The following is a 57,671-nucleotide window of genomic DNA, read 5'->3' on the forward strand; positions in this document are numbered from 1 at the left end:
GCTCGACCGTCGACGTATCGCATTCGTGAAGGACCGCACGCAGGCCGCATCCGGCTGTCGACTATGTCACCGCCCGCGTCCGGCAGGCCAGTTGGCAGAGATCCTCAGGAACGCTTCCGTGATCCGGCGCGTCCCCCAGCGACGGCAGCCCGGCCTCCGGGACGTCGGCAACCGGGTGCCGGGCCGGCGGCGTCATCGGGCGGCGCCGGGGGTTCACGACCGGCCTCCGGTCGTCACGCTCGCCTCGCCGACGTCACTCGCTCTGGCGGGGAGCGGACCGCACCTCGCGGCGAGGCGGACCGTGCGGGCGGACGGCGCACCGGGCGGCGCCAGGTAGGCGCCCGGGCGGACGGCGCCGTCAGTCCATGCCGGTACCGGGGTCGAAGTCGTCGGGGTAGGAGTCCTCCCCGTACCCGTCACGGGTGTACTCGTCCCCGCCCCCTCCGTACCGCCCGTACTCCCGGCAGGACGAACCGCCCGCCGATGCCGGCCGCTTCTCCAGGATCTCCCTCGCCCGGGCCTGCCCCCAGCTCGTGTCGTACCAGGACTGCTCCGTCTCCCACAGGACGCGTTCGATGTCCTTCAGCGCGCAGGAGCGCACCGGCTCGGGAAGGGCGTCGAGAGCGGGGACGGCGTCCGCCGAAAGATCGCGCAGATACCGGACGTCGATCTTCCCTGTGCTCTCGAAGCGCTGGACGTTGCGCTCGGCGACCAGCGCGTCGGGCGAGCCGAGGCCGAAGGCCAGGACCGCGGCGGCGGCACTGCCCGCGACGGCGCGCGGCAGCCAGCGGCTCCCGAGGATCCCCGCGGCGATGATCAGCACCAGCACGAGTCCCAGCCACAGCTCCATCGCGGCGACCGAGATCCGCAGCCGCGTCAGCCCGTACGCGTCGACGTAGAGGTCCATCCTGCGCAGCGCGGAGGCCACCACCACCAGGGTGAGTACGCACAGCGTGCCGAGCACCGCGCGGACGAGGGCGCTGTCGCGGGCCCCTCCGCACGGCGCCCAGCGCAGCGCCAGCCCGATGACGACGAGGGTGAGCAGAGTGGCCCACAGCAGCTGCCAGAAACCCTGCCGCGCGTACTCGGCGTAGGTGAGTCCCGTCTCGCGGAGCACCCTGTCGTACCCGCCGAAGAGGACGGCCAGCTGGACGGCGATGAAGGCCGCGAAGAGCAGGTCCAGGACGATCAGGGGAAGGGCCCACTCGACCCTGCCCCTCGCTCTGCCCTGTCGCAGGGTGAAGCGGTCCCAGCGCAACGGCGCCGCCGCGGTGTGCGCCGCCGCGAGTGCCCCGGCCAGCCCGACGAGGAACAGCAGGAAGCGCCAGGGGGCGTCGACACCCGAGACGTCCGGTGTCAGCTGGCCGAGCAGATCGGCGAACGCCGCGTCGGCGCCCGCGAACAGCGCGCCGAACACGAGGAGCAGGAAGACGGCCACCGCGCTCGCGCGCAGCACGGGGCCCCAGCGGCCCCTCGAACCGTCCGCACGTTCGCGGAGTCCGCGCCACCCCCACACCGGACCGGTCACCAGCGAGTCCAGCACGCCGACCGGACCGAGGACGACGCCCGGCCAGGTGCGGCCCCCGTGAAGAGCGAGCGAGCCGACGGCCAGCGCCGAGACCACGGCCAGGAACGTCGGCCAGCCCGCGTCGCGCAGGGCCGGGACGAGCAGCAGCGCGAGGCCGCCGACCGCCCAGACGGCCGTCCAGGGGCGCAGCCGTCGGCCCGCGGCTCTGGCGGCGAAGTACGCGGCGAGCGTGGCCGGCGCCGCGACGATCAGCAGGTTCACCCCGAGCCCGTCACCGAGCAGCAATGCGCTGAGCAGTGCGGTGGCGAGGGCACACCAGAGCGTCGCCGCACGAGCGGGCTCGCGCCGGGCGGGGCGGATGGAGGCGAGCCGGGCCTCGGGCCGTTCGACCGGTGGACGCCAGGGCTGTCCGTGCTGCGTGCGCGCCTGGGCGCCGCCGGGGCCGGCCAACGAACCGTGGCTCTGTGCGGCCCCGGGCATGCCCGGTGGCCCAGGGGACCCGGCGTCCGGAGCACCGCCGACGGCATCGCGCGGCGCGGTACCGAGCGGGTCCCCCTCCGCCGACGCACCGACGGCCGCGGACCCGGCTGTCGCCGCGTGCCCGCCCGATTCCGGCGACGCCCCCGACTCCGGTGACCGTCCCGACTCGGGTGGCCTTCCCCCGTCTCCACGAGGCCGGGCGTCACCGGCCTCGTGCGTGGTCCGCTCGCGGCCGCCGTCCGAATGCCGCTCCCGCGTCCCTGCCGGCGGCAGGGCCGGGACCGGACCCGCAGGATCCGCAGGCGGCCCGGAGCCGTCGCCGGAATCGTCGTCCCGCTCCGGGACCCGGTCCTGGACGAACGATTCTTCCCCGGATCCGGCTCGCTCCTCCGGCCCGGGCCCGGTGTCCGGGGCTTGCGGTGTGGACGGTACGTCTGGCACGGGACCCCCTCCCGACCGGGCACCGCGGGTGGGGCAGACAGGGCCGTCCCGCCGTCCCGGCGTCTCATCGGCGCACGCCCGTCGTGATCAACGCTGCGGCGTGGCCGACAGGCTAGCCCCGGACCCCGCGGAACGCCCCGTCGCGACCGGGTTGTGGCAGGACCGTGACAGAGCGTCGGGACGGCCGGGAGCAAGGCCCCGCCCGGGCAGCCTCCGCCGGTCAGGCAACCTGGGCGGGCAGCCAGTCGGGCAGGTCCTCGGTCTGCGCCAGCCAGGCCGCGGGCGGAGCCCCGGCCCCCGCCGCCGCGACCACTCCCCCCGCGATGGCGCAGGTCGTGTCGACGTCCCCGCCGACCTGAGCGGTGGTCCAGAAGGTCTTCTCGAAGTCCCCGAGCGCCCGTGCCGCGGACCAGAGCGCGAACGGAACGGTGTCGTGCGCGCTGGTGCGCCGTCCCCGGCCGAGCACCGCCGCGACCGTGCCGGCATCGCCGTAGTCGAGCATGTCGCGCGCCCGGCGGAGCCCCTGCCCCACCGCGCTGCGCGGCACGAGTGCGATCACGCCGTCGAGCAGGTCGGCGGGCGGCGGAGGCCCGCCCGGGGCGGCCGCGAGCGCCGCCGCCGCCGCGACCGCCATGCTGCCGACGACGGCCTCGCGGTGCTGGTGCGTCGTGTACGCGGAGATCTCCGCCTGATGGGTGGCCTGCTCGGGGTCGTCGGCGTACCAGGCGCCGAGCGGGGCGATACGCATCGCCGCGCCGTTGCCCCACGAGCCCTGGCCGTTGAAGAGCTGCGAGGCCAGCTCACGCCAGTCGCCGCCCTCGCGGATCAGCCGCAGCATCCGGTTGACGGCGGGCCCGTAGCCCCGGTCGAAGTCGTGGTGGTCGGCGAAGGACCGCGCGAGGGCGTCCTGGTCGATCCGGCTGTGGGCGGCCAGGACGGCCACCACCGAGCAGGCCATCTCGGTGTCGTCGGTCCACTGCCAGGGCCCCGACGGCAGCGCGCGCCGTTTCAGCAGCGGATAGTTGGAGGGTACGAAGAACTGGGAGCCCAGGGCGTCTCCCACGGACAGCCCGCGCAGGCTGGCCAGGGCGCGGTCGAGGCGCCGGTCGAGAGAGGAGTCAGCGGTCATCGCACCGCCACTCTAACCGGTGATCCCGTACCACTCGGGGGTGCACCAGCGCTCGAAAGGCCTGTCCAGCGTGTACCGGCCGTCCTCGCCGAGCAGCAGCACCCGCGTCTCGCCGTTGTCGGGATTCGACAGCGACTCGAACTCGGGCACCGTCCAGTGGAACCAGCGCATGCAGAAGAGGCGCATGGTCAGTCCGTGGGTGACGAGCAGGACGTTGGGCGGGTGCTCGGGCGATTCGAAGCTCCGGTAGAGGCTCTCCAGGAACGCCCCCACCCTGTCGTACACATCGGCTCCCGACTCACCCTGCGGAAAGCGGTAGAAGAAGTGGCCGTAGGCATCGCGGTAGGCCTTCTGCAACCGCACGGCGTCCCTCTCCTGCCAGTTCCCCCAGTCCTGCTCGCGCAGCCGCGGCTCCTCCCTGACCCGGACGAGCCGAGGGTCGAGCCGGAACGCGTGAAGGGTCTGGTGGGTACGTCGATAAGGCGACACATAGACACTGACGCGCTCGTGGCCGAACAGCCCGCGCAGCCGGTTGCCGGTCTCCTCGGCCTGGTGCCACCCACGGTCGGTGAGGCTCAGCGCATGATCGGGCTTGCGCTCGTAGACCGAGTCGTCGGCGTTGCCCTCCGACTCGCCGTGCCGGACGAGGACGATGCGCCGTGGTCGTGCCATAGGACAAACCCTAGATCGGAGCGGCCTCGCACGCGGAGCCCGGTGGCACGGCTGCGGCGTGTCCTCACATGACGCGCACACATCCGTGGGCCGGGCCGAAGTGGGCAACGGTCCTCCGCTCCGTCCGCGGTGGCGGCGTCCGCCGGCGGTTCGTCCGCCCCCGCCCGTCCAGGCGGTCACACGGTCCAGGACGGCTGAAGCTCCACGACGTCGCCGGCCAGCGCCGCGATGTCCGCCTCCGTCTGTGCTCTCAGGGAGAGCCGCTCCACCCGTTCCACCCGGTACTTGCCGTGCTCGGCGACCGACTGCCACATGGACAGCACCAGGAACTCGTTCCCCGGAGCCTCGCCGAAGAGCCCCCGCACCATTCCCGGAGACCCCGCCATCGCCGGGTTCCACACCTTCTCCTGCATCAGGGAGAAGTGCTCGACCCGGTGCTCGTGCACCTTGCAGTGCGCCACGCGCACCACGTCGGCGTCCGTGAAGCGCGGCTCGAATCCGGTCTTCACGTCGAAGCGGTGGTCGAAGAGCTTTGCCTGGAGGTTCCTGTACGTGCCCGACTGGGCGGACGCGAGTCGGTCGTGCGACCGCGCCATGAATGAGTCGTAGAACGCGCGGGACTCCCAGAACGCGAACACGTGCGCGACATCCGGCCGCCCCCTGCTCCAGCCGCCACCCTGCCCCCGGAAGCCCGGCTCCCCCAGCAGCCCCGCCCATTTCCGCTGCCCGCGTTCGAACCCCCGACGGTCCACGACGGTGCAGCGAATCCACTTGACCAGCACCGCGCCATCGTACGGCCAGGGGACGTGGCCTTGGTCACTCTACCGGGTGAAGGTACGCCTCCGGTCAACGGCCCGACCGGTTCGAGCCGCCCCCTCCCGTCCGACCCCGGACGTCGTCGATCACATGACACGATGACAACTCGCACGTGACGCGCGGAGTTGACGGCCGGACCACCGTCCTGGCGGGCCTACGCCGTCCGAGAGGAAGGGAATTCGGGTGAGCAGTCTCAGCAAAGGGCTCCGGAAGGTCCAGGTGACGCTCAAGTGGGACCCCAGCCCCATCGGAGCGGCCGCCCACGACCTCGACATCGTCGCCGCCACCTACAGGGCGGACGCCCCGCACGGCGCGCCCGCCTATCTCGTGCACTTCGACAGCCGGTCGCCCGACGGCACCATCACCCTGGACCGGGACAGCCGTACCGGGCAGGGCTTCGGCGCGGACGAGGTGATGACCCTCGAACTCGAACGGCTGGCGGCTGCCTACGCGAGGGTCGTCGTCGGCGTCGTCATCCAGCAGCGGAACGCGGAGAAGTCCTTCGCCGACGTCCCCAACACCGGAGTCCGGATACTCGACGGTCCGGTGGAGCTGGCGAGCCACGACCTTTCGGGCGTCCCGGACGCCTCGGCCGCCACGATCGCGGAGTTCACCCGGGACGACGCGGGAGCGTGGCAGCTGCGTCCGGTCCTGCGCGGTTTCAGCGCCGACCCGGCCGAGTTCGCCGAGCTGATGGGCACGCCCGCCTGAGGGGAGCCTTCGCGGCGGGCCCGGCCGAGACCGCGGCACCCGCCCCGGGGCGACCGGTGTGCCCCGTCCCTCGTCGCCCACGCCGCCGGCCGGAGGGGGCGTGGGCCGGCCCGGTCCTACCGTGCCGCGGCGAGGGGCGAGAACCGGGGGAGGGACGCCGGCTCGTCGCCGGTGTCCCTCCCCCGGATCCCACGCCCCGGGTTCGGCCGGCGCCGGGCGTCACACCCGGCGCGGGCCGCCCGGTGTCAGCTGCAGCCGCTCGTCGAGCCGCAGCCCTCGCAGATGTAGCAGGAACCCGCACGCTGCATCTTCGTGCCGCAGGAGAAGCACAGCGGCGCGTCGGCGCTGATGCCGAGCTGCATCTCGACCAGTTCCGCGGAGGTGTGGGCCTGCTGCGGGGCCGGAGTCCCGGCCTTCGGGGCGGAGACCGGCTTCAGGCTCTCCTGCTGGCGCGGGGCGGACTGGGCCAGGCCCTCGACGTCCACCTCGTCCTCGGCGGGCTCGTACGAACCCGTCTCCAGATGCCGCTGACGCTCCTCGGCCGAGTGGATGCCGAGCGCCGAGCGGGTCTCGAAGGGCAGGAAGTCGAGCGCCAGGCGGCGGAAGATGTAGTCGACGATCGACTGCGCCATCCGCACGTCCGGGTCGTCCGTCATGCCGGCCGGCTCGAAGCGCATGTTCGTGAACTTGGAGACGTAGGTCTCCAGCGGCACGCCGTACTGCAGGCCGACCGAGACGGCGATGGAGAAGGCGTCCATCATGCCCGCGAGCGTGGAGCCCTGCTTCGACATCTTCAGGAAGACCTCGCCGAGACCGTCGTCCGGGTAGGAGTTGGCGGTCATGTAGCCCTCGGCGCCGCCGACCGTGAAGGAGGTCGTGATGCCGGGACGGCCCTTGGGCAGGCGCTTGCGCACCGGGCGGTACTCGACGACCTTCTCGACCGCGGTACGGATGGCCTCCTCGGCCTTCTCGGCGATCTCCTGCTTCTCCTCCTCCTTCTTCTTGGCGGAGAGCGGCTGGCCGACCTTGCAGTTGTCCCGGTAGATCGCGAGGGCCTTGACGCCCATCTTCCAGGCCTCGAAGTAGATCTCCTCGACCTCCTCGACGGTCGCCGTCTCCGGCATGTTGACCGTCTTGGACAGGGCGCCGGAGATCCACGGCTGGATCGCGGCCATCATCCGGACGTGGCCCATCGGGGAGATGGCGCGCTCGCCCATAGCGCAGTCGAAGACCTCGTAGTGCCCGGGCTTCAGGCCCGGAGCGTCGATCACGTTGCCGTGCTCGGAGATGTGGGCGACGATCGCCTCGATCTGCTCTTCCTGGTAGCCGAGACGGCGCAGCGCCTGCGGCACGGTGCCGTTGACGATCTGCATCGAGCCGCCGCCGACGAGCTTCTTGAACTTGACCAGTGCGAGGTCCGGCTCCAGACCGGTGGTGTCGCAGGACATCGCGAGACCGATCGTGCCGGTCGGGGCGATGACGGACGCCTGCGCGTTGCGGAAACCGTTCTTCGCGCCGAGGCGGACCACGTCCTGCCAGGCCTCGGTGGCCGCGGCCCAGATCGGGGTGTCCAGGTCGTCCATGCGGACGGCCGTGCCGTTGGCGTCGGCGTGCTGCTTCATCACCCGCTGGTGCGGTTCGGCATTTCGGGCGTAGCCGTCGTACGGGCCGACGACCGCGGCGAGCTCGGCGGAGCGCCGGTAGGAGGTGCCCGTCATCAGCGAGGTGACGGCACCGGCCAGGGCGCGGCCGCCGTCGGAGTCGTACGCGTGGCCGGTCGCCATCAGCAGGGCGCCCAGGTTGGCGTAGCCGATGCCGAGCTGACGGAAGGCGCGGGTGTTCTCGCCGATCTTCCGAGTCGGGAAGTCCGCGAAGCAGATGGAGATGTCCATCGCCGTGATGACGAGTTCGACGACCTTCTGGAAGCGCTCGACGTCGAAGGACTGGTTGCCCCTGCCGTCGTCCTTCAGGAACTTCATCAGGTTCAGCGAGGCCAGGTTGCAGGACGTGTTGTCCAGGTGCATGTACTCGCTGCACGGGTTCGAGCCGTTGATCCGGCCCGACTCGGGGCAGGTGTGCCAGTGGTTGATGGTGTCGTCGTACTGGATGCCCGGATCGGCACAGGCCCACGCCGCCTCGGCCATCTTGCGGAAGAGCGACTTCGCGTCGACCTCCTCGATGACCTCGCCGGTCATCCGGGCACGCAGGCCGAACTTGCCACCGGCCTCGACGGCCTTCATGAACTCGTCGTTCACACGGACGGAGTTGTTGGCGTTCTGGTACTGGACGGACGTGATGTCGTCGCCGCCCAGGTCCATGTCGAAGCCCGCGTCGCGCAGCGCGCGGATCTTCTCCTCCTCCTTGACCTTGGTCTCGATGAAGTCCTCGACGTCGGGGTGGTCGACGTCGAGGATGACCATCTTGGCGGCCCGCCGCGTCGCACCACCGGACTTGATCGTTCCGGCGGAGGCGTCGGCCCCGCGCATGAAGGAGACCGGTCCGGAGGCGTTCCCGCCGGAGGAGAGCAGTTCCTTGGAGGAGCGGATCCGGGAGAGGTTCAGACCGGCGCCGGAGCCGCCCTTGAAGATCATGCCCTCTTCCTTGTACCAGTCGAGGATCGACTCCATGGAGTCGTCGACGGACAGGATGAAGCAGGCGGAGACCTGCTGCGGCTGGGGCGTGCCGACGTTGAACCACACCGGCGAGTTGAAGCTGAAGATCTGGTGCAGAAGGGCGTACGCCAGCTCGTGCTCGAAGATCTCCGCGTCGGCGGGCGAGGCGAAGTACTTGTAGTCCTCACCGGCCTTGCGGTACGTCTTCACGATGCGGTCGATGAGCTGCTTCAGGCTCACCTCGCGCTGCGGGGTGCCGACCGCCCCGCGGAAGTACTTGCTGGTGACGATGTTGACCGCGTTCACCGACCAGAAGTCGGGGAACTCGACGCCACGCTGCTCGAAGTTGACCGAGCCGTCGCGCCAGTTGGTCATGACGACGTCACGGCGCTCCCAGGCCACCTCGTCGTACGGGTGCACGCCGGGTGTGGTGTGGACGCGCTCGATGCGCAGGCCCTGCCGGGCCGCGGCAGCCTTGGATCCCTTGGCGCGGGACCCTCGTGCCGGGCCGCTCGTCGTCTCTGTCATGCCGCCTCCCATATACGGGCAAAAACGCCCTGAAGTGCCCAGTTCTTCCCGTGGCACGGTCTCTGTCTGTCATCACGGACGCAGCGCCGTGCGCAGCACCCGTGACAGGTCTCCTCAGCCGCTCTGCGACCGAACCCCGCCCCGCCCCGCGGGGCCGTTCGATCAGTCGGCAGCCCTGGCGGGCTCGGGGACCTCGTGGGTCGCACCGGGCCCGCTCTCCTCTGCCGGTTGCCGCTGCTCGCGCAGCTCCGCGATGGCGGCCTCGAAGTCTTCGAGCGAGTCGAACGCTCGGTACACGGACGCGAAGCGCAGGTACGCGACGAGGTCGAGTTCCTGCAGGGGGCCGAGTATGGCCAGACCCACGTCGTGGGTGGTCAGCTCGGCGCTGCCGGTGGCGCGCACCGCCTCCTCGACCCGCTGGCCGAGCTGGGCGAGGGCGTCCTCGGTGACGGGCCGCCCCTGGCACGCCTTGCGCACGCCGGAGATGACCTTGTTGCGGCTGAAGGGCTCGGTCACCCCGCTGCGCTTGATCACCATCAGCGACGCCGTCTCGACCGTCGTGAACCGACGGGAGCAATCGGGGCACTGGCGGCGGCGCCGGATCGACGTGCCGTCGTCGGTGGTCCGGCTGTCGACGACACGACTGTCAGGGTGCCTGCAGAAGGGGCAGTGCATGGTTCCCAACCCTCCTCGACAGCACGACTGAACAGCCCCGCGGGGGCGCATCGGCCCCCTCGAAGCAGCCACAAGCATAGGCGATCGCTGCGACCTTGATGGACCGGGGACCACAACTTCTAGGCGGCTGGGACAATCCAACCACTAGATCTGGGGTTCGGCCCGCCAATCCCGCACCGGCGCGTGTCGCACCTCAGGAGCGCGCGCCCCGTGGCTCGCGGCCGCCGCCGGGCCGGCCACGAGATTACGGGAGGGGCCCGGCGCATCCGATTCCGGGGGCCGCGGTCGCCCCTTTCCGGCGTCCCGGATGACAGACTGGCGGTGGACAGCCCCGCGGCTCACACCCGGCCGCGAAGGCGGTCGCGACGACCCGGATCATCGGAGCGGCCGCCTATACACCCAGCCACATGCGAGCGTAAGGTGATCTGCGTTTTTTCACTCGAACGTGTGTTTGGCGCAACCTTTCGAAAGCAACTACCGTTGTCCAGCTAGGGAGACCATCTCGAGAGGGGCCGACGTGACCACCACCGCTGACAGTGCCACCATCACTGCCCAGGACCGCTCCCAGAACCGATTCGAGCCGGTGCATGCCATGAATGACGCAGCCACGACCCCGGAGGGCGCAGAGCCCGGGCGCCCCGCTCGTTCGCTGCCCGGTCGACCTCCAGGAATCCGCGCGGACAGCTCCGGCCTCACGGACCGCCAGCGCCGGGTCATCGAGGTCATCCGTGACTCGGTGCAGCGCCGCGGATACCCGCCGTCGATGCGTGAGATCGGCCAGGCGGTCGGCCTCTCCAGCACGTCGTCCGTGGCCCATCAGCTCATGGCTCTGGAGCGGAAGGGCTTCCTCCGGCGCGACCCCCACCGGCCGCGGGCCTACGAGGTGCGCGGCTCGGACCAGCCGGCCACGCAGCCCACGGACACCACGGGCAAGCCCGCCGCCTCGTACGTGCCGCTGGTCGGCCGCATCGCCGCCGGTGGCCCCATCCTCGCCGAGGAGTCGGTCGAGGACGTCTTCCCACTCCCCCGGCAGCTGGTCGGCGACGGTGAGCTGTTCGTCCTGAAGGTCGTCGGTGACTCGATGATCGAGGCCGCGATCTGCGACGGCGACTGGGTCACGGTCCGCCGTCAGCCGGTCGCCGAGAACGGCGACATCGTGGCAGCCATGCTGGACGGCGAGGCCACGGTCAAGCGCTTCAAGCGCGAGGACGGCCACGTATGGCTGCTCCCCCACAACGCGGCGTACCAGCCGATCCCCGGGGACGAGGCGACGATCCTCGGCAAGGTGGTGGCGGTGCTCCGGCGGGTGTGAGCACACTCCGTCGGCTCTGGCCGGGCCCCGGGACCCACTGCGCCGGTTCCGGGGCCCTGTTGCGTCCACAGGGGCCGCCCCGTCCGACGTCCCGTCGCAAGGGACGGCCCGCGCCGCCTCGCGGAGCGACCAGGCCCCTGTCCGCCTATCCTCCTGTCCTACTTCCCGTCCGCCCTCGCCGTCGCGTCGATGGCCGCAAGGGAGCGGCGCACCTGATTACGGTCCGTCGTGTACCAGAAATCGGGCAGTGACGCCTTCAGATAGCTCCCGTACCGCGCCATGGCCAGCCGCTGGTCAAGCACGGCGACCACACCACGGTCTCCCGTGGCCCGCACGAGCCGGCCGGCGCCCTGGGCCATCAGCAGCGCGGCATGGGTCGCCGCCACGGCCATGAATCCGTTCCCGCCAGCGTCCTCCACGGCCTTCTGGCGGGCGCTCATCAGAGGGTCGTCCGGGCGCGGGAACGGGATCTTGTCCATCACCACCAGCTGGCAGCTCGGACCGGGGACGTCGACTCCCTGCCAGAGGGAGAGCGTGCCGAACAGACAGGTCTTCGGATCAGCCGCGAAGTTCTTGATCAGCTCCCCGAGCGTCTCCTCACCCTGGAGCAGGATCGGGAACTCGGGGATGCGGGAACGCAGCTCCTCGGCCGCGAGCTGGGCCGCACGCATCGAGGAGAACAGGCCGAGCGTGCGGCCTCCGGCGGCCTGGATCAGCTCGGTGAGCTCGTCGAGCATGTCGTCCCGTCCGCCGTCCCGTACCGGACGGGACAGATGCTTCGCGACGTAGAGGATTCCCTGCTTCGGGTAGTCGAACGGCGAGCCGACGTCGACGCCCTTCCAGGCGGGAAGCTCCTCGCCCTCGGCGCCCTCGGGGGCCAGTCCGAGCGACGCGCCCACACCGTTGAAATCGCCGCCCAGCTTGAGCGTCGCCGAGGTGAGCACCACCGAGCGGTCGGCGAAGAGCTTCTCCCGCAGCAGACCCGACACCGAGAGCGGGGCGACGCGCAGGGACGCTCCGAAGCGGTCGTGGCGCTCGTACCAGACCACGTCGTACTCGGAGCCGTGGCTGATCCGCTCGGCGACCTCGTGGACGGACTCGACCGAGGCGAGCGCCTGCTTGCGGACGACGTCCTCGTCCTGGACGGACTTGTCGCGGGTGGCGCCCAGCGCCGAGATCACCGTGCGGGCGGCGTCGCGCAGCGCCAGCAGTGCGTACCCCAGGTCCTCCGGGATCTCCTCAAGGCGGCCGGGCAGCGCGAGCTCCATCAGCCTCTCGAAGCCCTCGGCGGCCGTCTGCAGCTGATCGGCCGCCTTCTCGTTGACCAGTCTGGCGGCGCGTCGCACCGCGCGGTTGACCTGACCGGGAGTGAGTTCGCCCGTGGCGACGCCGGTGACGCGCGAGACCAGTTCGTGCGCCTCGTCCACGATCAGCACCTCGTGCTGCGGAAGCACCGGGGCGCCCTCGATCGCGTCGATGGCGAGCAGGGCGTGGTTCGTCACGACGACCTCGGCGAGCTTGGCGCGCTCCCGCGCCATCTCCGCGAAGCACTCCGCCCCGTAGGCGCACTTGCTCGCGCCGAGGCACTCCCGGGAGGAAACGGAGACCTGCGACCACGCCCGGTCGGACACACCGGGGGTGAGGTCGTCCCGGTCGCCGGTCTCGGTCTCGTCGGACCAGTCGCGCAGGCGCGTCAGGTCCTGGCCCAGCTTGCTGGTGGGGGCGGCCGCCGAGGTGGGGTTCCCCATGCCGAAGGCCAGGGGAGGGTCGAAGAGCCCGTCCTCCTCTTCCTGGGGGACGCCCTCGTGGAGGCGGTGCAGACACAGATAGTTCGACCGGCCCTTGAGCATGGCGAACTCCGGCCTGCGGCGGAGCAGCGGATGCAAGGCGTCCACCGTCCGCGGCAGGTCCCGCTCCACGAGCTGACGCTGCAGCGCGAGCGTCGCCGTGGCGACCACCACGCGGTCCCCGTGGGCCAGGGCGGGCACGAGGTACCCGAGGGACTTGCCCGTGCCGGTGCCGGCCTGGATGAGCAGATGGGACCCGTCGTCGATGGCCTGGGAGACGGACTCGGCCATGGTGACCTGGCCAGGCCTTTCGACGCCGCCGACGGCGGCGACCGCTGCGTGGAGGAGCTCGGGGAGGGATGGCTTCGTCATAGACCGCCCACCCTACGGGGCGCCGCTGACAGTGCGTTCCGGTCCCGGCCGGAGCGCTGCGTCGTCACACGCTCAGAGGGTTGCGGACCGTCCCGTGGACGGCGGCGTGCGGGCGCTGGGGGCGGTCACGGTAGCCGTCGAGGTGGAGCCGGTTGCGGTTCAGGCAGAGGCGCTCGATACGCGGAGTGAGCAGGTCGAACAGCTCGTAGCGGTCCTTGAGCTCGGGGAAGCGCGACTGGTGGAGCAGGATCTCCGCACGGACGAGAGACCAGAACTCGGCCTCGGGTACGCCCAGTTGCTCCTCGCACAGCGGGGCGAGATGGCGGAACACCCCGACGAAGAGACCGGAGTGGATGAACTGGGTGAGGAAGGCGGGCTCCTCCGTGAGCAGGACCGCGCGCACGTCGTCGGGCATGGTGCCCAGTTCCGGCAGGGCCCTGGCGCTGACGTTCACGTCGTCGACGAAGTCCTTGATCGCGAGACGTACGGGCACGTCGTGGTCGTCGAAGACCACGATGGCGTTCTCGCCGTGGGGGGAGAAGACCGTGCCGTACCGGTAGAGGAAGTGCAGCAGGGGCGGGAGCAGGGCGGCGAAGAGGTGACGCAGCCAGGTGGCGGGGGCCAGCCCGGAGCGTTCGACCAGTTCGGCGGTGAAGGCGCGCCCCACGGGGTCGGTGTGCAGGAGCGAGGCGAGGGTGCGGGCCCGCTCCCCGGCGGGCAGCCGCAAGGGCTCCCGCCAGATGACGCCGAGCAGTTCCCTGTACTGGTACGGCACCTCGGGCAGCCGGTCGTAGTGCGGGTGCTCGACGGTGACCGAGGCCACCTCCCCCAGCAGGATCACTCCGCACTCGTCGCGGAGGAAGGGGTCGTGGTCGCGCAGTCCGTGGACCCATGAGGTGACGGCGGGCGCGGCGAGTGTGCGCTCGGTCGGCAGTCCCCGCCAGACGAGCGTGTTGAGCACGGACAGCGGGAGCTTCACGGTGTGCCGGTCGGGGCGGCTGGTGTTGAGGAAGGTGCGGATGGACTGCTGCGGAAGCCGCAGGTCGCCGTCCGTGGTGAGCGGGACGATTTCATCGCGGGCGATCGAGGGGGCGTAGAGGGGCAGCAGCACCTGGTCCCACTGCCAGGGGTGCACGGGCAGCAGGAGGTAGTCGGAGGGGTCGAGGCCGCGGTTCGTCAGCGTGGCGGTGAAGGCCCCGCGCACCGGAGCGTCGAGTTCCGCGGCGTAGAGGAGCTCGGGGGTGTCGAGTCCCCGCACGCCTCGGTAGGCGGCGAGGCGGGTACTGACGGCGATCCACGGAAGTCGGGCCGGATTCCGCGCCTCCGGGGCCCAGCGGGCGCAGTCCCGGGCGGAGAAGCCGAGGCGGCCCTTGTTGAGGACCAGCCAGGGATGGCCGGTCTGGTGGCCCTCCAGGGAGGCGTAGTCGAGGTCGGCGAGCCGGGCGGCGGGAAGTGCGGTGTGGTCGAGCCTGCAGTCGGCGGCCAGGGTCGTGCTCAGCTCGCGTACGAGGTGGCCGAGCGTGGCGCCGTCGAGCGCGAGGAGGTGGCGGGCGGCCGTCAGGAAGCGGAGCGGGTCGGTGAACGGGGTTCCGTCGCACCGGACGGAGTCGGGGTCGACCGTCCAGCTGCCGTACGCGCCGCGCCGGGCCCGGAAGGTGAGGTTCTCCCCTTCGTCGAGGCGGAGTGCGTAGCCGTCGTCGTGGCCCTGGGGCAGCGGCTCGATGATCTCTTCGTAGGCGAATTCACCGAGCGTCTTGGCGAGCAGACGGACGGACGCCCGTTGCCAGGCTTCCGGGGTGAGCTCGGCCGGCGCGAGCAGGGCGGACGGCTCGTCGGAGTCTGGGGTGGCAGGGGACTTCGGCACGGGGACTCCTCGGATGGAACCGATGCGGTTCGAGCGATGTACGTGAGGCAGCGGGTCGGTCACAGCACCTTGCTCAGCGCTCTGTCGCGGACCATGAGCGCGGCTCGCTTGTCGGGCAGGTCGACCTCGGCGGAGAAGCGGAAGCCGGCGCTGAGGAAGGCGGAGACGGAAGGGGTGTTGCGCAGGTCGGGCTCGGCGACCACGCGTCCGCAGCGGGGCCGGTGGTCGAGCACGTGATCGGCCGCGGCCCGGAGCAGGGTCGTACCGACGCCGCGGCCGCGGTCGGCGACGCCCCCGATGAGCAGGTGGATGCCGGTGTCATGGGGCCGGGCCGGGTAGTGGCGTGCGAGCGGGTCGAGGTCGGCGCGGTAGATCTCGAAGTAGCCCGTCGGCACACCGTCGAGCACGCCGAGGCAGGGGACGCTGCGGCCGTCCCCCGCCAGCTGACCGCCGAGGTGGGCCTCGGTGGCGGACTCCGGTCCTGCCAGCTCCCAGAAGGCCGCGACGGCGGGGTCGTTCATCCAGCGGCTGATCAGCCGCAGATCGCGTTCGATCCGGACGGGCACGAGTTGGAAGGAACCGATGGGGGTGGGCACGGCACCCCACTCGGAGAGGGCGTCCAGCAGGTCCTCGCCGGGGAAGGGCGCGTGGTCGGGGTGCTTGCCCTCGGGGCCCTCCCCGGGCGTCGCGGCCGGAGGGTCCTGGTCCACGGCCGTCCGGGACCCCGGCTGCCGGTCCTGTTCGAAGAGCTCCACGAGTTCCTCGGGCAGCCGCAGTTCGAGGGTGTCCTCCACCCCACCGCCGGCGGAGGGGGTGGTGCCGCTGGTGTCGGCGCTCGCGTCGGTGGGGGGCATGGGTGGCGCTCTCCTCTCGGCAGTTCGGACAGGTCGGTCGTCGGTGGTACCGGTCCCGGCCGGCCGGTTCCTCGGGAGACCGGACCTGCACCGGGACTGATGTCGTTCAGGAGTGGAGGGGGTTGGCGATGGTGACGTACACGGACTGGGTGTCGACGGGACCGACGAGCTCGTCGAGGCCGTGCAGCCGGGTGAGGAGATTCGCCTTGCAGCGCAGGGTGGGGTACTCCAGGAGCTGCGCGGGCAGCGGCGAGCCGAGGTGGCGGACGGAGTCGAGGAAGCGGCGGAAGGCGGCGACGAGCACGTGTTCGTCGGCGAGCCGTTGCGAGCCGAAGGCACCGACGAGACCGAGGACGTTGTTGATGCCGAGGTAGTAGGCGAAGCGTTCGTCCGTCACGGTGTCGTCGACGAAGGTGTCGCTGCGGATGCCGATGCCGGGAAGCCGGCGGTCGAGTTCGGCCCGGCGGGACTCGCGGAAGTAGTAGCCCTGGTTGTCGCGGTAGCGGCCGCCGGCGGGCCAGCCCTGCGGATCGATGATCACCAGGGTGTTCTGCTGGTGGGCTTCGAGGGCGACACCGGCCGTGGCATCGAGCCACAGCACCGGGCGCACGACCTGGTCGAGGTAGCGCAGGAACCACTCGGCGGCGACGGCACCGGTGGAGCGGCCCGTGCGGGCGGCGAGGCCGCCGATGACCTCGGCGAGGCGCGAGTGGCTGCCCGTACGGCCCGGCCAGGGCCGGGGAGCGGTGAGGCCCGCGAGGCAGACGGCGTCGTCGCCGGCGCCGAACGGGTTGTGCCGGATCATGACGTCGAGGCCGGGCAGCGGCGCTCCGTCCGGGGTGTCCACGGCGAGCCATGCGGGGTCGCGGACGATGTCGAAGCGGGGGTGCGCGGTCCGCCACTGTGCGCCCAGGCCGCTGCGGAGGAGGCGGTGGACCTCCACGCCTCGGTGGAGTTCCTTGCGGAGGTTCTCACGGCGGGAGTTGGTGATGCGTACGCCGAGCGAGAGCTTGAGCATGGCCGGTGCGCCGGGCTGATGCACGGTGCGGACGGACGAGGTGGGGTGCCAGGGTTCACCGGCGGGACCCAGGTCGTGGAGCAGTCCCGCGTCGAACAGCGCGGCCGCCTCGGGGCGGTGGGTCACTTCGCGGGCCTGCCAGGGATGCAGCGGCAGGGCAACGGTTCCGGGAGGGAGGGTGAGGTCCCCGGCGAGGCGGGAGGTGAGCTGTTCGGCGGGCACCGTGCGGCCTTCTTCGGTCCAGGCCGAGTCGCCGGACAGCACGTCCCGGTCGACAGCCAGCCAGTGGAGTGGGAAGGAGCCGTACAACTCCGGTGAGTAGAGCCGGGCTTCGGCGTCGGAGAGCCCTTCGCGGCTCTTGGGAGTGGGGTGGAGCGGATGGCCCAGGATCAGTGACTGCTCGGCGGTCAGAAAGAGGTCGGCTCCGTGCCGAGGGGCGGGGCGCCGCCGCCGGTCGTCGATGAAGCCGGCCGTACGGCGGACGGAGTCCGCGACGCGTCCGGCGAGGTCGACCGCTTCGGACCGGCGGCCTTCACCGTCCTTTCGCACACGGTTCCCGGATCCTGGTGCGCTGCCGTCGGCGCCCGGCTCACGGGTGAGGAGGACCGCGACGGTGACGGCGTCGGCCGGAGGTGCCTCCGCCGGAGCACCCTCCAGCAGGGGCCGTCCGAAACGGTGCCAGCCGGTGAGGGACCAGTGGAGGACGGGGACGAGCAGGGCGGTGCCGCTGGCCTGGAGCGGAATGCGCAAGGACCCCCCGGTGGGCCTGGGGAGGTCGTTCTCCCTGACCCAGCAGCGCAGGAGGTTCTCGACCGCTCCCGCGTCGGCGGCCGTCAGCGGATCGGGATGGTCGAGCGGGTCGGCCGCCGTGCCCGGCGCCGCTCCGGCGGGGGCTTCGGCCGGGCCCGGCCGGGGATCGGCGTCCTGCTCCCCGGACGCCCCTTCCGACTGCCGCGGTACCGTCGCCGGCTCGACCGTGAGGGGGACGGCCGTCGTCCCGTTGTGCCCCGAGTGGTGGTCCGCGGCGGGGCGGGCGTCGGGCTCTGGGGCGTCGGCAGCGGGGATGGGGTTCACGGGGACTTCCTTGTGGTGTCGTCCGGGATCACAGAGACGGCCCGGTGTCGTTGCGGCGGCGGTGCGCACACGGCCGCTTCCAGGGAGTCGGCGAAGCGGTCGAGGACCGCCTGGGCCTGTTCGTCGGTGAGCGTGAGGGGAGGCAGCAGACGGACGACCCCGGAGTGGCGTCCGCCGAGTTCGACGATGAGCCCGCGGCGGAGGCATTCCCGCTGCACGGCGGCGGCGAGGACGGGGTCGGCCGGCGGGACGTCGGCCTGCGGGTCGTCGACGTCGGGATTCACCAGTTCGACACCGATCATCAGCCCCCGGCCGCGTACGTCGCCGATGGACCGGTGGGTGGCGGCGAGGCCCTGGAGCTGCCCCAGCATGCGTGTGCCGAGGATTGCTGCCCGCTCCGCCAGCCGGTTCTCCCGTACGAAGGACAGAGTGGCCGCACCCGCCGCCATGGCGAGCTGGTTGCCCCGGAAGGTCCCGGCGTGGGCACCGGGCTGCCAGACGTCCAGATCGGAGCGGTAGACGATCACTGCGAGCGGGAGGGAGCCGCCGATGGCCTTGGACAGCACCATCACGTCGGGGACGATCCCGCTGTGCTCCACCGCCCAGAAGGCTCCGGTGCGGCCCACCCCCGTCTGCACCTCGTCGGCGATCAGCGGGATGGAACGGGACGCGGTGAGCTCGCGCATCCGCCGCAGCCAGCCGTCGGGGGCGGGGATCACACCGCCCTCGCCCTGCACAGGTTCGAGGATCATGCCGGCGGGCGTCGGGACACCGCCCTTGGGATCGTCCAGCAGGTTCCCGGTCCAGCGGGCGGCGAGCTCGGCGCCCCGTTCGCCGCCGACCCCGAAGGGGCAGCGGTAGTTCTGCGGATAGGGCAGCCTCGTCACCCGGACGTCCACCGCGCCCCCCGAGGCGTCGAGGGCCCCGGCCGTCATGCCGTGGTACGCGCCGGTGAACGCGAGCAGTCCGGTGCGGCCCGTCGCGGTGCGGACCAGTTTGAGGGCTGCTTCGACGGCGTCCGTGCCGGCCGGCCCGCAGAACTGGATACGGGCGTCGTCGGCGAGCGGCCGCGGCAGCGTGGCGAACAGTTCGGTGGTGAAGGCGTCCTTGACCGGAGTGGCGAGATCGAGGACGTGCAGCGGCGCTCCTGAGGCGAGCACCTTCTTGATCGCTTCCAGAACGACGGGGTGGTTGTGACCGAGGGCGAGGGTTCCGGCACCCGAGAGGCAGTCGAGATACCGCCGTCCGTCCGCCCCCTCGATCGTCAGCCCGCGGGCCCGTACCGGGACGATGGGCAGCGAACGGGCGTAGGTCCGTGCCGCCGACTCACGGAGCGACTGGCGGCGCAGGATGCCTTCGTGCGCGACGGGCTGTGCCGGCGGAGCGGGTTCGGTCACGGCCACGGTTGTTCGTCCTCCGACTGTCGCGGTTGTGTCGCGCCTCGGTACGACGGTCGACCGCCGCGGCACGACGGTGAACGCTGAAAGCCTGCGTCCCCCGTCCGTACCAACGACGCCGGAAGCGGAGGATCACGGTCATTCCGGAAGATCCTTGAGGCCGGGAACCACGGCCCTGCCGCTCACCGTCCCCAGCGGCACCGGCATAGTGGGGGGCCGCATTGCGGCACCGGCAGCGTCGCCGGGATGTGCGCAGGCAATCTCGTTCCGTACGCACGTAACTGATGAAGTCCCAGGGGGATCACCACATGCGACCCAATCGCCCGATCTTCGCCGCACACCGTGGGGGGAAGGCCGCTCGCAGGCCGATATTCGCGGCGGGCGCGCTCGCGGCCGCGCTCGCGCTGACGGCAACGGCCTGCGGCCCCGGCGAGGGCGACGCGGCGGACAAGCCCAGCGCCCCGGCGGCGGCCGACGGCGCCGCCGACGGGAAGATCACGATCCCGGACGATCTCAAGGACCGGCTCAAGGAGCACGGGATCGACCTGGACAAGTGGCGCAACGGCGAGTGGAAGAACTGGGACAAGGACACCTGGCTCCGCGAGGCCAAGGACTTCGTCAACCCGATCATCGAGGACCTCTGGGACCCGGACCGGATGCGCGAGGCCGAGGAGCCCGACAAGCCGGTCGAGGAGGAGGACATCTCCGGTGACGAGGGGGTCACCGACCCGACGCCGCAGCCGGTCGAGGCCGCGGCGGTCGCCGCGCCCTACCACGGCAACGCACCCGAGGCCGGGAAGGTCTTCTTCGACGGCCCCAAGGGCTCGATGGTCTGCTCCGCGACCGTCGTGAAGGACCCGGCCAACCCCGGCAAGTCCAACCTGGTGTGGACTGCGGGCCACTGCGTCCACGCGGGCAAGGAGGGCGGCTGGTACCGCAACATCGCCTTCGTCCCCTCGTACAACAACGGCGCGAAGACCTCCACCAAGGGGGACTCGAAGGAGCAGGTGGCCCCCTACGGCGTGTGGTGGGGCGACTGGGCGCAGACCTCCGAGCAGTGGATCTCGCAGGGCGCGTCCACGGGCGGCCGGGGCGCGCCGTACGACTTCGCCGTGATCCATGTGACGCCCGAGAAGGGCGCCAACGGCAAGTCCCTGGAGGAGACGGTCGGTTCGGCGCTTCCGGTCGACTTCAACGCTCCGGCCGTGCCGAAGGTGGGCAGCATGACGGCGACGGGCTTCCCGGCGGCGCCGCCGTTCGACGGCGAGCGGATGTTCCAGTGCGAGGACAAGCCCGGCCGGCTGTCGCTGAAGGCCGAGGAACCGACGATGTACCGCATCGGCTGCACCATGACCGGCGGTTCGTCCGGCGGTGGCTGGGTCTCGGCCGGCAAGGACGGCAAGCCCGCGCTGGTCTCGAACACCTCGATCGGCCCGGTGACGGCGGGCTGGCTCGCCGGCCCGCGCCTCGGCGAGGAGGCCAAGGGCGTCTACGACGCGGTCAGCAGGAAGTTCGCGGGGCGGTAGCCGTCTGCGGCCGCGGGGCCCCGGACTCGGCGAATTCGAGGGGCGGTTGCAACACTGCTGGTCAGCTGGCTAAGGGCTGTCCCGTAGGTTGGCGAGGCGCTCGGCTGGGGTTTCCCGGTCGAGCGTTTTGCGTGGGCGGCTGTTGGGCTCGGCGGCCACGCCGTCCAGGTGCCCGGACGTGCGACACGTTCCGGGCGGACCACACGCGGGACCGCTCCCCGGCGAAGGGAGCCGCACGACGACGAGCGAGAGGTTCGCGGGCAGGTGATCCGCCGGCCTTCGAGCCGCGCTGTCCGGCGCGAGGCCACGCCCCGCACCGAAGGGCACCGGAACACTCGCCCCGTGCTCCACGAAGGCCCACCCCTGCCGGGGTGGGCCTTCGTGGGGCGTGCCGTGCGGCCCGCGGACTGCTCAGCGCGTCGCCGGGACGTACGGCTCCAGCGCGGCCGCGAGTTCCTCGTGCACCCGCGCCTTGAGCAGCGTGCCCTCGGAGGTGTGCTCCTCCGACAGGACCTCGCCGTCGGCGTGGACGCGCGAGACGAGCGCTCCCTGCGTGTACGGCAGCAGGACCTCGATCTCGACCTGCGGGCGCGGCAGTTCGGCGTCGATGATCGCGAGGAGCTCGTCGATCCCCGCGCCCGTACGGGCCGAGACGGCGATGGCGTGCCGCTCGATGCGCAGCAGGCGCTGCAGCACGAGCGGATCGGCCGCGTCCGCCTTGTTGATCACGACGATCTCCGGCACGTCCACCGCGCCGACGTCCCGGATCACCTCGCGCACGGCGGCCAGCTGCTCCTCCGGTGCGGGATGCGAGCCGTCCACCACGTGCAGGATGAGGTCGGACTCGCCGACCTCCTCCATCGTGGAGCGGAAGGCCTCGACGAGGTGGTGCGGAAGGTGCCGGACGAATCCGACGGTGTCGGCCAGCGTGTAGAGCCTGCCGCTCGGGGTCTCGGCCCGTCGCACGGTCGGGTCCAGGGTGGCGAACAGCGCGTTCTCCACCAGGACACCGGCGCCGGTGAGGCGGTTGAGCAGCGAGGACTTGCCCGCGTTGGTGTAGCCGGCGATCGCCACGGACGGAACCCTGTGACGCTTGCGCTCCTGTCGCTTGATCTCGCGGCCGGTCTTCATCTCCGCGATCTCCCGGCGCATCTTCGCCATCTTCTCGCGGATCCGGCGCCGGTCCGTCTCGATCTTGGTCTCACCGGGGCCTCGGGTGGCCATGCCGCCGCTGCCGCCGCCCATCTGCCGGGACATCGACTGGCCCCAGCCCCGCAGCCTGGGCAGCATGTACTGCATCTGCGCCAGGGCCACCTGCGCCTTGCCCTCCCGGGACTTGGCGTGCTGCGCGAAGATGTCGAGGATCAGGGCGGTCCGATCGACCACCTTGACCTTGACGATGTCCTCGAGGTGGATCAGCTGGCCCGGGCTGAGCTCACCGTCGCAGACGACGGTGTCTGCCCCGCTTTCGAGCACGATGTCGCGCAGTTCGTTGGCCTTGCCCGAACCGATGTACGTGGCCGGGTCCGGCTTGTCGCGGCGCTGGATCACGCCGTCTAGCACGAGGGCTCCCGCCGTCTCGGCGAGGGCGGCCAGCTCCGCGAGAGAGTTCTCCGCGTCCTGGACGGTGCCGGAGGTCCATACGCCGACGAGCACGACGCGCTCGAGGCGCAGCTGCCGGTACTCGACCTCGGTGACGTCCTCGAGCTCGGTGGAGAGGCCCGCCACACGCCGCAGCGCGGCACGGTCGGAGCGGTCGAACTGGTCGCCGTCCCGCTCTCCGTCGACCTCGTAGCTCCAGGCGACGTCCTCTTCCATCAGGGCATCGGCCCGAAGGCTCTCGGTGCGGGTCGTCTCCGCGAAGCTCTGCGCGTCCTGGGAAGTGGATGAAGAGGAGGTCATTGGATCCTTACGTCGATGGAAAGCTGGTGCGGACCGTCATGCGCTCGGCATGCTCCCGCGACTGTCACAACGCGTCACGGCCCGGGAACATTCCCGGTCTGCCGCGTCCGGGCGGAGGGACCGGGCGGGTCCGTCCCCCTACCGGGGAGCCGTACCCGGCGACGCCGCCGACCTGTCGATGGTCCCACGGCGCCGCCGCGGCCGTCACCCCGGTTTTCCCACCGCTCCCCCGGGCTCCGGGAGGGGCGTGGAGACTCAGTGCTCCGCGGCGGGTGCGGCGTTCCGCTGGGCCGACGGGGCCTCACTGCGCCAGTCCGGGTGCCCGGGCATCCTGGGGGTCTTCGCCCCGTAGAGCCAGCCCCGGAAGAAGCCGTTCAGGTCGCGGCCCGAGACCCGCTGGGCGAGGGCGGTGAAATCCGCCGTCGTCGCCGTGCCGTCCCGGTGCTCGGCGACCCAGGCCCGCTCCAGGGTCTCGAACGCGTCCTTGCCGATCTCCTGTCGCAGTGCGTAGAGGACCAGCGCACTGCCGTCGTACACGATCGGCCGGAACAGCCCGAGCTGCCGGCCGGGTGCCGCGGGCTTCGGGGCGGCCGGGGGCCCGCCGGCGGCGCGCCAGCCGTCGGACCGCGTGTACGCCTCGCGCATCTGCTCCTCGAGCGGCTGCTCGGCGTGCTCCTCCGCGTACAGCGAGCCATACCAGGTGGCGTGCCCCTCGTTGAGCCAGAGGTCCGACCAGGTCCGCGGCGTGACGCTGTTCCCGAACCACTGGTGGGCGAGTTCGTGGACCATGACCGACTCGACGTACCACTTCGGGTACCGGGGGTCGGTGAACATCGACGTCTCGAAGAGCGACAGCGTCTGGGTCTCCAGGGCGAACCCGGTCTCGGCCTGCGCCAGGAGCACTCCGTACGTCTCGAACGGGTAGCGCCCGACCTTGTTCTCCATCCAGGTGATGTGCGCGGGGGTCTTCCTGAGCCAGGGCTCGAGCCGTGCCCGCTGCGCCGCGGGGACGACATCCCGGAGCGGCAGGCCGTGCGGGCCCTCGCGGCGGACGACGGCCGACTTCCCGATGCTGACCTGGGCCAGCTCGGTCGCCATGGGGTGCCGGGTGCGATAGACCCAGGTCCTGGTGGCGGGATTGCCGGCGGGCTTCGCGGCACCGGTCAGGGCGGTCGGGACCGTGAGGCCGTTGGCCACGGCGGTCAGCCCTGCCGGTGCCGTGATGCGGAAGGTGAAGTGCGCCTTGTCGGCGGGATGGTCGTTGCAGGGGAAGACGCGGTGGGCCGCGTCGGCCTGGTTGGCCATCGCCAGGCCGTCGGTCGTGCGCACCCAGCCGCCCGCCTCCCCGCCCATCGGATCACTGGTGTGGGTGACGGTGACGGCGAGCGGGGTGCCCGCGTCCACAGCCTGTCTCGGTGTGATCACCAGATCCTCGCCGGCGGTCGTGAACTCGGCACTGCTGCCGTTCACCTCGACCGCCCGTACGGTGCCGCTGGTGAAGTCGAGGTTGATCCGCTCCAGGCGTTTCGTGGCCCGTGCGTCGATCTTCGTCACGGCATCCAGCGGCCTGCTGTTGGTGCCCCGGTAGGTGAAGGCGATGTCGTAGGTGAGCACGTCGTACCCGGGGTTGCCCAGGTGCGGGAACAGCGGATCCCCGATACCCAGCGGTTCGGGGCCGGGCAGTACGGCGGCGACCAGCGTGGCCGAGGCGGCGACGAGCAATGCCGCCCGCAGGCGTCGTGAGGTGATCAGCATGTCATCACCGCTACCAGCGCGGGGAACGCGGACCGAGGCGGCTCGCTCCGCGCACACCCGAAAGGGGTCAGGCGCTCGGGGCAGCGCGGTCGCCCCGGGCCCGGAGGGGACGGCGGCGGGCGGCTCAGGCGGAGGCAGGGTGCTGGGCGCGGCTCACGTCGTACACCCCCGCCACCTCGCGCATCGCCCTCATCAGCGCGGGCAGGCCGGCGGCGTCCTGGAGCTGGAGCGTGTACGTGTGGCGTACGCGCTGTTCGCTGGGCGGCTCGACGGTGGCGGAGACGACCGCCGCGCCGACCGCGGCGATGGCCTCGGTGAGATCCGCGAGGAGGCGGGGCCTGCCGAACGCCTCGGCGACCAGCGTGACGCGGCACTCCGCCGCCCTGCCCCAGCGCACCTCGACCGGCTCCCGCCCCATGGCGCGCATGCGGGACACGCCCGGGCACCCACCGCGGTGCACGGTGACCGCGCCGCCGCGGACCGCGAATCCGGTGACCACGTCAGGCGGCACCGGGGTGCAGCATCCGGCGAGCCGGACGGTGGCGTCGGGCAGGCCGGGCGCCTCGGCCACGGCGTGCACGGCGGCGCGCCGGCCCCCGCCGGGGGACGCGGGCGCCCGGGGCGCGGCGGCCTGCGGCTTGGCGGCCTCGGGATGCTCGGCGAGCCAGCTGGTGATCGCGATCCGGGCCGCGGGCGTGCGGGCGTGGTCGAGCCAGTCCGGCGAGGGCCCGGAGGCGGCGTCCTGGGCGAGCAGCGGCTGAACCGTGTCGCCGTCTCCCAGCCGGGTGGCCAGGGCGGCGAGCCGGCCGTTGACACGGGCACCGACACAGGCGTGCGCCGCATCGCCGTACTGCGCGTAGGCGGCGTCCACACAGCTCGCCCCGGCGGGGAGACCGAGGGTGCCGCCGTCCGCGCGGAAGACGGTGATCTCGCGGTCCTCGGCGAGGTCCGCCTGCAGCGAGATCCAGAAGGTGTCGGGGTCCGGGGCCGACTCCTGCCACTCCAGCAGCCGGGAGAGCCAGCCCGGCCTGGTGGGGTCGGCCCGCTCGCCGTCCGCCCCGCCGGAGGCGTCGCCCGCGGTAGCGCCTCCGTCCGCGGTGTCCACCACCGTGTACGGGTTGCCGAGGGCGACGACTCCGGCCTCGGCGACGCGATGCATCTGGTGCGTGCGGATGAGGACTTCGGCCACGGCGCCGTCGGAGCCCGCGACCGCCGTGTGCAGCGACTGGTACAGGTTGAACTTGGGGGCGGCGATGAAGTCCTTGAACTCGGAGATCAACGGCGTGAAGCAGGTGTGCAGTTCGCCGAGGACGGCGTAGCAGTCGGCGTCCTCGCCGACGAGGACGAGGAGGCGGCCGAAATCCGTGCCGGAGAGCTCGCCGCGCTTGAGCCGCAGGCGGTGCACGGAGACGAAGTGCCGCGGCCGGACCAGGACTTCGGCCGGGATGCCCGCGTCCCGCAGGACGGCTCTGGCGCTCTCGGCGACGGCGGCCAGGGCGTCACCCGCGTCGGCGTTCTCCGCCACGAGCGCCCGGGTGCGTTCGTACTCCTCGGGGTGGAGGATCGCGAAGACCAGGTCCTCCAGCTCGGTCTTGAGCGCCTGGACGCCGAGCCGCTCGGCGAGCGGGATCAGCACGTCGCGGGTGACCTTGGCGATGCGTGCCTGCTTCTCGGGGCGCATCACGCCGAGGGTGCGCATGTTGTGCAGCCGATCGGCGAGTTTGATGGACATGACCCGGACGTCGTTGCCGGTGGCGACAAGCATCTTGCGGAAGGTCTCCGGCTCGGCGGCAGCGCCGTAGTCGACCTTCTCCAGTTTGGTTACGCCGTCGACGAGATAGCAGACCTCCTCGCCGAACTCCGCCCGCACCTGGTCGAGTGTCACATCGGTGTCCTCCACGGTGTCGTGGAGGAGCGAGGCGGTCAAGGTCGTCGTCTCCGCGCCGAGTTCGGCGAGGATCAACGTCACGGCGAGCGGGTGCGTGATGTACGGCTCACCGCTCTTGCGGAACTGCCCGCGGTGCGAGGACTCGGCGAGGACGTACGCCCTGCGCAGGATCGTCAGATCGGCCTCGGGGTGGTGGGCGCGGTGAGCCTCCGCGACATGGCCGATGGCGTCGGGGACCCGGTCCCGTGCTGTCGGACCGAGCAGCGCGGCTCTGCCCAGCCGACGGAGGTCGAGCCTGGGGCGGGCGCGTCGGCGGCTGGGAGCACCAGGGTTGGTGGCCTCTGCACTCATGGGGCACCTCCGGCAGCGTCGACCGGCGGTGGGCGGAGCAGGTGTGCCCTCCCTGCCGGTGCTTGATGCTACCGAGCCCACCACGTAGCCGAGTTCACCTCTCGCTCAGCGTGAATCGGATCACCCATTCGAGCGATGGTTCAGGCGATGTGCGTCCCATCGGCGGTTCGACCCGTGCTGGGGGGGGGAGGCGCCGGGGAGCGCGCTGCCGGAGGGCGGGGCCGCGGGGCGCGGTGGAGCGCCGGTCAGGCCGAGACCTCGAGCCAGGCGGGATCGATGTGGCCCTCGGCGACGATCACGGCGGGACCGGTCATCTCGATCTCGCCGTTCGGGTGCTCGGTGATCACCAGTCGGCCGCCCGGGAGATCAACCGTGTACGTGATGGGGGCACCGGTCACGGCCGGGTCGGCGCCGTCCCTGCGCGCCGCCGCGACGGCGACGGCGCAGGCGCCGGTGCCGCACGACCGGGTCTCGCCGGAGCCCCGCTCGTGCACCCGCATGGCCACGTGGCGCGGGCCCCGGTCGACGACGAACTCGATGTTCACTCCGTCCGGATACACCGAGGCCGGGGTGAACGGCGGGGCGGAGAACAGTCCGCCCGCGTGGCTGAGGTCCTCGACGAACGCGACCGCGTGCGGATTGCCCATGTTCACGTTCCGGGCGGGCCAGCTGCGGCCGCCGACGGTGACGGTGACACCGTCCTCGGGGAGCCGGGCCCGGCCCATGGCGACGGTGATGTCACCGTCCTTGTCGATGTGCGCCCGCTTGACGCCGCCGCGCGTGGCCACCGCGAGGTCACCGGCGCCGACGAGGCCCGCCCGCCGCAGGTAGTGGGCGAACACCCGCACTCCGTTGCCGCACATCTCGGCGATCGAACCGTCCGCGTTGCGGTAGTCCATGAACCACTCGGCCTCGCCCGCCAGGGAACGCGCCTCGGGGTGCGCGGCGGAGCGCACGACGTGGAGCAGCCCGTCGCCTCCGATGCCCGCGCGGCGGTCGCAGAGCGTGGCGACCACGGGGGCGGGCAGCTCGATCTCGTTGCCGGGGTCCGGGACGATCACGAAGTCGTTCTCGGTCCCGTGGCCCTTCAGGAAGGCGATCGGCGAGAGCGACGGCGTGTTCGGGGTGGCGTGGCTGGTCACCCGACCATCGTATGCGGTCCGGACACTCAGCGGAGCCGGGCCACCCGCCAGACGGCGAGGGCGACGAGCGCGGCGGCCACCACGACGTACAGGGCGATCACACGCCAGTCGGGGCGCTCCCCGGAGCTCCGCTCGGGCAGACCCGGCCAGGTGTGGCCGACACGGCGGGCGGCCATCATGCCCCAGCCCGCGGCGCAGCAGCTGATCAGGAGCCCGAGCATGGCGACCACCGCACCGCCGTCCCCGGAACCGAACGCGAGCGGGAACGCGAACATCAGCGAACCGACGGCGGCGAGGCCCACGATGGGCGCGAGCTGCCAGATCCTCAGGCGCCGGGGCGGTCGCAGCTCCACCTCGACCGCGCCGTCGGCTCCCGAGCCGTCCGCACCGTCCGCGAGCAGGTCAACGGTCTCGTCCGGGCCGTCGGGGCTCAGCCGGGACAGGTCGTTCCGTGCCCGCTGTTCTCTGTCGCGAGGGCCGGCCTCCATCGCCACGCACCCTCCCAACTCGGACCACTGGTCGATCGATGCTCGATGATGGCACGGCCCGAGGCACCGGAATGACGGCCGTGGCGTCCCGATGCCATCACGTGATCAGGCTGTAACCGGTCGTTCGACCAACGCGAGAGCGCGCCCCGGAAGTTCCCGGCGGTCCGCGGCGGCACCGCTCAGCCAGTGCACGCGCGGATCCCGGCGGAACCAGGAGTCCTGGCGGCGCGCGAAACGCTTGGTGGCGCGCACCGTCTCGGCGCGTGCCGCCTCCTCGGTGCACTCCCCCGCGAGCGCCGAGAGGACCTGCTGGTAGCCGAGCGCGCGCGAGGCGGTGCGCCCGGCCCGCAGCCCCTGGGCCTCCAGGGCCCGCACCTCGTCGACGAGACCCGCCTCCCACATGCGGTCCACCCGCAGCGCGATGCGTTCGTCGAGTTCGGGGCGGGCGACGTCGACACCGATCTGCACGGTGTCGTACACGGCATCGTGGCCGGGCAGATTGGCGGTGAAGGGCCGGCCGGTGATCTCGATCACCTCCAGGGCCCGGACGATCCGCCGGCCGTTGCTGGGCAGGATCGCACGGGCGGCGTCCGGGTCGGCCCCGGCCAGGCGCGCGTGCAGCACCCCGGAGCCGCGCTCCTCCAACTCGGCCTCGAGCCTGGCGCGGACCTCGGGATCGGTGCCGGGGAACTCCAGCGCGTCGATCGCACCGCGTATGTACAGCCCCGATCCCCCGACGAGGACGGGCGTACGGCCCTCGGCGAGCAGCCGGTCGATCTCCCCACGGGCCAGCTTCTGGTACTCGGCGACGCTCGCCGCCTCGGTGACGTCCCAGATGTCGAGGAGGTGGTGCGGAACCCCGCCGCGCTCCCCCTCCGTCAGTTTGGCGGTCCCGATGTCCATCCCGCGGTAGAGCTGCATCGAGTCGGCGTTGACGACCTCGCCGCCGAGCTGCCGGGCCAGATGGACGCCCAGATCGGACTTGCCGGCCGCGGTGGGACCGACGACGGCGATGACCCGCGGTGCGGGGGCTGCGCTTCTCACCGCCCCAGTCTCGCAAACGACCCCGCCCGTCCCCGAACGAGCTACGTGACGGCACCTGCACGGGGTCGTTGCCTGTTGCGAGGTTCCTGTCGCCGGTCACTGAACCGGCGCCGCCGGGGCGGAGCGATGGGACGCTCCGGACGGCGCGGAATTTCGCCCACACGAGTAGGCTATGGAGTAGATATGGGCGTTTTTGCAAGGTTTCGCCGGAAGGCCAAAGGGGCTGTGGCGGCATCGACCGAGGAAGACACGGCCGGCCGTGTGACAGCCGGCCCCGAGGAATGCGCCCCCGGGGAACCTGCCAAGGACGCCGTGAAGGTGAACGAGCCAGTGGAGGCGTCGGCGGACGAGGCCGCCGGCTCCGTGGACTCCGAGAAGGGTGCGGACGAAGGCGAAGCCGCGACCGGCACCGGGGAGGCTCCGGCGGCTTCCGGCGCGGCCGGCGGGTCCGGACCGTCGGACGGGTCCTCCGGGGCGGATCAGGTCGAGATCCCGAAGCAGCAGTCCGTCGACGAGGCCGCGGACAACGGAGCCGGTGAAGGCGCCCGTAAGTAGATCCTGATGAGCGAAGGTGACCCATGGGCATCATGGACACGCTGAAGGCCAAGCTCGCCCCCGCCCGGGAGAAGGTCTCCGACCTCGCCCACCACCACGGGCACAAGGTCGAGCACGGTTTGGACAAGGCCGCACGGACGGTCGACCAACGGACCAAGGGCAAGTACCGCGACAAGATCGAGTCGGGTACCGGCAAGGCCAAGGAGGCCCTGGACCGCCTCGCCCACAAGGACGACGGCACGCACAAGGGCGGCGAAGGAACCCCGCCGCCGGCTTCCTGAGAGTGCGACGGCGGAAGGCCGCGGAGCCCAGAGTTCCGCGGCCTTCCGCCGTGTCCGGGGAAGGCCGGCCGGTCCCGGTGTCCGAGTGCTCCGGCGCCTCGGGGCGCGGCCGCCGCCCCACCCCGACCGGTGCGGTCGTCCCCGCCGGCGTGGGCGCGCGGTGTCAGGACCAGGCGGCGACGAAGTACCCGACGCCGTACGGGGCGTCCTCGTAGAGGAGCTGCCCGGTCAGGCCGGCGTCCTCGGCGGCTCCCGCGAGGACCTGCCACGGTGCGCGTCCGGCCACCTGGAGCTCCCGCGCGCGGGACTCGTCGAGCCCGGCGAGCGCTGCGGTGTCCGCCGCTGCGAGCGCCCGGGCGGCCGCCGCGTCGAACGGCGCCGCGCGTTCGTCCAGGTACCCCGGGGCCTTGAGGGTGCGGCGGGCACTGCCGTCGCCCATCACGAGCAGCGCGACCCGCCGGGCCCGCGCGGCGAGCTCCCGGCCGGTCTCCACGCAGCGGGCGGCTGCGAGGCCGGTGTCCACAGCGAGGCCCTCCACCGGGGCTTGGGACCAGTTCGCACGTTCCAGCAGCCAGGCCCCGACGGCCAGCGCCACGGGCAGCCGTCCCTCCGGCGCGGGCCCGTCGGGGACGCCCAGCCGCACGTGCGAGGCGACGCCGAAGCCCTCGAAGGAACCGGGCGTCCCCGGGGCATGGGTGCCGGGCCGCTCGCCGGGGCCCGCGGCGCCCACCACGAACAGCACCTCGGGACGGGAGGCCGCCAGGACACCCAGCACGTCGGCACACGCGTGCCGGGCCCCGTCGAGCTCGGGCGCGGCACCCGCGGCCACGTCGGGCACGAGGAGCGGAGGGCTGGGGCAGACGGCGGCGGCGACAAGCATGATCGCAGCCTAGTGCCGCGACAGACCGACGTTCGCGCCGTGGCGACGCCCGGCGCGGCACCGGTGAGTGTGCCCCGCGCGGCCCCGGACGCCCGGCGGCGGCCCACGACGGGCACCGGTGCACCTCACGGGTGACCGGGCCCGCCGGACGCGACGGCGCCCGGCGGCACGGCCCCGCCGCGTTCCTGCCGGGTCAGCCGACCGCCGAGCAGCCGCCCGTCGGGGCGGGCAGCGGAGCCGGGACGCCGACCGTCGGCAGGCCGAGCATCACGCCGGCGGGCTGCTGCGGGGCGGCGTTGCGCTTCTCCCAGGCGTCACCGGCGCGAGTACGGCGCACGGAGATCGTCTCGCCCTCGGCAAGGAGGTGGTGCGGGGCCGCGTACGTGATCTCGACGGTCACCACGTCGCCCGGACGGACCTCGTCCGCGGGCTTGGTGAAGTGGACCAGCCGGTTGTCCGGCGCACGGCCTGACAGCCGGTGCGTGGCACCGTCCTTGCGGCCCTCGCCCTCGGCGACCATGACCTCCAGGACCCGGCCGACCTGCTTCTTGTTCTCCTCCCAGGAGATCTCCTCCTGGAGGGCCACCAGCCGCTCGTAGCGCGCCTGGACGACCTCCTTCGGGATCTGCCCGTCCATCTCGGCGGCCGGGGTGCCGGGCCGCTTCGAGTACTGGAAGGTGAAGGCCTGGGCGAAGCGGGCCTCGCGCACGACGTGCAGCGTCTGCTCGAAGTCCTCCTCGGTCTCGCCGGGGAAGCCCACGATGATGTCGGTGGAGATGGCGGCGTGCGGGATCGCGGCGCGGACCTTCTCGATGATGCCGAGATAGCGCTCCTGCCGGTACGAGCGGCGCATCGCCTTGAGCACCGTGTCGGAGCCGGACTGGAGCGGCATGTGCAGCTGCGGCATCACGTTCGGCGTCTCGGCCATCGCGGCGATCACGTCGTCGGTGAAGTCGCGCGGGTGCGGGGAGGTGAAGCGGACCCGCTCGAGGCCCTCGATCCTCCCGCAGGCACGGAGGAGCTTGGAGAACGCCTCGCGGTCGCCGATGTCGGAACCGTACGCGTTGACGTTCTGGCCGAGCAGCGTGATCTCCGAAACGCCCTCGCCGACCAGCGCCTCGACCTCGGCGAGGATGTCGCCGGGGCGGCGGTCCTTCTCCTTGCCGCGCAACGCGGGCACGATGCAGAACGTGCAGGTGTTGTTGCACCCGACGGAGATGGACACCCAGGCCGCGTACGCGCTCTCGCGGCGCGTCGGCAGCGTGGAGGGGAACGCCTCCAGCGACTCGGCGATCTCGACCTGCGCCTCTTCCTGGACTCGGGCGCGCTCCAGCAGCACGGGCAGCTTGCCGATGTTGTGCGTGCCGAAGACGACGTCGACCCAGGGCGCCTTCGCGACGATGGTGTCGCGGTCCTTCTGGGCGAGGCAGCCGCCGACGGCGATCTGCATCCCCGGCCGCCGGGCCTTCATCGGGGCGAGCCGCCCGAGGTTGCCGTACAGCCTGTTGTCGGCGTTCTCCCGGACCGCGCAGGTGTTGAAGACGACGACATCCGCCTCGCCCTCACCCGTGCCCTCCGGCGCCCGGACATAGCCGGCGTCCTCCAACAGACCGGACAGCCGCTCGGAGTCGTGGACGTTCATCTGGCACCCGTAGGTGCGCACCTCGTAAGTCTTCGCGCTCATCTCGCACACCAGGGTACGGGGTGACGGCCGCCGCCGCCCCCGTGTTGCCCGGGCGGGAGAGGGGGGAGCCGTGGGCGGGACACGGGGAGCCGATCATGCACGGCGAAGGGAGGGCCTGGCCAGCACCGCGCGTGAACTGGCAGGATCGCGCCATGCTCCCCGCTCTGTCCCGAATCAGCCGGCGCCGCGCCCTGCAGGGCTCCGCGGCGCTGGCCGTCGTGTGCGGGCTGCTGCTGTGGTGGCTGCTGCCGATGGACGACAGCAGCCCCAGCGGCCGGCTCACGTTCAGCACGGGCGTGCAGAGCGGCGTGTACCAGCGGTACGGGAACCTTCTCAAGAACGCCCTGGCCCACGATCTGCCGAAGGTCTCGATAGAGCTCCGCAACAGCGAGGGCTCCCAGCAGAACCTCGCCCGGGTCGCGAGCGGCGAGGCCGACTTCACGATCGCGACCGCCGACGCGGTGGCGAAGTACCGGCGCGACAGCCGGCCCGGCGCCGACCGGCTGCGCGGCTGCGCACGGCTGTACGACGACTACGTACAGCTCGTCGTGCCCCAGGGCTCGCCCGTGGAGACCCCGGCCGATCTGCGCGGCAAGCGGGTCGGCGTCGGTCAGGACCGCTCCGGTGTCCGCCTCATAGCGGACCGGGTGCTCACGGCCGCCGGCCTGGACGCCCGCCAGGACATCGAACCGGTGTCCGCCGGCCTCGACACCTTGCCGGGACGGCTGGAGCGGGGCGAACTGGACGCCTTCTTCTGGTCGGGAGGGCTGCCGACCGGCACGATCCAGAAACTGTCGGAACGTTTCCCCGTACGGCTGGTCCCGGTCGGCGACAAGCTCATCGGCCGCGTCCACGCGACGGGCGACGCGACGCGCCACTACCACTCGGCGGTGATCCCGGCCGAGGCCTATCCGCAGATGGGCGCCAGGTCCCCGGTTCAGACCGTCGCCGTGGCCAATCTGCTCGTCACGACGGACCGGGCGGACCCGGAGCTGACCGAGCGGTTCACCCGGACCGTGATCAGGAGCCGGGACCGGATCGGCCGTGAGGTCCACCCGGCGCAGCTCGTGGACCTGCGGACGGCGATCTACACGGATCCGCTGCCGCTCCACGAGGGCGCCCGCCGCTACTACAGCTCGGTGAAGCCGTAGGGCGAGGCGCCAGGACACGGGCTCCGGCCGCCGATGTCGGCCGCGCGGCGGGGCGACGCTCCGCCATGTCGCCGGCCGGCAATCCGTCCCTCGGGGTTGAGGGCGGCGCGGACCGTCCGGGCGTGGGCAGGACCGCGAGGGCCTGTCGACGCATCTCCGCCCCGGTGTCGACAAGGTCGTCCTGACCGCCCCTGGCAAGGGTGACGTCCCGAACATCGTGCGCGTCGTCAACCACAACACGATCAGGCGTCACCTTCGCCACGATCAACTCGACACGATCAAGGGGGGTGGCGCGGGACCGGTCGGGCCGGACGCGGGCCGGTCCACGGGCGGCAGGCCGGTTCCCCCGTTGCCGCAGTCGGCCCCGTACGGACCGCACGGCCCGTCGTTTCCCGCGAGCCGGGCCCGGTCCCGGGAAGCCCGCCCCCCTTCCCGGTCGACCGGTCCCGCACGGACCGCCCGGTCCCCACCTCAGGCCGTCGGCGGATGGCGCGGCAGTGTGACCGTCACCCGCAGTCCGCGCGGTTCGTTGTGCGCGTACGCGATCGAGCCGCCGCCCGCCGAGAGCAGCGCGCGGGTGATGGAGAGTCCGAGGCCGGAGCCCTTCACGTTCTGGTGGCGGCCACTGCGCCAGAAGCGGTCACCGATCCGGGCGAGCTCCTCCTCCGTGAGCCCGGGGCCGCCGTCGGCGACCACGACCGTGGAAGTCGTGCCGTCCGCCGAGGCCGTGACCGTGACCTCCTCCCCCTCGGGCGTGAACTTCAGCGCGTTGTCGATCACGGCGTCCAGGGCGCTGGAGAGTGCGATCGGGTCGGCCCAGGCGGTGACGGCCGGACCGCGGCCGTTGAGCCGGACGCCCTTCTCCTTCGCGAGCGGGCGCCAGGCGGCGACCCGCTCGGCCGCCAGCTCACCGATGTCGGTGAGCCGGATGTCGGCGGAGACGTGCTCGGCCAGGGCCAGGTCGAGCAGATCGTCCAGGACCCGGGCGAGCCGCTTGCCCTCCGTGCGCACGGAGGCGATCTCCTCGTTGCCCTCGGGCAGTTCGAGGGCGAGGAGCTCGATCCTCAGCAGCAGCGCGGCGAGGGGGTTGCGGAGCTGGTGCGAGGCGTCGGCGACGAACGCGCGCTGCTGCTCCAGCACCAGCTCGACGTTGTCGGCCATCTCGTTGAACGACCGGGCCAGTCGCCGGAGTTCCGGCGGGCCCCCGGCAGCGGCGACCCGGGAGTTCATCCGGCCGGTCGCGATGTCGTGGGTGGCGGCGTCGAGGATACGCACCGGCCGCAGCACCCAGCCGGTGAGCCGGAACGCCGCGCCCACGGCGACGAGCATCGCCGCGGACTCGCCGGCCCCGATGATCAGCCATCCGCGCAGGATGCGCGAGCGCAACTGCCCCGTGGGCGAGTCGGTGACGACGACGGCGACGACGTCGCCGTCGCGCACCACCGGCGAGGCGACGACGATCCGGCCGTCCTGCTGCCAGGGCCAGACCTGCGGCGGATCGTGGCTGCGGCGGCCGAGCAGGGCCTCGGCGAACGCCTGGCGGCCCACTCCCGCCTCCGGGACCTCCCAGTACCAGGGGGCCCGGGCCATCGCGGCACCGCTGCGGTGGAAGACGCCCGCGTGGATCCCGTACACGTCGTTGTAGCGGGTCAGTTCCTCCTCGAGGGTGGTGTGGCGCTCGTCCCGGCCCGGCACGCCCTCCGTGACGAACTGGGCCTGGGCGGCGAACCGTGCCGTGTCGTCCAACCGGTCGACCACCACCTGCTGCTGCTCGGCGGCCGCCAGGCTCACCGCGAGCGGGAAGCCCAGGGCGAGCAGGACCCCCGCCATGAGGACGATGAGGAGCGGGAGGAGACGGGTACGCAAGGGGAGGGCGGGCCTTTACACGACGGGGTCGACAAGGCGGTAGCCGACGCCGCGCACGGTCTCGATGAGGGCGGGCATGCGGAGCTTGGAACGCAGCGACGCCACGTGCACCTCGAGCGTCCGGCCGGTCCCCTCCCAGTTGGTGCGCCACACCTCGCTGATGATCTGCTCTCGGCGGAAGACGACACCGGGCCGCTGCGCGAGCAGCGCCAGCAGGTCGAACTCCTTGCGGGTCAGCTGGACGTCCGCCCCTTCGACGCTGACCCGGCGCGTGGGCAGTTCGATGGTGACCGCGCCGAGCCTGAGCGCGCTGTCGGAGGCCGGTGAGGCCTCCTCGCCGGGCGCGGTACGCCGGCTGACGGCGTGGATACGGGCGAGCAGCTCGCCCGTGTCGTACGGCTTCACGACGTAGTCGTCGGCGCCGAGGTTCAGCCCGTGGATGCGCGAGCGCACATCGCCCCGCGCGGTGACCATGATCACCGGCGTGGTGGTGAGCTTCCGTATCTTCCCGCACACCTGGTAGCCGTCCTGGTCCGGCAGCCCCAGATCGAGCAGGACGACCCCGAAGGGAGTCCTGCCCTCGGCGGCCGCCGGGAGCACTGCCTGCAGCGCCTCCTCGCCGTTGCGGGCGTGGGTGACCTGGAAACCGTGGCGTGCGAGCACCGCGGACAGGGCCGCGGCGACGTGGTCGTCGTCCTCGACAAGCAGAAGTCTCATGTGGCCCCCCCTCACGGGCGTAGCTCTCGCGTTGTTACCAGGGCATAAAGACCGATAGGCCCACCATGAGTCAAGAGGGTTGACGGCGACCTGGGGTTTTTCGTTACCCACCCGGTACAGCGGCCGCCGTCCCGTTCACCCTGTGTGTCCGGTTGCAGCCGGATCGTTATGCTCAATTTCCGCTCAGATGTAATGACGGTGGTCGCAGTGCCTCATTAAGGTCCTCCCAATCGAGGAGGACGGAGCAAGAAGCCGATGAGCGGAGTATCAGTGACCAAGGGCGCCGAGGACGCCGTGCCGGCCACGACGGACCTGGTCGTACTGAGCAACGTCAACAAGCACTTCGGCGCGCTGCATGTGCTCCAGGACATCGACCTGACGATCGCGCGCGGCGAGGTCGTGGTGGTCATCGGGCCCTCCGGGTCCGGAAAGTCCACGCTGTGCCGCACGATCAACCGGCTGGAGACGATCGACTCCGGCTCGATCACGATCGACGGAAAGCCGCTGCCCGACGAGGGCAGGGAGCTGGCCCGGCTGCGCGCCGACGTCGGCATGGTCTTCCAGTCGTTCAACCTCTTCGCGCACAAGACGGTGCTGGAGAACGTCATGCTGGGCCAGCTGAAGGTCCGCAGGACGGACAAGAAGGCCGCCGAGGAGAAGGCGCGCGGACTGCTCGACCGGGTGGGCGTCGGCTCGCAGGCCGACAAGTACCCGGCGCAGCTCTCCGGCGGCCAGCAGCAGCGCGTCGCGATCGCCCGGGCGCTGGCGATGAATCCCAAGGTCATGCTGTTCGACGAGCCCACGTCGGCGCTGGACCCCGAGATGATCAACGAGGTCCTCGAGGTCATGCAGCAGCTGGCCCGGGACGGCATGACGATGGTCGTCGTCACCCACGAGATGGGCTTCGCGCGCAGCGCCGCCAACCGCGTCGTCTTCATGGCCGACGGCAAGATCGTCGAAGAGGCCACGCCGGAGGAGTTCTTCAGCAACCCGCGCAGCGACCGGGCCAAGGACTTCCTTTCGAAGATCCTGCACCACTGAACCGGTCCACTCCTGGGCATCGTTGGCCCCGGGCAGGTTCTGCTGATCGCACACATCACGTCCAACCAAGGGAAGTTCACATGAAGCTCCGTAAGACCTCCGCCGCCGCGGCCGCCGCAGTCGCGCTCGCTCTCACCGTCACCGCCTGCGGCTCCGGCAAGAAGGACGACGCGGCCGGCGGCGGTTCCGCGGGCGGCGGCGACAAGATCACCATCGGTATCAAGGTCGACCAGCCGGGCATCGGCCTGAAGACCCCCGACGGCAAGTTCGTGGGCTTCGACGTCGACGTGGCCAAGTACGTGGCCAAGGAGCTCGGTTACGAAGAGGGCGACATCGTCTTCAAGGAGACCAAGAGCGCCGACCGCGAGACCGCGATCGAACGCGGCGACGTCAAGTTCATCGTCGCCTCCTACTCGATCAACGACAAGCGCCTGGCCAAGGTGGACTTCGCCGGCCCGTACCTGCTCGCCCACCAGGACATCCTGGTCCGCGCCGACGACGACTCGATCAAGTCCCCGGCGGACCTGAACAACAAGAAGCTCTGCTCGGTCACCGGCTCGACCTCGGCGCAGAACGTCAAGGACAAGCTCGCCCCGAAGGCGCAGCTCCAGGAGTACGGCGGCTACTCCGAGTGCCTCACCGGCCTGGAGAACAAGGTCATCGACGCGCTCACCACCGACGACTCCATCCTCGCCGGCTACGCCGCGCAGGACGCCTTCAAGGGCAAGTTCAAGCTCGCCGGCTTCAAGATGAGCAACGAGAACTACGGCATCGGCCTGAAGAAGGGCGACGCCGAGCTCAAGGACAAGATCAACAAGGCGCTGGAGAAGATGGTCCAGGACAAGTCCTGGGACAAGGCCGTGGCGGCCCACTTCGGCCCGGCCGGCTACCAGAACGAGCCCGCCCCGAAGATCGGCAACATCGTCAAGTAACGCCTGGCCGACCGGGCGCGCCGCCGCCGCTGACGGCGGCGGCGCGCCGAGTCCTTCCCACTCGCAGACGCGGAAGCGCGGGAGATCGTGTTCGACTTTCTTGATATGGACGCCCTGCTGGGCGCCTTCTGGGTGACGGTGAAACTCACCGTCTACTCGGCCATAGGCTCCCTGATATGGGGAACGCTGCTGGCCGGCATGCGGGTCAGCCCGGTACCGCTGATGCGGGCCGTCGGCACCGCGTACGTGAACGTCGTGCGTAACATCCCGCTCACCGTGGTCATCCTCTTCGCCTCGCTGGGTCTCTACTCGACCCTCGGCGTCACCCTGGGCGGGGACGCCATCGACGGAATCAACTTCCGGCTGGCGGTGCTCGGTCTGATCGCCTACACCGCGGCCTTCGTGTGCGAGGCGCTGCGGTCCGGCATCAACACCGTGCCCGTCGGCCAGGCGGAGGCGGCGCGCGCCCTGGGCCTGAGCTTCACCCAGGTGCTGACGCTGATCGTCCTTCCGCAGGCCTTCCGGTCGGTCGTGAACCCACTGGCCAACGTGCTGATCGCACTGACCAAGAACACCACCGTCGCCTCGGTGATCGGTGTCGCGGAGGCCTCGCTCCTGATGAAGGAGTGGATCGAGACGTACGCCGCCCTGATCCCGATCGTCGCGGTCTTCGCGTTCGGCTTCATCTGCCTCACGCTGCCGACCGGACTGGTGCTCGGCTGGGTGAGCAGGAAGGTGGCGGTGAAGCGATGAGTTCCGTCCTCTACGACGCCCCGGGCACGCGTGCCAAGCGGCGCAACATCGGCTACACCGTCCTGTTCCTGGCCGTGCTCGCGCTGGTCGTGTGGTGGGTCTACGACGGCCTGAGCTCCAAGGGCCAGCTCGACTGGGTCAAGTGGGAGCCGTTCTTCACCAGCTCCCAGCCGTACGCCACCTACCTCTGGCCCGGACTGCAGAACACCCTGATCGCGGCGACCCTCGCGCTGGTCATCGCACTGCCGCTCGGTGCTGTCTTCGGCATCGCCCGGCTCTCCGACCACCGTTCGGTCCGCGCCGTCGCCGGCACGGTAGTGGAGTTCTTCCGCGCCATCCCCGTGCTGATCCTGATGCTGTTCGCCAACGCGGCCTACGCCGACTTCACCGACATCAGCAGCGATGTGCGCCCGCTGTACGCGGTGGTCACCGGCCTGGTGCTGTACAACGCCTCGGTCCTCGCGGAAATCGTCCGGGCCGGCATCCAGTCCCTGCCGCGGGGCCAGACGGACGCCGCCAAGGCGATCGGCATGCGCAAGGGCCAGACGATGCGGCACGTACTGCTGCCGCAGTCGGTGACGGCCATGCTGCCGGCCATCGTCAGCCAGATGGTCGTCATCGTGAAGGACACCGCCCTCGGCGGCGCGATGCTCTCCTTCAACGAACTGCTGTCCTCCGTACGGCCGATGAGCGCCAACTACGGCGCCAACACCATCGCCTGCTTCACCGTCGTCGCCGTCATCTTCGTCTCGCTGAACTTCGCCCTCACCTCCGCGGCGGGGTGGCTGGAGCGCAAGCTGCGGCGCGGCAAGAAGAGCACGGGCGCCGTCGTCCACGCCGGTCCCGGCGGCGGTCTGGAGACGGTGGGGCCCGCCGGCGGTGTCTCCACACAGGGCGACTTCAAGTCGGGCGCCGGAGGCGGGGGCTGACCCCGCGACGAGGCAGGAACCATCGAAGGGCGGCGGCGCGAAGGCGTCCGCCGCCCTTCGTCGCTTGACGCGGACACCGGCAGTGGGTTGCATACGTTCTGTGATCGCACACCGGGTGCCAGCCGGCCCATTCCCCCTGTTCACTCCGTCCCGGCAGGTCTCAGGAGCAGCGCCGTGGACCCGGTGATCGTCGTCGGCGCGGGTCCGGTCGGGCTCGCGCTCGCCCTCGCCCTCGCCGCTCAGGGCGTTCCTTCGGTGGTCCTCGACGAGGGCGAGGGCAAGGACGAGCCGCGCCCCGCACGTACGGTCCTCCTGCGCGCGGACACCGCGGCACTCGCCGAACGCCTGGGCTGCGCCACGATCCGTGACGAAGGAGCCCGCTGGGCCGGCTGGCGTTCGCTGCGGCGCAAGCAGGAACTGCGCCGGGTGGAGTTCCACGGGGAAGATCTGCCGGCTCCCGTGCACCTGCCCCAGCACGCCCTGGTGCGGGGACTGCGGGACGCCGTGGACGCGGCGGACCTGGTGCGGGTCGCCACGCACAGCCGACTCGACGCGCTGGAACAGGACGGGAGCGGTGTCACCGCGCACACGCGCGGGCCCGGGGCGACCTGGTGGCGCGGGAGTTTCCTGGTCGGCTGCGACGGGGCCAGGTCGACGGTCAGAAAGCTCCTCGGGGTCCGGTTCCCCGGCCGGACCGCCGTGGAGCGCCACGCCGTCGCCGCCCTGCGCACCGAACTGCCCTGGCCCGGTGAGGGCGTACTGCACCGGCTGCCGCCGTGGCGCGCGGTCGGCGACGAGGTGACCGCGCGACCGCTGCCCGACGGCGTCTGGCGGCTGGACTGGCTGCTGCCCGCACGCGGCGAACTGGTGACGCCCGACGCGTTGGTGTCACGGGTCCGGGACACGCTGGCCGGCTGGTGCGAGGGGCCGCCGCAGTACGACCTCCTCGACACCGGCGTCCACACGCTGCACCACCGGCTGGCCCGGCGCTGGCGTGTGGACCGCGCCTTCCTCGCCGGGGACGCGGCCCATCTCCTCGGCGCGGTCGGCACCCAGGGCGTGGACGAGGGCATGCGCGACGCCGACAACCTGGCGTGGAAGCTCGCCCGGGCCTGGCACCACGGCGCCTCCGACACCCTGCTCGACAGCTACCAGGCCGAACGGCGCACGGCGGTCGCCGCACGGCTGCGGGCCGCGGACCAGTCCCTGCCGATACTGCGCGGCACCGGTGGTCTGCGGACGTATCTGCCGGGCGCCGCGCGGGGGCACGACACGCTCCTGACGGACGGCCATCTGGGGCTCGGCGCGCTGGGTGCGCCCCCTGCCTACCCGTACTCCCCCCTCACGCCTCCGCACTCCGACGCGCACACCGCAGTCGGAACCCCGGTCGGTGCTCCGGTGGCGGACGTCGCCGTGACGACGCCCGAGGGGACGGCCGCCCGGCTGCGGGACCGGCTGGGCCGGGCCCGGCTGCTCGTGGTCCTGATCGCCCCCGGTACGGGCGTGTGGGACCGGCGCCACTGGGTGACGGCGGGCGTCATGCCCCGGCTCGCCACGGCGGTGTCGGAGCTGCCCGCCCGGGCGGAGCTGCTCGTCGCCGAGTCCTATCCGGGTGCATCGGCGCACACGGTGCTGCTGGTCAGGCCGGACGGGCACCTCGTGGCGGCCTTCGGCGGCGTGCGCCCGGCCGAGCTGTACGCCGCGGCCGACACGGTGCGCGGAGGTGCGCCCGGGGCCTCGGAGGCCCGCGCCGAGCACGCGGCCGCCCGGTCGGACTGAGCATCCGCCCGCACTGCGGACATCCGTTGACCGGCACGGGCGCACATGGTGTACGTCCGGGACGTGACCGGCACCGATGTGCGCCTGTGGCGGAGGGTCCACATGGACCTGCACCGCTATGCGGGCTGCGTGTGTCGACGGTCTTGCTGACCCCGCCTTCCCTCGTTCCCCCGCTTTCGCTGCCGCGTCCGCGCACGGCTGTCCCCGTGCGGACGAGTGTGTCGGCCGTGGGCGTCTCTCTGCAACAGGGGTACGCCTCATCACTCGCGGCGGCCTCGCTCCGGCGGCTCGGGCTGCACCGCGCGACCGATCTGATCGGTGGCGTCCAGGCGTGGCGTGCGCAGGGACTGCCGGTGCGGGTGCCGGAGACGGCGGAACAGCGGTCGCGCGGGCCGGTACAGGTGTGCGACCTGCGACCGGCGCTCGGTGCCGGGAGTCGCCGGCCGGTGGGCCGGCGACGCACCGATGCGGGCGTGCATCGGTCAGCCGACCGTGTGCCGGTCGGCTGACGCGGCACACCTCAGTCGGCACCGAAGCGGACCGGTGTCCCGGGACGTGGTTCCCCTCGCCCCTTCCCCTCCGTGGACACCGGTCCGCTCCCGTGGTCCTTGATGGGCCTCGGCCTTCGTGGTCGGCGTCGAAGCACGGCGTTCGCCCCCTGAGGAACACCCGGACGGTTCCGGTTCGCGGGGGAGAAGCATGTGCCCAGGCCGACCGAGGCCGCCGAGGCAGGTGGAAAGCCGTCGACGAGTCCGGACTCGGACGGGCCCTTCGCCCGGGCGGAGCCCGCCCCGATCACGACCCGTGACCGGTTCGGCGCCCCGCGTCGACCGGTCCATGAACCGTCCTTGTCGGCGGCCGGTCAGGACAGACCGTCCTCCAGACCGTCCAGGCCCTCGGTGTCCTCGCCCTCCTCCTCCAGGGCCCGGCGGACCACCCTCAGGGCCATGCCCTCTGGGTACCCCTTGCGGGCGAGCATGCCCGCGAGACGGCGGAGCCGGCGGTCCCGGTCAAGGCCGCGAGTGGAGGGGAGTTTCCTGGCGACCAGCTCGCGCGCCGTCTCCTCCTCCTGGTCGGAGTCGAGCCGGCCGACCGCTTCGTCGATCAGCGCCGAGTCGACACCCTTGGTGCGCAGCTCGCGAGCGAGGGCGCGGCGGGCCAGTCCGCGGCCGTGGTGCCGTGACTCCACCCAGGCGCCCGCGAACGCCGCGTCGTCGATGAGCCCGACGTCCTCGAAGCGGGACAGCACCTCTTCGGCGACCTCGTCCGGGATCTCGCGCTTGCCGAGCGCCTCGGCGAGTTGCTTCCGGGTCCGGGGAGTACCGGTGAGCAAGCGCAGACAGATCGCCCGCGCCCTCTCTTCAGGGTCCTGGGGCGGCAGCCCGTCATCGGCCCTCGACGATGCGGAGCTGCCGCCCGGCCAATCCGCGGTACGCCGCGGGCTCGGGTCGGGCACGGTGCCGGTCAGCCCTTGGCCGCCGTGGCCGTCTTGGTGGCCTTCGCCGCCTTGGTGGCGGGCGCGGACACCGACTTGGCGGGAGCATCGGCCGGAGCGGCGGCGCTCGCCGCGTCCGCGCCGGGCTCTACCGCCGGGGCCTCGGTGCTGCTCACTCCGACGCCCAGCTTCTCCTTGATCTTCTTCTCGATCTCATTGGCGAGATCGGGGTTGTCCTTCAGGAAGTTCCGCGCGTTCTCCTTGCCCTGGCCGAGCTGGTCGCCCTCGTACGTGTACCAGGCGCCGGCCTTGCGGACGAAGCCGTGCTCCACGCCCATGTCGATCAGGCCGCCCTCGCGGCTGATGCCCTGGCCGTAGAGGATGTCGAACTCGGCCTGCTTGAAGGGCGGCGCGACCTTGTTCTTGACGACCTTGCAGCGGGTGCGGTTACCGACGGCCTCGGTGCCGTCCTTCAGGGTCTCGATGCGACGGATGTCGATACGCACCGAGGCGTAGAACTTCAACGCACGGCCGCCGGTCGTGGTCTCCGGCGAGCCGAACATCACGCCGATCTTCTCGCGGAGCTGGTTGATGAAGATCGCCGTGGTCTTGGACTGGTTGAGCGCGCTCGTGATCTTCCGCAGAGCCTGGCTCATCAGCCGAGCCTGGAGACCCACGTGGGAGTCGCCCATCTCGCCCTCGATCTCCGCGCGCGGCACGAGCGCGGCGACGGAGTCGATGACGATGAGGTCGAGCGCGCCGGAACGGACCAGCATGTCGACGATCTCGAGCGCCTGTTCGCCGTTGTCCGGCTGGGAAAGGATCAGGTTGTCGATGTCGACGCCGAGCTTCTTCGCGTACTCGGGGTCGAGGGCGTGCTCGGCGTCGACGAAGGCGACCTGGCCGCCCGCCTTCTGCGCGTTGGCGACGGCGTGCAGGGTCAGAGTCGTCTTGCCGGAGGACTCCGGGCCGTAGATCTCCACCACACGGCCGCGCGGCAGGCCACCGACACCGAGCGCGACATCGAGCGCCGTCGAGCCAGTCGGGATGACCTCGATGGGCTCCTTCGACCGCTCGCCCATGCGCATCACGGCGCCCTTGCCGAACTGTCGTTCAATCTGCGCGAGCGCGGCGTCGAGCGCCTTCTCGCGGTCGGTTCCTGCCATGGGTTCCACCCGGTTTGCTTGAGTCGATCGCTTCACGTCAAAGACGCTAACCCCTGCCACTGACAACGCGCCCCGACGTCCCTCCAACCTGTGGATAACCCGGTGAGGACCCCGGGATTCCAAGGACGGAGCTCCATAAGAATGGATGTTCGATTTTGGTGTCAAGCGCGCTGCCCGCACCTCGCGTCCCGAGCCGCACCGCCGCACGAGGGGGCGCCGGAAGACCGCGCCGGGTCGCCGCAGCGGTGCGGACACGGTCGCCCAAGGACGGTCGGGGCCCGGAGGAACCGTCAGGCGCCTGCCTCCCCGTCGGCCGCCGTCCCGTCCTTCTTGCTGCGCAGGGCTCGCTGGACCCGGGCGAGGACCGCCTCGCCGTGTCTCCGGTGGCCGTGGACCCGCGGGTCCTCGGTCACGGCGTAGCGCCTCACGTACGCGCCGAGGAACGCCTGCAGCGTGGCGACGGCCGGAATCGCGATCAGCGCGCCGACGGCTCCCAGCAGCGCGGTGCCGGCGATCACCGAGCCGAACGCCACCGCCGGATGGATGTCCACCGTCCTGGCGGTGAGCTTCGGCTGCAGCACGTAGTTCTCGAACTGCTGGTAGACCAGCACGAAGCCCAGTACCCACAGCGCGTACCAGGGGTTGATCGTGAAGGCGATCAGCATCGGCAGGGCTCCCGCGAGATACGTGCCGATGGTGGGGATGAACTGCGACACCAGCCCCACCCACATGGCCAGCGCCGGGGCGTAGGGCACGTCCAGCATCGCCAGGAGCACGTAGTGGGCGACACCCGAGATCAGCGCCATCAGCCCGCGCGAGTACAGGTACCCGCCGGTCTTGTCGACGGCGATCTCCCAGGCCCGCAGCACCTCCGCCTGCTTCGACGGCGGCAGCACCGAGCACAGCGTGCGCCGCAGCCTCGGCCCGTCCGCCGCGAAGTAGAAGGAGAAGAGGAAGATCGTCAACAGCTTGAACAGCCCGCCGAGCACCGTGGCCGAGACGTCGAGCACGCCGGTCGCGCTGTTCTGCACGTACTTCTGCAGCCAGTCGGAACGCAGCAGACTGTCCTGGATCGCGACTCTCGACAGTTCGCTGTGGAAGGTCTTGTTAATCCAGTTGATCACCTGGTCCAGGTACTGCGGGAAGTCCTCGACCATCTCGACGATCTGGCCGGCCAGCAACGAGCCGAGCGCCACGACGAAGCCCACGCTCACGGCCAGCACCGCGATGAAGACGAGGAACGTGGCGATGCCGCGCCGCACTCCGCGGGCCGCCATCCGCCCCACCGCCGGTTCGACCGCGAGCGCCAGGAAGAACGCGATCAGCACGTTGACCAGCAGACCGATCAGCTGGTGGAAGGCCCAGCTGCCGAGCTGGAAGCAGCCGTAGAGCGCCAGCGCGAGCACCATGGCGCGGGGCAGCCAGCGGGGCATGCGCCCTGACACGACCGCCGTGACGGTGGTCCCGCCGGCCCCGTCGCCGCCGTCGGGCGCGGTTGCGGGCGCGGGGACCCTGAACCGGGTCCCGGCCCCCGCCGAGCCGGCCCCGGTGTCGTCATCGGGCCGCCCGGCCTCCGCGCACTGGGTGGTCGGGCGGTTCTGGTCCTGGGTGGTCTCGTCATTCGGTGCCACGGAGCAAGTCTCGCCTACCGCGGTGACAACCGGGACTGCCTGTGGACGACGCCCTGCCGACGGGCCGACCTGCACGGCACCGGCCTCACCGGCACGGCGTTCCCGCCGGCGGGACGACCGCTCGGATCCCGGACTCAGCGCTGGTCCGCCGGGATGCCGACCGCGGCGCAGACCCCGCGCCAGACGTCCTTCGTCTCCCAGCCGGCGGCCAGCGCCTCATACACCGTCCGGCCCCCGAGTTCCGTCATCACATGGTCGCGCGCGAAGGAGTCGGCGTACGCCGCACCGAAGTGCTCTTCCATCCGCTCCCAGAAAATCGTCAACCGCATGACGCCAGTATCCGCCCCCTGAGGGTGAGACCCGTCCGTCGGCCTTGTGCGGAGCCCGTTCGCCCCTACCGTCGGAGCATGGCTGGAACACCTCTGGCACGCGCCGAGCGCTTCGTCTGGCTCACGGCTCGCGTGCTCGAACAGCGGCGGTTCGCGTATCACTTCCTGGGTGCGGCGGCGGAGCCGGTCGAGGCCGCGCTGACCGCGTACCTCAATGAGGACAGCGGCTACGGCCACGCCCTGGAGCCCGATCTCCGCGGCCCCGCGAGCCAGCCGCTGCACACGGCGCACGCCTTGCGCGTGCTGGACTCCATCGGGCGCTGCGGCGGACTGCGGGCGGAGCGGATCTGCCGCTACCTGACGAACGTGGCGACGCGGGAAGGCGCCCTGCCCGTGATCCATCCCTCGCAGCGGGGCTACCCGACGGCGCCGTTCATCCCGATCGTGTCGGATCCGCCGAGTGAGTTGCTTGCCACCGGACCCGTGGTGGGTCTGCTGCACCGCAACCAGGTGTGGCACGCGTGGCTGTTCCGCGCGACCGACTTCTGCTGGGCGGCGGTGGAGGGGCTGCGGAAGTCGCACCCGTACGAGATCCAGGCGGCGGTCGCGTTCCTGGACGGCGTCCCGGACCGGTCGCGTGCCGAGGAGGCCGCGGACCGGCTCGGGCGACTGGTGCGCGAGCAGCGTCTCGTGGTGCTCGACCCGGACCGGTCCGACGAGTACCCGGTCGCCGCGGGCTATGCGCCGGGCGAGTACCACCACCCCCACGACTACGCCCGCGTACCCGGTTCGCTGGCGCGGCGCTGGTTCACGGACGAGGAGATGGACCGGTCGCTGGACCACCTCGCCCGTGAGCAGCAGGAGGACGGCGGCTGGCCGGTCCGGTGGCGCCAGTGGGCGCCGAGCACCGCCCTGGAGTGGCGTCCGGTCGTGACCGTCGAGGCACTGCGCACGCTGCGGGCACACGGGCGCGTGCTGCGCTGAGCCGGCACGCGCCCTCGCGCCGGACCTCCGCACGAGTCCGGCGCGAGGGGCGTCCCGGCTCAGCCTCCGAGCGCCCGCACCCCCGCGGTGACCGCCACGGCGGCGGCGACCACGACGAGGAACGGTGCCCGGAGGACCAGCGCGATCGCGGCCGCGGCCAGTCCTGCGGCCCGGGCGTCCAGCACCAGTGCGTCGCCCGCGCTGAAGGTCTGCTGGGCGGTGAGCGCCGCCAGCAGGGCGACCGGGAGCAGGGCGGCGAGCCGCTGGACGAGCGGGCGCTCGAGCACCCCGGCCGGCACCAGCAGGCCGGCCAGTTTGACCAGGTAGCAGGCGGCGGCGGTCACTCCGATCGCGATCCAGACGTTCAACGCTCCGCTCCCTTCCGCCCGGTGGCGGTCATCCGGCCCTGCCACCAGAGCACGGCAGGCGCCGCGACAGCCGCGACGAGCACCGGTACTCCGGCGGGGAGCACCGGTAGCAGCCCGAGGCCGAGGACGACGGCGATACCGGCGACCACCCGCTCGGTCGTCGTGCGCAGCATGGGCGCCAGCAGTGCCAGGAAGACCGCGGGCCCCGCCGCGTCCAGTCCCCAGGCGTTCGTGTCGCCGATGGCCTCGGCGCCGAGCGCCCCGAGGAGTGTGGTGAGGTTCCACAGCACGTAGAGGGTGAGTCCGGTGACGGTGAAACCGATGCGGGCGGCACGACGGGTGGGCTGGGCCAGGGCCACCGCGGTGGTCTCGTCGATGACCCAGTGGGCGGCGAGCGGCCGCAGGGCGCGGCGCACCGCGAGGAGCTGGGAGAGCCGCAGGCCGTAGAAGGCGTTGCGGGTCCCGAGGAAGAAGGCGCCGGCCGCCGCGGGGAACGGGTTGCCGCCTGCGGCGAGCGCGCCGACCAGGGCGAACTGCGAGGCGCCGGTGAACACGAGCAGGCTGAGGGCGCAGATCTGCATGACGTCGAGTCCCGCGCCCGCAGCCGTCACACCGAAGGCGAAGCCGGACAGGCCGACCGCGACGCCCACGCCGAGGGCGTCCCGTACGACGGCGGAGTCGGCCTTCACCGGTGCGTCCGCGGTCGTCCGCGGCCCGGCCCGGCCGACCGCGGCGCACGGTTCACCGCCTATGGATATTTCTGCTGATGTTGTCTGTTCTGGCACGTCAGGGACGGTACGGGACGGGAGGGTTCGAGGTCTTGTACGTTCTTGCACCCGCCGCCTCGTCCCCCTCGCGATCCCCGTTCCCGCGCACCTCGCCCCCGTTCCCGCCGACGCGGCCCGTGCCCGCCGCTCCTCCCGCCGCGGGACCGGTCTCACCACCGTCCGCCGACGCCTCGTCCTCGCTGGTAGGCGCCCGGGGGCACTCCTACGATCCGGGTGAAGTGCCGGTTGAGGTGCGGCTGATCGGCGAACCCGACGGCGGCGGCGGCCTGTGCCGGGGGCGCGCCCACGTCCAGCAGCCGCCGGGCCCGGCGGACGCGGGCGTCGGTGAGCCAGGTGTGCGGTGGCATTCCGTAGTGGTCGCGGAAGGCCCGCAGCAGGGCGAAGGGGCTGGTGTCCAGCTCCGCGGCGAGGGTCTGGAGCGTGGGCGGGTCCTCCATCCGCTCCTCCAGCACCGCCCGGGCGCGTGCCGCGTTGCGGGCGCCCGCCGTGCGTGGTTCACGCGCCGGGAGGCTGCCCCCGTGGTTCCGCAGCAGCCGCGCCACCATGATCCGCAGCACGCTGTCGGCGGCGAGCGCGTTGCCCTCCTCGGCCGCGCGATGGACCTCGCGGATCAGCCGGGCCGCCTGCTCGTCGACCACGTCGGTCTCCGCGAAGCCGGCAGTGCCTCTGATCGTCGTCGTTTCCGCCGCTATCTCGGCCACCACCCGGGACGACGGGTAGAGCGTCGAGTACACCCAGCCCTCCGCCGCCCCGGCCCTGGCGGTGTGCGGAACCTCCGGATTGATCATCACGACCGTACCGGGCCCGGCGTGGACCACACCGCCCGGGAGCCCGACGTCCTCGACGCCGCGCGTGATGGTCCCGAAGACGTAGCCCTCGTGACTGTGGCGGGGGAAGGTGTGCCGTACGTACCGGGCTCGGAGCAGATCGATCCCCGGCAACCGCTCGTGCTGCCAGTACCGCGCCCACTCGCCCTCGACCATGTCGACATTCTCGCCGGTTCGGGCGCTTGTCAGTGGGGCGGTGCACGATGGGTGTCATGGTCGGCAGCGCACTCGACAGCTTCGCCCCCGCGACCCGCGGCTGGTTCAGGGGGGCTTTCAGCGCGCCCACCGCGGCACAGGAGGGCGCGTGGCAGGCGATCGGCCGCGGCTCGGACGTGCTGGTCGTCGCCCCGACCGGTTCCGGGAAGACCCTCGCCGCGTTCCTGGCCGCCCTCGACGGTCTGACGTCCGCCCCGCCTCCGGCGGACGTGAAGAAGCGCTGCCGCGTGCTCTACGTGTCGCCGCTGAAGGCCCTCGCGGTCGACGTCGAGCGCAATCTCCGCAGCCCGCTGACCGGCATCCGGCAGGAGGCCGTGCGGCTCGGGCTGCCCGAGCCCGAGGTGCGTGTCGGCATCCGGTCCGGTGACACACCCGCGGCCGAGCGGCGGGCGCTGGCGAACCGTCCGCCGGACATCCTGATCACCACCCCCGAGTCGCTGTTCCTGATGCTCACGTCGTCCACCCGCGAGGCGCTGAGCGGCATCGAGACGGTGATCCTGGACGAGGTGCACGCGGTCGCGGGCACCAAGCGCGGCGCGCACCTGGCGCTGTCCCTGGAGCGGCTGGACGAGGTGCTGCCCCGGCCGGCCCGGCGGATCGGCCTCTCGGCGACCGTCCGGCCGGTGGACGAGGTGGCGCGCTATCTGTCGCCGCGGCGCAGGGCGGAGATCGTCCAGCCGCCGTCCGGCAAGGAGTTCGACCTGTCCGTCGTCGTCCCGGTCGAGGATATGGGCGAGCTCGGCGGTTCCCCGGCATCCGAGCCGGACGGCCCCGGCGAGAAGCCGTCGATCTGGCCTCAGGTGGAGGAGCGGATCGCCGATCTCGTGCAGGCGCACCGCTCGACGATCGTCTTCGCGAACTCCCGGCGTCTCGCGGAGCGGCTGTGCAACCGCCTCAACGAGATCGCGTACGAGCGGGCCGTGGGAGAGCCGCTGCCCGAGGGCGCACCGCCGGCGGAGATCATGGCGCAGTCCGGAGCGGCGCAGGGCGCGCCGCCGCTGCTCGCCCGCGCTCACCACGGCTCGGTCTCCAAGGAGCAGCGTGCCCTCGTCGAGGAGGACCTGAAGGCGGGCCGGCTGCCCGCCGTCGTCGCGACGTCCAGCCTGGAGCTGGGTATCGACATGGGCGCGGTGGATCTGGTCGTCCAGGTCGAGTCCCCGCCGTCGGTCGCCTCCGGTCTGCAGCGGGTCGGCCGCGCCGGGCACCAGGTGGGCGCGGTCTCCACGGGCGTCGTCTTCCCCAAGTACCGGGGAGATCTGGTCCAGGCCGCCGTCGTCACCGAGCGGATGCGCACGGGTTCGATCGAGTCGCTCCGCATCCCGGCCAATCCGCTGGACGTGCTGGCCCAGCAGCTGGTCGCCATGGTCGCCCTCGACACCTGGCAGTTCGACGACCTGCTGACCGTGGTGCGGCGCGCCGCACCCTTCGCCTCCTTGCCGGAGTCGGCGTTCACGGCGGTGCTGGACATGCTGGCCGGGCGGTATCCGTCCGACGCGTTCGCGGAGCTGCGCCCCCGTGTGGTGTGGGACCGGGTCGCCGGGACGATCACGGGGCGTCCCGGAGCCCAGCGGCTCGCCGTCACCTCGGGCGGCACGATCCCGGACCGCGGGCTGTTCGGCGTGTTCCTGGCCGGGGCGGACCCCAAGAAGGGCGGCGGACGGGTCGGCGAGCTCGACGAGGAGATGGTGTACGAGTCCCGGGTCGGCGACGTCTTCACCCTGGGCACGACCTCCTGGCGGATCGAGGACATCACCCGCGACCGGGTGCTCGTCTCCCCCGCGCCCGGGGTTCCCGGCCGGCTGCCGTTCTGGAAGGGCGACCAGCTGGGCCGGCCGCTCGAACTGGGCCGCGCGGTGGGCGCCTTCCTCCGCGAGGTCGGATCACTTCCCGAGAACGACGCACGGTTGCGGCTGACGACCGCCGGTCTCGACGACTGGGCCGCCGCGAACGTCCTGTCGTACCTCGACGAGCAGCGCCGGGCCTGCGGGCATGTGCCCGACGACCGCACGATCGTCGTCGAGCGGTTCCGTGACGAGCTGGGCGACTGGCGGGTCGTGGTGCACTCGCCGTTCGGTGCCCAGGTCCACGCACCCTGGGCGCTGGCGCTGGGCGCACGCCTCTCCGAGCGGCACGGCATGGACGCCCAGGTCATGCACGCGGACGACGGGATCGTGCTGCGGCTCCCCGACGCCGAGCTGATGGGCCTGGACCTGCTGGACCAGGACCCGGTCCACCTCGGCACCTCGTACGACGGTGAACAGGCCCCGGTCGCCGCCGCCGACACCCTTTTCGACAAGGGCGAGGTCGGCCAGATCGTCACCGACCAGGTGGGCGGATCCGCGCTGTTCGCCTCCCGCTTCCGCGAGTGCGCGGCACGCGCCCTGCTGTTGCCGCGCCGCAACCCCGGCAAGCGGACGCCCCTGTGGCAGCAGCGTCAGCGCGCGGCTCAGCTGCTCCAGGTGGCCAGTGAGTTCGGCTCGTTCCCGATCGTCCTCGAGGCCGTGCGGGAGTGCCTCCAGGACGTGTTCGACGTCCCCGGGCTCGAGGAGCTGATGGGCGACATCGAGTCCCGCAGGGTGCGGCTGGTCGAGGTCACCACCCCCGAGCCGTCCCCCTTCGCCCGCTCCCTCCTCTTCGGCTATGTGGCCCAGTTCCTGTACGAGGGGGACTCTCCCCTCGCAGAGCGCCGGGCCGCCGCACTCTCGCTGGACTCCCGGCTGCTCGCCGAGCTGCTGGGCCGGGCGGAACTGCGCGAACTGCTCGACGCGGACGTCCTGAGTGAGCTGGAGCAGGAGCTCCAGTGGCTCACCGACGACCGCCGGGTCAAGGACGTGGAGGGCGTCGCGGACCTGCTGCGGGTCCTCGGACCGCTCACGACCGAGGAGCTGACCGAGCGCGGCGCCGACCCCCACTGGCCCGAGGAGCTCGCGGGAACCCGCCGCGCCATCCGGGTACGGATCGCCGGCGACGACCACTGGGCGGCGATCGAGGACGCGGGGCGCCTCAGAGACGCACTGGGCACGGCGCTCCCGGTGGGCGTCCCCGAGGCGTTCACGGAGCCGGTGAAGGATCCGCTCGGCGATCTGCTGGCCCGTTTCGCCCGCACACGCGGGCCGTTCACCTCGTCGCAGGCGGCCGCACGGTTCGGGCTGGGCGCGGCCGTCACGGACGGGGCACTGCAGCGGCTGGCCGGAGCCGGGCGGGTCGTCCAGGGCGAGTTCCATCCGTCGGGCATCGGTCAGGAGTGGTGCGACGCCGCGGTGCTGCGCCGGCTGCGGCGCCGTTCCCTCGCCGCACTCCGCGAGGAACTGGAGCCGGTGCCACCCGCCGCGCTCGCGACGTTCCTGCCCCAGTGGCAGCACCTGGGGAACAACGGCCTCCGCGGCATCGACGGGCTTGCCCGTGCCGTCGAGCAGCTCCAGGGCGCCCCCGTGCCCGCCTCCGCGCTGGAGAAGCTGATCCTCCCGTCCCGGGTGGCCGGGTACTCGCCGGGCATGCTCGACGAGCTGACCACGACGGGCGAGGTGCTGTGGGCCGGAGCCGGGGCCCTGCCCGGCAAGGACGGCTGGGTCTCGCTCTATCTCGCGGACGCCGCCCCACTGCTGCTGCCGCAACCCCACCCGCTGGAGCCGGCGGCACTGCACGAATCGGTGCTCTCGGCCCTCTCCGGAGGCTACGGCCTGTTCTTCCGCCAGATCGCGGACCAGGTGCGGGCGACGACGCATCCCGAGGCCACCGACCCCGAGCTGGCCGACGCCCTGTGGGACCTGGCCTGGTCGGGCCGGCTCACCAACGACACCCTGGCGCCCCTGCGCTCGCTCCTGGGGTCCGGCCGGACTACGGGTTCCACGGCACACCGCGCCCGCCGCACGGTGCCGCGCGGACGGTACGGCTCGTTGACGGCAGCCGCCAGAACCGCGTCGCGCAGCGGTCCGCCCACCGTCTCCGGACGCTGGTCCCTGCTTCCCGGGCAGGAGCCCGACCCCACGCACCGCGCCCACGCCCTGGCCCGTACGCTGCTGGACCGCCATGGCGTCGTCACCCGGGGCGCGGTCGCGGCCGAAGGTGTCGAGGGCGGATTCTCGGCGACGTACCGCGTCCTGTCCGCCTTCGAGGACAGCGGGCAGGCCCGGCGCGGCTACGTCGTCGAAGGACTCGGGGCCGCCCAGTTCGCGATGGACGGCGCGGTGGACCGGCTGAGGGCCGCGGCCGGCGCACGCGAGCGCGCCGACGGACACACCGCACCGCGTGCGTTGGTCCTGGCGGCCGCCGACCCGGCCAACGCGTACGGAGCGGCACTGTCCTGGCCCGAGCCGCCCGACGGCGCGAGCCACAAACCGGGCCGCAAGGCAGGGTCGCTCGTCGTACTGGTCGACGGGGAACTCACGCTCTACATGGAGCGCGGCGGGAAGACCTTGCTGTCCTGGCCCGCCGAGCCGGACGATCCGGCACTTCGGGCGGCGGCGGAGGCGCTCGCCGAAGCGGGCAGGGCGGGGACGCTCGGCACGATCACGGTCGAGCGGATCAACGGCGCGGCGGCACTGACCTCGCCGCTCGCCCGCCCGCTGGAGGAGACCGGCTTCCACGCCACTCCCCGCGGCCTGCGCATACGGGCCTGACACCGGATACGGGCGCCGCGGCGGACCGGGCGGTCACGGCCGCCTGCCCCGGGAGGGGCTCCGGTACGCGCGCAAAGGACGGCCAAGGCGGACGGACCCGCCGGCGTGCACCATCCGTGCGCGCGACGAGAGCGCCCGGTCTTGCTCCCGGCCCGCCGGGGCCGCCCACTCGGGCGGCCGGAGCGAGCGCCGGCCCATGATGCCGCGGCGTCGCCAGGACCCCCGTCGCGCATCATGGAGACATGCCCGAAGGAGACACCGTCTGGCTGACCGCCCGGAAGCTGCACGCCGCCCTGGCCGGACGGACGCTGACCCTCTCCGACCTCAGGGTGCCCCGGTTCGCCACCGCCGATCTCACCGGCCGGGAGGTGCTGAACGTCACGGCCCGGGGCAAGCATCTGCTCACCCGCATCGAGGGCGGGCTCACCCTCCACTCCCACCTGCGGATGGGCGGCTCCTGGCGCGTCTTCGCCGCAGGCGAGCGCTGGCGCGGCGGCCCGAACCATCAGATCCGGGCCGTCCTCGGCAATGCCGACCGCACGGCCGTCGGCTACCGCCTTCCCGTGCTGGAACTGCTGCGCACACGGGACGAGGACCGGGCCGTGAGCCATCTCGGCCCGGATCTGCTGGGCTCCGACTGGGATCCGGAGACGGCCGTGCGCAACCTGCTCGCCGACCCCGCGCGCCCGATCGGCGAGGCACTGCTCGACCAGCGCAACCTTGCGGGAATCGGCAACGTCTACAAGTCGGAGCTGGCCTTCCTCGCCCGGGTCACTCCGTGGCTCCCGATCGGCGACCTGCCCTCGGGCGTTCCCGAGCGCCTCGTCGCCACGGCCCGGCGACTGCTGGAGCTCAACAAGGGCACTTTCGACCGGCGCACCACGCCCGGCGGAAACGCCGACGGCCCCGGGGACGACCGGCGCCGCGGCCCGCTCCGTCCGGGCGAGCAGCGCCTGTTCGTGTACGGGCGCCAAGGCCATCCGTGTCTGCGCTGCGGTACCGCGATCCGCAAGGCCGGCCGGGACGACCGGGTCTCCTACTGGTGCCCGGGCTGCCAGTCCGGGCCCGCACCCTGACGGCACGCCACCACCCTCACCGCGCGACGCCCCACCACCGCTTCGCCGCCCGCGCGGGGACGCCCGGCCCGGCCCGAGAACGCCGACCCGAGCACGGTCCCGCACCGCCCAATGAATTGACGGTCCGTCAGGAACGGTCGTACCGTCCCGGCATGCCCGTCACCGCGTACGACCTCACCGGCCGCACCGCGTTCGTCACCGGTGCCGCGAGCGGCATCGGCCGCGCCACCGCCGTTCTGCTCGCCGATGCGGGTGCCACCGTGCACTGTGCGGACGTGGCCGAGAAGGACCTCGCCCAGACCCTTACGGCGATCGAGGACGCGGGCGGCACGGCGCACCCCCACCTCGTCGACGTGAGCGACCGCGCCGCGCTCGACACGGCGATGGCGGCCGCCGTCTCGGCCTCCGGCCCCCCGCACGTTCTGGCCGCCGTCGCCGGCATCATGCACTCCAGCCCCGTCCTGGAGACCAGGGAAGAGGACCTCGACCGGGTCCTCGCGGTCAACTTCAAGGGCGTTCTGTACGCCTGCCAGGCCGCCGCCCGCTCGATGATCGACGCCGGTGTGCCGGGATCGATCATCACCATGGCGTCCAGCGCCGTGGACGCAGCGAATCCGGGCCTGCTGTGCTACAGCGCCGCCAAGGCGGCCGTCGTCCAGCTCACCAAGACCCTCGCCGCCGAACTCGGCGGGCATGCGATCCGGGTCAACGCCGTCGCGCCGGGCTGGGTGCGCACCCCCATGACGGGCCGCCACGACGCCAACTCGCAACGGCGGGTGGAGGCGGCCATGGCCAGGATCTCACCGCTCGGCCGGGTCGGTGAGCCCGCGGACATCGCCCATGCGGTACTGCACCTCGCCTCCGACGCGTCATCGTTCACGACGGGCCAGATCCTCCGGCCGAACGGGGGCGTCGCGATGCCGTGGTAGCCGTGGTCGTTCCCCCGGCCCTACCGGCCCCCCCCGGCCCGCGACGCAACATGCACCGGCAACAGGCTGAGCCCCCACCCGCCCGCCGCCACTGCCCCCTCGACGAGTCCCGCATGCTCCGGCACCAGCGCCAGCCGCAGCACGGCCCACCACCACAGTGCGCCCAGTGCGAGCACCGGCAGCAGGACCCATCGCCTCACCATGGCCGCCTCCTCCGGTCGACGCTAGACCGGACCGATCACACGGCGGGAGGGCGCACCGGTTGCACACGCGGCGCGCCCGCAGCGTATGCGCCAGGCGCCCCAGGGGTTCGTGCTCCGGGCCATGCGCCCGCGCATCCGCCTCGTCGTGATGTTCCGTCCGGCCGCGGCGGCGGCCCCGGAGGAGGCTCCGGGTATGCCCACGGCTAGACGCTCTCCGCCTGGAACATCCACGCGTGCTTCTCGAGGTCGGCCGTGAGCGAGATGAGGATGTCCTGGCTCACCGGATCCGGCTCGTCCGTGGCCTGGATGCGCTCACGCATCCGTTCGATCACCGCGGTCAGCGATTTCACCATGGTGCTGACCACGTCGGTGTCCTGGATCCAGCCGTCCGGGACCTTGCCGATGGCGCTGGCCGAGGCGACGGTCGAGGCACGGCCGTCGGGTGCGACCCCGATGGCGGAGGCGCGCTCGGCCACGACGTCGGAGTGCTGCCGCGCTGTGGCCACGACCTCGTCCAGCTGGAGGTGAACGGAGCGGAAGCGGGGCCCGACGACGTTCCAGTGGACCTGCTTGGCCATGAGCCCCAGATCGACCAGGTCGACCAGCGCGCCCTGCAGGGCCTCACCGGTGATCTTGCGCGCGTCCTCGGGCAGCGGGCTCTTCACCGCAGACATAGCGACCTCCGTTCGGTGACACCGTTCTCCACCATGGCACAGATGGAACAAAACGGTTATTCGGGGAAAAGAGAAGCCCCGGTCGGGTACCCACCCGACCGGGGCTCACACGTGGAGATCAGGCGGCGACGACGTCCACCGCTTCCGCCGGCGCCTTGATCGTCACCCGTTCCGTCGGCACGCCCGCGACCGATGTCACGGACACGGAATTGAGCGGCCGTACCGGCGCCGACACCGGCTCGCTCGCCGCTGCCGACTCGGCCAGCTCGGCGAGCGACAGCTCGTCGCTCACTTCCCGCATGAGCTCGGACATCCGTACGTCAAGCGCGTCGCAGATCGCGGAGAGCAGTTCGGAGGAAGCCTCCTTCTGCCCCCGCTCCACCTCGGAGAGATAGCCGAGAGAGACTCGGGCGGACGAGGAGACTTCGCGCAGAGTACGGCCCTGGCGCTGGCGCTGCCGACGCAGCACGTCACCCAGCAGGCGACGGAGCA

Annotated in this window: 45 protein-coding genes and 3 pseudogenes (1 of these 48 cut by a window edge); 17 read left to right on the forward strand and 31 right to left on the reverse strand. The window is 72.0% G+C overall.

What is annotated here, in order from left to right; genetic code table 11:
• Positions 1 to 358: 358 nt before the first annotated feature.
• From FEF34_RS09165 to FEF34_RS09180, 4 genes are all read right to left on the reverse strand, one after another.
• Positions 359 to 2,008, reverse strand: coding sequence for a DUF4153 domain-containing protein (locus tag FEF34_RS09165; protein WP_138052707.1), 1,650 nt, complete (start codon positions 2,006 to 2,008; stop codon positions 359 to 361).
• 661 nt (positions 2,009 to 2,669) lie between these two features.
• Entirely contained in the window at positions 2,670 to 3,578 is a 909-nt protein-coding gene (locus FEF34_RS09170; protein WP_138052708.1) for an ADP-ribosylglycohydrolase family protein, read from the reverse strand.
• Positions 3,579 to 3,590: 12 nt separating this feature from the next.
• Positions 3,591 to 4,250: a histidine phosphatase family protein gene (locus tag FEF34_RS09175; protein ID WP_138052709.1), complete on the reverse strand. Its 660-nt coding sequence runs from the start codon at positions 4,248 to 4,250 to the stop codon at positions 3,591 to 3,593.
• Positions 4,251 to 4,426: 176 nt separating this feature from the next.
• A complete protein-coding gene (locus FEF34_RS09180) occupies positions 4,427 to 5,032 on the reverse strand; it encodes a YdbC family protein (protein WP_138052710.1) in 606 nt (201 codons plus the stop codon).
• Between the two features lie 217 nt (positions 5,033 to 5,249).
• Between FEF34_RS09180 and FEF34_RS09185 the strand changes: the two genes are divergently transcribed.
• Positions 5,250 to 5,777, forward strand: coding sequence for a TerD family protein (locus tag FEF34_RS09185; protein WP_138052711.1), 528 nt, complete (start codon positions 5,250 to 5,252; stop codon positions 5,775 to 5,777).
• 245 nt (positions 5,778 to 6,022) lie between these two features.
• On the opposite strand, the gene FEF34_RS09190 is transcribed toward FEF34_RS09185, so the two are convergent.
• Both FEF34_RS09190 and nrdR read right to left on the reverse strand, forming a co-directional pair.
• The gene (locus FEF34_RS09190) at positions 6,023 to 8,917 is read right to left on the reverse strand and encodes a vitamin B12-dependent ribonucleotide reductase (protein ID WP_138052712.1); all 2,895 of its coding nucleotides are present in this window, start codon (positions 8,915 to 8,917) and stop codon (positions 6,023 to 6,025) included.
• Between the two features lie 162 nt (positions 8,918 to 9,079).
• A complete protein-coding gene (gene nrdR / locus FEF34_RS09195; protein ID WP_138052713.1) occupies positions 9,080 to 9,592 on the reverse strand; it encodes a transcriptional regulator NrdR in 513 nt (170 codons plus the stop codon).
• Positions 9,593 to 10,109: 517 nt separating this feature from the next.
• Between nrdR and lexA the strand changes: the two genes are divergently transcribed.
• Positions 10,110 to 10,904, forward strand: a complete 795-nt coding sequence (gene lexA / locus FEF34_RS09200; RefSeq protein ID WP_138052714.1) for a transcriptional repressor LexA — start codon at positions 10,110 to 10,112, stop codon at positions 10,902 to 10,904.
• 158 nt (positions 10,905 to 11,062) lie between these two features.
• Here lexA and FEF34_RS09205 read toward each other — a convergent pair whose 3' ends face one another.
• From FEF34_RS09205 to FEF34_RS09225, 5 genes are all read right to left on the reverse strand, one after another.
• Positions 11,063 to 13,063 carry an ATP-dependent DNA helicase gene (locus FEF34_RS09205; RefSeq protein ID WP_138052715.1) on the reverse strand — a complete coding sequence of 667 codons (2,001 nt, stop codon included), beginning with the start codon at positions 13,061 to 13,063 and terminating at the stop codon, positions 11,063 to 11,065.
• 64 nt (positions 13,064 to 13,127) lie between these two features.
• Complete coding sequence (locus FEF34_RS09210; RefSeq protein ID WP_138052716.1) at positions 13,128 to 14,927, reverse strand: IucA/IucC family protein; 1,800 nt, start codon at positions 14,925 to 14,927, stop codon at positions 13,128 to 13,130.
• 59 nt (positions 14,928 to 14,986) lie between these two features.
• On the reverse strand, positions 14,987 to 15,781 hold the full coding sequence (locus FEF34_RS09215) for a GNAT family N-acetyltransferase (RefSeq protein ID WP_138052717.1): 795 nt from the start codon (positions 15,779 to 15,781) through the stop codon (positions 14,987 to 14,989).
• A gap of 106 nt (positions 15,782 to 15,887) precedes the next feature.
• On the reverse strand, positions 15,888 to 17,873 hold the full coding sequence (locus FEF34_RS09220; protein WP_138052718.1) for an IucA/IucC family protein: 1,986 nt from the start codon (positions 17,871 to 17,873) through the stop codon (positions 15,888 to 15,890).
• The gene (locus FEF34_RS09225; RefSeq protein WP_234042344.1) at positions 17,870 to 19,276 is read right to left on the reverse strand and encodes a diaminobutyrate--2-oxoglutarate transaminase family protein; all 1,407 of its coding nucleotides are present in this window, start codon (positions 19,274 to 19,276) and stop codon (positions 17,870 to 17,872) included. Before FEF34_RS09225 ends, FEF34_RS09220 begins: the two co-directional genes overlap by 4 nt.
• 302 nt (positions 19,277 to 19,578) lie before the next feature.
• Between FEF34_RS09225 and FEF34_RS09230 the strand changes: the two genes are divergently transcribed.
• Positions 19,579 to 20,796, forward strand: coding sequence for a trypsin-like serine peptidase (locus tag FEF34_RS09230; RefSeq protein ID WP_171052884.1), 1,218 nt, complete (start codon positions 19,579 to 19,581; stop codon positions 20,794 to 20,796).
• Positions 20,797 to 21,207: 411 nt separating this feature from the next.
• Here FEF34_RS09230 and hflX read toward each other — a convergent pair whose 3' ends face one another.
• The 6 genes from hflX to miaA form a co-directional block, all read right to left on the reverse strand.
• A complete protein-coding gene (gene hflX, locus FEF34_RS09240) occupies positions 21,208 to 22,698 on the reverse strand; it encodes a GTPase HflX (RefSeq protein WP_138052720.1) in 1,491 nt (496 codons plus the stop codon).
• A gap of 255 nt (positions 22,699 to 22,953) precedes the next feature.
• Positions 22,954 to 24,453 (reverse strand): M1 family metallopeptidase, encoded by a 1,500-nt coding sequence (locus tag FEF34_RS09245; protein WP_138052721.1) that lies wholly within the window; start codon positions 24,451 to 24,453, stop codon positions 22,954 to 22,956.
• A gap of 124 nt (positions 24,454 to 24,577) precedes the next feature.
• Positions 24,578 to 26,692 carry a RelA/SpoT family protein gene (locus FEF34_RS09250; protein ID WP_138052722.1) on the reverse strand — a complete coding sequence of 705 codons (2,115 nt, stop codon included), beginning with the start codon at positions 26,690 to 26,692 and terminating at the stop codon, positions 24,578 to 24,580.
• A gap of 245 nt (positions 26,693 to 26,937) precedes the next feature.
• Positions 26,938 to 27,834 (reverse strand): diaminopimelate epimerase, encoded by an 897-nt coding sequence (gene dapF, locus FEF34_RS09255; RefSeq protein WP_138052723.1) that lies wholly within the window; start codon positions 27,832 to 27,834, stop codon positions 26,938 to 26,940.
• Positions 27,835 to 27,860: 26 nt separating this feature from the next.
• Positions 27,861 to 28,322 (reverse strand): hypothetical protein, encoded by a 462-nt coding sequence (locus tag FEF34_RS09260; protein ID WP_138052724.1) that lies wholly within the window; start codon positions 28,320 to 28,322, stop codon positions 27,861 to 27,863.
• A gap of 105 nt (positions 28,323 to 28,427) precedes the next feature.
• On the reverse strand, positions 28,428 to 29,366 hold the full coding sequence (miaA, locus tag FEF34_RS09265) for a tRNA (adenosine(37)-N6)-dimethylallyltransferase MiaA (RefSeq protein ID WP_138052725.1): 939 nt from the start codon (positions 29,364 to 29,366) through the stop codon (positions 28,428 to 28,430).
• Positions 29,367 to 29,684: 318 nt separating this feature from the next.
• Between miaA and FEF34_RS42750 the strand changes: the two genes are divergently transcribed.
• Together FEF34_RS42750 and FEF34_RS09275 are read left to right on the forward strand one after the other, a co-directional pair.
• Positions 29,685 to 29,921, forward strand: a complete 237-nt coding sequence (locus FEF34_RS42750; protein ID WP_234042345.1) for a hypothetical protein — start codon at positions 29,685 to 29,687, stop codon at positions 29,919 to 29,921.
• 23 nt (positions 29,922 to 29,944) lie between these two features.
• Positions 29,945 to 30,202 carry an antitoxin gene (locus FEF34_RS09275; protein ID WP_138052727.1) on the forward strand — a complete coding sequence of 86 codons (258 nt, stop codon included), beginning with the start codon at positions 29,945 to 29,947 and terminating at the stop codon, positions 30,200 to 30,202.
• Between the two features lie 163 nt (positions 30,203 to 30,365).
• On the opposite strand, the gene FEF34_RS09280 is transcribed toward FEF34_RS09275, so the two are convergent.
• Together FEF34_RS09280 and miaB are read right to left on the reverse strand one after the other, a co-directional pair.
• On the reverse strand, positions 30,366 to 31,082 hold the full coding sequence (locus tag FEF34_RS09280) for a class III extradiol dioxygenase subunit B-like domain-containing protein (protein WP_138052728.1): 717 nt from the start codon (positions 31,080 to 31,082) through the stop codon (positions 30,366 to 30,368).
• 193 nt (positions 31,083 to 31,275) lie between these two features.
• Positions 31,276 to 32,766, reverse strand: coding sequence for a tRNA (N6-isopentenyl adenosine(37)-C2)-methylthiotransferase MiaB (miaB, locus tag FEF34_RS09285; RefSeq protein ID WP_138052729.1), 1,491 nt, complete (start codon positions 32,764 to 32,766; stop codon positions 31,276 to 31,278).
• Between the two features lie 152 nt (positions 32,767 to 32,918).
• On the opposite strand from miaB, the gene FEF34_RS09290 reads away from it, so the two are divergent.
• Positions 32,919 to 33,917, forward strand: a complete 999-nt coding sequence (locus FEF34_RS09290) for a TAXI family TRAP transporter solute-binding subunit (protein ID WP_138052730.1) — start codon at positions 32,919 to 32,921, stop codon at positions 33,915 to 33,917.
• Between the two features lie 471 nt (positions 33,918 to 34,388).
• On the opposite strand, the gene FEF34_RS09295 is transcribed toward FEF34_RS09290, so the two are convergent.
• Together FEF34_RS09295 and FEF34_RS09300 are read right to left on the reverse strand one after the other, a co-directional pair.
• A complete protein-coding gene (locus FEF34_RS09295; RefSeq protein WP_138052731.1) occupies positions 34,389 to 35,783 on the reverse strand; it encodes a HAMP domain-containing sensor histidine kinase in 1,395 nt (464 codons plus the stop codon).
• 15 nt (positions 35,784 to 35,798) lie between these two features.
• Positions 35,799 to 36,500 (reverse strand): response regulator transcription factor, encoded by a 702-nt coding sequence (locus FEF34_RS09300; protein WP_138052732.1) that lies wholly within the window; start codon positions 36,498 to 36,500, stop codon positions 35,799 to 35,801.
• Positions 36,501 to 36,755: 255 nt separating this feature from the next.
• Between FEF34_RS09300 and FEF34_RS09305 the strand changes: the two genes are divergently transcribed.
• The 7 genes and pseudogenes from FEF34_RS09305 to FEF34_RS44190 form a co-directional block, all read left to right on the forward strand.
• The gene (locus FEF34_RS09305) at positions 36,756 to 37,541 is read left to right on the forward strand and encodes an amino acid ABC transporter ATP-binding protein (RefSeq protein ID WP_138052733.1); all 786 of its coding nucleotides are present in this window, start codon (positions 36,756 to 36,758) and stop codon (positions 37,539 to 37,541) included.
• Between the two features lie 80 nt (positions 37,542 to 37,621).
• Positions 37,622 to 38,473 carry a glutamate ABC transporter substrate-binding protein gene (locus tag FEF34_RS09310; RefSeq protein WP_138052735.1) on the forward strand — a complete coding sequence of 284 codons (852 nt, stop codon included), beginning with the start codon at positions 37,622 to 37,624 and terminating at the stop codon, positions 38,471 to 38,473.
• 87 nt (positions 38,474 to 38,560) lie between these two features.
• Positions 38,561 to 39,226: an amino acid ABC transporter permease gene (locus FEF34_RS09315; RefSeq protein ID WP_138052736.1), complete on the forward strand. Its 666-nt coding sequence runs from the start codon at positions 38,561 to 38,563 to the stop codon at positions 39,224 to 39,226.
• Positions 39,223 to 40,155 (forward strand): amino acid ABC transporter permease, encoded by a 933-nt coding sequence (locus FEF34_RS09320; RefSeq protein WP_138052737.1) that lies wholly within the window; start codon positions 39,223 to 39,225, stop codon positions 40,153 to 40,155. Before FEF34_RS09315 ends, FEF34_RS09320 begins: the two co-directional genes overlap by 4 nt.
• A 174-nt stretch (positions 40,156 to 40,329) precedes the next feature.
• Complete coding sequence (locus FEF34_RS09325; protein ID WP_138052738.1) at positions 40,330 to 41,934, forward strand: FAD-dependent monooxygenase; 1,605 nt, start codon at positions 40,330 to 40,332, stop codon at positions 41,932 to 41,934.
• A 102-nt stretch (positions 41,935 to 42,036) separates the two neighbouring features.
• Positions 42,037 to 42,084 (forward strand): hypothetical protein, encoded by a 48-nt coding sequence (locus tag FEF34_RS44185; RefSeq protein WP_407698348.1) that lies wholly within the window; start codon positions 42,037 to 42,039, stop codon positions 42,082 to 42,084.
• A 92-nt stretch (positions 42,085 to 42,176) separates the two neighbouring features.
• A pseudogene (locus FEF34_RS44190) lies at positions 42,177 to 42,302 on the forward strand (rhodanese-like domain-containing protein); the annotation flags it as partial.
• 494 nt (positions 42,303 to 42,796) lie between these two features.
• On the opposite strand, the pseudogene recX reads toward FEF34_RS44190, so the two are convergent.
• From recX to FEF34_RS09350, 4 genes and pseudogenes are all read right to left on the reverse strand, one after another.
• Positions 42,797 to 43,489 (reverse strand): annotated as a pseudogene (gene recX / locus FEF34_RS09335) (recombination regulator RecX); the annotation flags it as partial.
• Positions 43,399 to 44,535, reverse strand: coding sequence for a recombinase RecA (recA, locus tag FEF34_RS09340; RefSeq protein WP_138052739.1), 1,137 nt, complete (start codon positions 44,533 to 44,535; stop codon positions 43,399 to 43,401). The gene recA and the pseudogene recX, both read right to left, overlap by 91 nt.
• Positions 44,536 to 44,825: 290 nt before the next feature.
• Positions 44,826 to 45,968 (reverse strand): AI-2E family transporter, encoded by a 1,143-nt coding sequence (locus tag FEF34_RS09345; RefSeq protein WP_325063668.1) that lies wholly within the window; start codon positions 45,966 to 45,968, stop codon positions 44,826 to 44,828.
• 332 nt (positions 45,969 to 46,300) lie between these two features.
• Positions 46,301 to 46,495 (reverse strand): DUF3046 domain-containing protein, encoded by a 195-nt coding sequence (locus tag FEF34_RS09350; RefSeq protein ID WP_138052742.1) that lies wholly within the window; start codon positions 46,493 to 46,495, stop codon positions 46,301 to 46,303.
• A 78-nt stretch (positions 46,496 to 46,573) separates the two neighbouring features.
• Between FEF34_RS09350 and FEF34_RS09355 the strand changes: the two genes are divergently transcribed.
• The gene (locus tag FEF34_RS09355) at positions 46,574 to 47,479 is read left to right on the forward strand and encodes a hypothetical protein (RefSeq protein ID WP_138052743.1); all 906 of its coding nucleotides are present in this window, start codon (positions 46,574 to 46,576) and stop codon (positions 47,477 to 47,479) included.
• A gap of 59 nt (positions 47,480 to 47,538) precedes the next feature.
• Here the strand turns inward: FEF34_RS09355 and FEF34_RS09360 are convergent, their stop codons facing one another.
• The 3 genes from FEF34_RS09360 to FEF34_RS09370 all read right to left on the reverse strand — a co-directional run bounded on the left by FEF34_RS09360 (position 47,539) and on the right by FEF34_RS09370 (position 49,618).
• Positions 47,539 to 47,847 carry an AzlD domain-containing protein gene (locus FEF34_RS09360; protein ID WP_138052744.1) on the reverse strand — a complete coding sequence of 103 codons (309 nt, stop codon included), beginning with the start codon at positions 47,845 to 47,847 and terminating at the stop codon, positions 47,539 to 47,541.
• Positions 47,844 to 48,632, reverse strand: a complete 789-nt coding sequence (locus FEF34_RS09365; protein WP_407698267.1) for an AzlC family ABC transporter permease — start codon at positions 48,630 to 48,632, stop codon at positions 47,844 to 47,846. The genes FEF34_RS09360 and FEF34_RS09365 overlap by 4 nt, the downstream gene beginning before the upstream one ends.
• Before the next feature lie 152 nt (positions 48,633 to 48,784).
• Positions 48,785 to 49,618 carry an AraC family transcriptional regulator gene (locus FEF34_RS09370; protein WP_138052746.1) on the reverse strand — a complete coding sequence of 278 codons (834 nt, stop codon included), beginning with the start codon at positions 49,616 to 49,618 and terminating at the stop codon, positions 48,785 to 48,787.
• Between the two features lie 56 nt (positions 49,619 to 49,674).
• On the opposite strand from FEF34_RS09370, the gene FEF34_RS09375 reads away from it, so the two are divergent.
• The 3 genes from FEF34_RS09375 (at position 49,675) to FEF34_RS09385 (ending at position 56,302) form a co-directional block, all read left to right on the forward strand.
• Positions 49,675 to 54,297 (forward strand): ATP-dependent helicase, encoded by a 4,623-nt coding sequence (locus FEF34_RS09375; RefSeq protein ID WP_138052747.1) that lies wholly within the window; start codon positions 49,675 to 49,677, stop codon positions 54,295 to 54,297.
• 242 nt (positions 54,298 to 54,539) lie between these two features.
• On the forward strand, positions 54,540 to 55,373 hold the full coding sequence (locus FEF34_RS09380) for an Fpg/Nei family DNA glycosylase (RefSeq protein ID WP_138052748.1): 834 nt from the start codon (positions 54,540 to 54,542) through the stop codon (positions 55,371 to 55,373).
• Positions 55,374 to 55,525: 152 nt separating this feature from the next.
• A complete protein-coding gene (locus FEF34_RS09385) occupies positions 55,526 to 56,302 on the forward strand; it encodes an SDR family NAD(P)-dependent oxidoreductase (RefSeq protein ID WP_138052749.1) in 777 nt (258 codons plus the stop codon).
• Here FEF34_RS09385 and FEF34_RS09390 read toward each other — a convergent pair.
• The 3 genes and pseudogenes from FEF34_RS09390 to FEF34_RS09400 form a co-directional block, all read right to left on the reverse strand.
• Positions 56,250 to 56,505: pseudogene (locus tag FEF34_RS09390) on the reverse strand (hypothetical protein). The gene FEF34_RS09385 and the pseudogene FEF34_RS09390 sit on opposite strands and share 53 nt — an antisense overlap.
• A gap of 203 nt (positions 56,506 to 56,708) precedes the next feature.
• Positions 56,709 to 57,179 (reverse strand): Dps family protein, encoded by a 471-nt coding sequence (locus FEF34_RS09395; RefSeq protein ID WP_171052885.1) that lies wholly within the window; start codon positions 57,177 to 57,179, stop codon positions 56,709 to 56,711.
• Between the two features lie 118 nt (positions 57,180 to 57,297).
• Positions 57,298 to 57,671, reverse strand: the 3' portion of a protein-coding gene (locus FEF34_RS09400; protein WP_017949992.1) for a helix-turn-helix domain-containing protein. It continues 7 nt past the right edge of the window; 374 of the gene's 381 nt are visible here — the last part of the coding sequence; the start codon falls outside the window, past its right edge; it ends in the stop codon at positions 57,298 to 57,300.

The organism is Streptomyces marianii, assembly GCF_005795905.1.
Taxonomy (GTDB): domain Bacteria; phylum Actinomycetota; class Actinomycetes; order Streptomycetales; family Streptomycetaceae; genus Streptomyces; species Streptomyces marianii.

Coding starts and splice junctions, on each gene's coding strand:
- FEF34_RS09175 (WP_138052709.1), bottom strand. CDS start 4,250: ATGGCACGACCACGGCGCATCGTCCTCGTCCGGCACGGCGAGTCGGAG.
- hflX (WP_138052720.1), bottom strand. CDS start 22,698: ATGACCTCCTCTTCATCCACTTCCCAGGACGCGCAGAGCTTCGCGGAG.
- FEF34_RS09375 (WP_138052747.1), top strand. CDS start 49,675: ATGGTCGGCAGCGCACTCGACAGCTTCGCCCCCGCGACCCGCGGCTGG.
- nrdR (WP_138052713.1), bottom strand. CDS start 9,592: ATGCACTGCCCCTTCTGCAGGCACCCTGACAGTCGTGTCGTCGACAGC.
- FEF34_RS09190 (WP_138052712.1), bottom strand. CDS start 8,917: ATGACAGAGACGACGAGCGGCCCGGCACGAGGGTCCCGCGCCAAGGGA.
- FEF34_RS09165 (WP_138052707.1), bottom strand. CDS start 2,008: ATGCCCGGGGCCGCACAGAGCCACGGTTCGTTGGCCGGCCCCGGCGGC.
- FEF34_RS09310 (WP_138052735.1), top strand. CDS start 37,622: ATGAAGCTCCGTAAGACCTCCGCCGCCGCGGCCGCCGCAGTCGCGCTC.
- FEF34_RS09215 (WP_138052717.1), bottom strand. CDS start 15,781: ATGCCCCCCACCGACGCGAGCGCCGACACCAGCGGCACCACCCCCTCC.
- recA (WP_138052739.1), bottom strand. CDS start 44,535: ATGGCAGGAACCGACCGCGAGAAGGCGCTCGACGCCGCGCTCGCGCAG.
- miaB (WP_138052729.1), bottom strand. CDS start 32,766: ATGAGCGCGAAGACTTACGAGGTGCGCACCTACGGGTGCCAGATGAAC.
- FEF34_RS09300 (WP_138052732.1), bottom strand. CDS start 36,500: ATGAGACTTCTGCTTGTCGAGGACGACGACCACGTCGCCGCGGCCCTG.
- FEF34_RS09380 (WP_138052748.1), top strand. CDS start 54,540: ATGCCCGAAGGAGACACCGTCTGGCTGACCGCCCGGAAGCTGCACGCC.
- FEF34_RS09350 (WP_138052742.1), bottom strand. CDS start 46,495: ATGCGGTTGACGATTTTCTGGGAGCGGATGGAAGAGCACTTCGGTGCG.
- FEF34_RS09280 (WP_138052728.1), bottom strand. CDS start 31,082: ATGCTTGTCGCCGCCGCCGTCTGCCCCAGCCCTCCGCTCCTCGTGCCC.
- FEF34_RS09395 (WP_171052885.1), bottom strand. CDS start 57,179: ATGTCTGCGGTGAAGAGCCCGCTGCCCGAGGACGCGCGCAAGATCACC.
- FEF34_RS09370 (WP_138052746.1), bottom strand. CDS start 49,618: ATGGTCGAGGGCGAGTGGGCGCGGTACTGGCAGCACGAGCGGTTGCCG.
- FEF34_RS09320 (WP_138052737.1), top strand. CDS start 39,223: ATGAGTTCCGTCCTCTACGACGCCCCGGGCACGCGTGCCAAGCGGCGC.
- FEF34_RS09250 (WP_138052722.1), bottom strand. CDS start 26,692: ATGAGTGCAGAGGCCACCAACCCTGGTGCTCCCAGCCGCCGACGCGCC.
- FEF34_RS09230 (WP_171052884.1), top strand. CDS start 19,579: ATGCGACCCAATCGCCCGATCTTCGCCGCACACCGTGGGGGGAAGGCC.
- FEF34_RS09170 (WP_138052708.1), bottom strand. CDS start 3,578: ATGACCGCTGACTCCTCTCTCGACCGGCGCCTCGACCGCGCCCTGGCC.
- FEF34_RS09205 (WP_138052715.1), bottom strand. CDS start 13,063: ATGACGAAGCCATCCCTCCCCGAGCTCCTCCACGCAGCGGTCGCCGCC.
- FEF34_RS09355 (WP_138052743.1), top strand. CDS start 46,574: ATGGCTGGAACACCTCTGGCACGCGCCGAGCGCTTCGTCTGGCTCACG.
- FEF34_RS09275 (WP_138052727.1), top strand. CDS start 29,945: ATGGGCATCATGGACACGCTGAAGGCCAAGCTCGCCCCCGCCCGGGAG.
- FEF34_RS09290 (WP_138052730.1), top strand. CDS start 32,919: ATGCTCCCCGCTCTGTCCCGAATCAGCCGGCGCCGCGCCCTGCAGGGC.
- FEF34_RS09385 (WP_138052749.1), top strand. CDS start 55,526: ATGCCCGTCACCGCGTACGACCTCACCGGCCGCACCGCGTTCGTCACC.
- FEF34_RS09305 (WP_138052733.1), top strand. CDS start 36,756: ATGAGCGGAGTATCAGTGACCAAGGGCGCCGAGGACGCCGTGCCGGCC.
- FEF34_RS09345 (WP_325063668.1), bottom strand. CDS start 45,968: ATGCCCCGCTGGCTGCCCCGCGCCATGGTGCTCGCGCTGGCGCTCTAC.
- FEF34_RS09260 (WP_138052724.1), bottom strand. CDS start 28,322: ATGGAGGCCGGCCCTCGCGACAGAGAACAGCGGGCACGGAACGACCTG.
- FEF34_RS09245 (WP_138052721.1), bottom strand. CDS start 24,453: ATGCTGATCACCTCACGACGCCTGCGGGCGGCATTGCTCGTCGCCGCC.